The organism is Massilia solisilvae, from assembly GCF_024753215.1.
Taxonomy (GTDB): domain Bacteria; phylum Pseudomonadota; class Gammaproteobacteria; order Burkholderiales; family Burkholderiaceae_D; genus Telluria; species Telluria solisilvae.
On record NZ_JANUGV010000001.1, the window covers coordinates 284,393 to 340,697 of the forward strand.

Annotated in this window: 53 protein-coding genes and 1 tRNA gene (2 of these 54 cut by a window edge); 21 read left to right on the top strand and 33 right to left on the bottom strand. The window is 66.2% G+C overall.

The features are described 5' to 3' along the window. The 7 genes from fdhF to NX773_RS01250 all read left to right on the top strand — a co-directional run. Positions 1–708, top strand: the 3' portion of a protein-coding gene (gene fdhF / locus NX773_RS01220) for a formate dehydrogenase subunit alpha (protein WP_258854586.1). It extends 2,085 nt beyond the left edge of the window; the window shows 708 of its 2,793 coding nt (coding positions 2,086–2,793); its start codon lies beyond the left edge, outside the window; it ends in the stop codon at positions 706–708. 5 nt (positions 709–713) lie between these two features. Then, on the top strand, positions 714–1,565 hold the full coding sequence (locus tag NX773_RS01225) for a formate dehydrogenase accessory sulfurtransferase FdhD (protein WP_258854587.1): 852 nt from the start codon (positions 714–716) through the stop codon (positions 1,563–1,565). Then, positions 1,565–2,272 (top strand): ABC transporter permease, encoded by a 708-nt coding sequence (locus NX773_RS01230; RefSeq protein WP_258821395.1) that lies wholly within the window; start codon positions 1,565–1,567, stop codon positions 2,270–2,272. Before NX773_RS01225 ends, NX773_RS01230 begins: the two co-directional genes overlap by 1 nt. Next, positions 2,269–2,952, top strand: coding sequence for an energy-coupling factor ABC transporter ATP-binding protein (locus NX773_RS01235; RefSeq protein WP_258854588.1), 684 nt, complete (start codon positions 2,269–2,271; stop codon positions 2,950–2,952). Before NX773_RS01230 ends, NX773_RS01235 begins: the two co-directional genes overlap by 4 nt. After that, positions 2,939–3,745, top strand: a complete 807-nt coding sequence (locus NX773_RS01240) for an ABC transporter substrate-binding protein (RefSeq protein WP_258854589.1) — start codon at positions 2,939–2,941, stop codon at positions 3,743–3,745. Before NX773_RS01235 ends, NX773_RS01240 begins: the two co-directional genes overlap by 14 nt. A 145-nt stretch (positions 3,746–3,890) precedes the next feature. Beyond that, positions 3,891–4,568 carry an NAD-dependent epimerase/dehydratase family protein gene (locus NX773_RS01245; RefSeq protein ID WP_258854590.1) on the top strand — a complete coding sequence of 226 codons (678 nt, stop codon included), beginning with the start codon at positions 3,891–3,893 and terminating at the stop codon, positions 4,566–4,568. 103 nt (positions 4,569–4,671) lie between these two features. Further along, positions 4,672–6,450, top strand: coding sequence for a DUF885 domain-containing protein (locus NX773_RS01250; RefSeq protein ID WP_258854591.1), 1,779 nt, complete (start codon positions 4,672–4,674; stop codon positions 6,448–6,450). 254 nt (positions 6,451–6,704) lie between these two features. Here the strand turns inward: NX773_RS01250 and NX773_RS01255 are convergent, their stop codons facing one another. The 20 genes from NX773_RS01255 to NX773_RS01350 all read right to left on the bottom strand — a co-directional run bounded on the left by NX773_RS01255 (position 6,705) and on the right by NX773_RS01350 (position 25,022). Then, the gene (locus NX773_RS01255; protein WP_258854592.1) at positions 6,705–7,343 is read right to left on the bottom strand and encodes a DsbA family oxidoreductase; all 639 of its coding nucleotides are present in this window, start codon (positions 7,341–7,343) and stop codon (positions 6,705–6,707) included. Positions 7,344–7,401: 58 nt separating this feature from the next. Continuing rightward, positions 7,402–8,652: a nucleotidyltransferase domain-containing protein gene (locus NX773_RS01260; RefSeq protein WP_258854593.1), complete on the bottom strand. Its 1,251-nt coding sequence runs from the start codon at positions 8,650–8,652 to the stop codon at positions 7,402–7,404. Continuing rightward, positions 8,649–10,391, bottom strand: a complete 1,743-nt coding sequence (locus tag NX773_RS01265) for an ABC transporter ATP-binding protein (RefSeq protein WP_258854594.1) — start codon at positions 10,389–10,391, stop codon at positions 8,649–8,651. Before NX773_RS01265 ends, NX773_RS01260 begins: the two co-directional genes overlap by 4 nt. Next, positions 10,388–10,861 (bottom strand): lasso peptide biosynthesis B2 protein, encoded by a 474-nt coding sequence (locus NX773_RS01270; protein ID WP_258854595.1) that lies wholly within the window; start codon positions 10,859–10,861, stop codon positions 10,388–10,390. The genes NX773_RS01265 and NX773_RS01270 overlap by 4 nt, the downstream gene beginning before the upstream one ends. A 3-nt stretch (positions 10,862–10,864) precedes the next feature. Further along, entirely contained in the window at positions 10,865–11,146 is a 282-nt protein-coding gene (locus NX773_RS01275; RefSeq protein WP_258854596.1) for a lasso peptide biosynthesis PqqD family chaperone, read from the bottom strand. A gap of 99 nt (positions 11,147–11,245) precedes the next feature. After that, positions 11,246–11,395: a hypothetical protein gene (locus NX773_RS01280; protein WP_258854597.1), complete on the bottom strand. Its 150-nt coding sequence runs from the start codon at positions 11,393–11,395 to the stop codon at positions 11,246–11,248. A gap of 48 nt (positions 11,396–11,443) precedes the next feature. Then, positions 11,444–13,435 (bottom strand): asparagine synthetase B family protein, encoded by a 1,992-nt coding sequence (locus NX773_RS01285; protein ID WP_502572672.1) that lies wholly within the window; start codon positions 13,433–13,435, stop codon positions 11,444–11,446. Between the two features lie 15 nt (positions 13,436–13,450). Next, positions 13,451–14,302, bottom strand: a complete 852-nt coding sequence (locus tag NX773_RS01290; protein WP_258854599.1) for a sulfotransferase domain-containing protein — start codon at positions 14,300–14,302, stop codon at positions 13,451–13,453. A 2-nt stretch (positions 14,303–14,304) separates the two neighbouring features. Further along, complete coding sequence (locus tag NX773_RS01295) at positions 14,305–15,201, bottom strand: hypothetical protein (protein ID WP_258854600.1); 897 nt, start codon at positions 15,199–15,201, stop codon at positions 14,305–14,307. 14 nt (positions 15,202–15,215) lie between these two features. Beyond that, positions 15,216–15,833: an adenylyl-sulfate kinase gene (gene cysC, locus NX773_RS01300; protein ID WP_258854601.1), complete on the bottom strand. Its 618-nt coding sequence runs from the start codon at positions 15,831–15,833 to the stop codon at positions 15,216–15,218. A 121-nt stretch (positions 15,834–15,954) separates the two neighbouring features. After that, complete coding sequence (rssA, locus tag NX773_RS01305) at positions 15,955–16,860, bottom strand: patatin-like phospholipase RssA (protein ID WP_258854602.1); 906 nt, start codon at positions 16,858–16,860, stop codon at positions 15,955–15,957. Between the two features lie 4 nt (positions 16,861–16,864). Then, positions 16,865–18,328, bottom strand: coding sequence for a ribonuclease G (rng, locus tag NX773_RS01310; protein ID WP_258854603.1), 1,464 nt, complete (start codon positions 18,326–18,328; stop codon positions 16,865–16,867). Positions 18,329–18,504: 176 nt separating this feature from the next. Continuing rightward, positions 18,505–19,128, bottom strand: a complete 624-nt coding sequence (locus NX773_RS01315; RefSeq protein WP_258854604.1) for a Maf family protein — start codon at positions 19,126–19,128, stop codon at positions 18,505–18,507. Positions 19,129–19,136: 8 nt separating this feature from the next. Next, positions 19,137–19,607, bottom strand: a complete 471-nt coding sequence (rlmH, locus tag NX773_RS01320; RefSeq protein WP_258854605.1) for a 23S rRNA (pseudouridine(1915)-N(3))-methyltransferase RlmH — start codon at positions 19,605–19,607, stop codon at positions 19,137–19,139. Between the two features lie 6 nt (positions 19,608–19,613). Next, positions 19,614–20,273: a ribosome silencing factor gene (gene rsfS, locus NX773_RS01325; protein WP_258854606.1), complete on the bottom strand. Its 660-nt coding sequence runs from the start codon at positions 20,271–20,273 to the stop codon at positions 19,614–19,616. Then, a complete protein-coding gene (locus tag NX773_RS01330; RefSeq protein WP_258854607.1) occupies positions 20,273–20,923 on the bottom strand; it encodes a nicotinate-nucleotide adenylyltransferase in 651 nt (216 codons plus the stop codon). Before NX773_RS01330 ends, rsfS begins: the two co-directional genes overlap by 1 nt. Then, positions 20,920–21,831: an oxygen-dependent coproporphyrinogen oxidase gene (hemF, locus tag NX773_RS01335; protein WP_258854608.1), complete on the bottom strand. Its 912-nt coding sequence runs from the start codon at positions 21,829–21,831 to the stop codon at positions 20,920–20,922. Before hemF ends, NX773_RS01330 begins: the two co-directional genes overlap by 4 nt. Before the next feature lie 234 nt (positions 21,832–22,065). Beyond that, positions 22,066–23,331 carry a phosphoribosylamine--glycine ligase gene (purD, locus tag NX773_RS01340; protein WP_258854609.1) on the bottom strand — a complete coding sequence of 422 codons (1,266 nt, stop codon included), beginning with the start codon at positions 23,329–23,331 and terminating at the stop codon, positions 22,066–22,068. A gap of 16 nt (positions 23,332–23,347) precedes the next feature. Continuing rightward, on the bottom strand, positions 23,348–24,073 hold the full coding sequence (locus NX773_RS01345) for a YebC/PmpR family DNA-binding transcriptional regulator (RefSeq protein WP_258854610.1): 726 nt from the start codon (positions 24,071–24,073) through the stop codon (positions 23,348–23,350). Positions 24,074–24,155: 82 nt separating this feature from the next. Next, the gene (locus tag NX773_RS01350) at positions 24,156–25,022 is read right to left on the bottom strand and encodes a DUF2182 domain-containing protein (protein ID WP_258854611.1); all 867 of its coding nucleotides are present in this window, start codon (positions 25,020–25,022) and stop codon (positions 24,156–24,158) included. Between the two features lie 130 nt (positions 25,023–25,152). Here NX773_RS01350 and NX773_RS01355 point away from each other — a divergent pair, with 130 nt between their 5' ends. From NX773_RS01355 to NX773_RS01370, 4 genes are read left to right on the top strand one after another with little or no spacing between them, the layout of a single operon-like run. Next, complete coding sequence (locus tag NX773_RS01355) at positions 25,153–26,073, top strand: DMT family transporter (RefSeq protein ID WP_258854612.1); 921 nt, start codon at positions 25,153–25,155, stop codon at positions 26,071–26,073. Positions 26,074–26,088: 15 nt separating this feature from the next. Then, the gene (locus NX773_RS01360) at positions 26,089–26,493 is read left to right on the top strand and encodes a methylglyoxal synthase (RefSeq protein WP_258854613.1); all 405 of its coding nucleotides are present in this window, start codon (positions 26,089–26,091) and stop codon (positions 26,491–26,493) included. 2 nt (positions 26,494–26,495) lie between these two features. Continuing rightward, complete coding sequence (locus NX773_RS01365; RefSeq protein WP_258855820.1) at positions 26,496–27,473, top strand: quinone oxidoreductase family protein; 978 nt, start codon at positions 26,496–26,498, stop codon at positions 27,471–27,473. Further along, a complete protein-coding gene (locus NX773_RS01370; protein WP_258821377.1) occupies positions 27,470–27,613 on the top strand; it encodes a hypothetical protein in 144 nt (47 codons plus the stop codon). Before NX773_RS01365 ends, NX773_RS01370 begins: the two co-directional genes overlap by 4 nt. A gap of 69 nt (positions 27,614–27,682) precedes the next feature. Here NX773_RS01370 and NX773_RS01375 read toward each other — a convergent pair whose 3' ends face one another. Further along, positions 27,683–28,312, bottom strand: a complete 630-nt coding sequence (locus NX773_RS01375) for a DUF4136 domain-containing protein (RefSeq protein ID WP_258854614.1) — start codon at positions 28,310–28,312, stop codon at positions 27,683–27,685. Between the two features lie 180 nt (positions 28,313–28,492). On the opposite strand from NX773_RS01375, the gene pepN reads away from it, so the two are divergent. The 6 genes from pepN to NX773_RS01405 all read left to right on the top strand — a co-directional run bounded on the left by pepN (position 28,493) and on the right by NX773_RS01405 (position 34,954). Next, entirely contained in the window at positions 28,493–31,135 is a 2,643-nt protein-coding gene (gene pepN, locus NX773_RS01380) for an aminopeptidase N (RefSeq protein ID WP_258854615.1), read from the top strand. Positions 31,136–31,225: 90 nt separating this feature from the next. Continuing rightward, positions 31,226–32,227 (top strand): class 1 fructose-bisphosphatase, encoded by a 1,002-nt coding sequence (locus NX773_RS01385; RefSeq protein WP_258854616.1) that lies wholly within the window; start codon positions 31,226–31,228, stop codon positions 32,225–32,227. Positions 32,228–32,372: 145 nt separating this feature from the next. After that, positions 32,373–32,448 (top strand) — tRNA-Thr (locus tag NX773_RS01390). Between the two features lie 230 nt (positions 32,449–32,678). Then, positions 32,679–33,941 (top strand): radical SAM protein, encoded by a 1,263-nt coding sequence (locus NX773_RS01395; RefSeq protein ID WP_258854617.1) that lies wholly within the window; start codon positions 32,679–32,681, stop codon positions 33,939–33,941. A 95-nt stretch (positions 33,942–34,036) separates the two neighbouring features. Then, positions 34,037–34,183, top strand: coding sequence for a hypothetical protein (locus tag NX773_RS01400; RefSeq protein ID WP_258854618.1), 147 nt, complete (start codon positions 34,037–34,039; stop codon positions 34,181–34,183). A 75-nt stretch (positions 34,184–34,258) separates the two neighbouring features. Beyond that, positions 34,259–34,954 (top strand): 2OG-Fe(II) oxygenase, encoded by a 696-nt coding sequence (locus NX773_RS01405; protein WP_258854620.1) that lies wholly within the window; start codon positions 34,259–34,261, stop codon positions 34,952–34,954. A gap of 350 nt (positions 34,955–35,304) precedes the next feature. Here the strand turns inward: NX773_RS01405 and NX773_RS01410 are convergent, their stop codons facing one another. Beyond that, complete coding sequence (locus NX773_RS01410; protein WP_258854622.1) at positions 35,305–35,583, bottom strand: hypothetical protein; 279 nt, start codon at positions 35,581–35,583, stop codon at positions 35,305–35,307. On the opposite strand from NX773_RS01410, the gene NX773_RS01415 reads away from it, so the two are divergent. Continuing rightward, on the top strand, positions 35,582–36,013 hold the full coding sequence (locus tag NX773_RS01415; protein ID WP_258854624.1) for an ElaB/YgaM/YqjD family protein: 432 nt from the start codon (positions 35,582–35,584) through the stop codon (positions 36,011–36,013). The two genes, NX773_RS01410 and NX773_RS01415, sit on opposite strands and share 2 nt — an antisense overlap. A gap of 65 nt (positions 36,014–36,078) precedes the next feature. Here the strand turns inward: NX773_RS01415 and NX773_RS01420 are convergent, their stop codons facing one another. The 3 genes from NX773_RS01420 to NX773_RS01430 are packed head-to-tail and all read right to left on the bottom strand — an operon-like array spanning position 36,079 to position 40,712. After that, a complete protein-coding gene (locus NX773_RS01420; RefSeq protein ID WP_258854625.1) occupies positions 36,079–39,195 on the bottom strand; it encodes an efflux RND transporter permease subunit in 3,117 nt (1,038 codons plus the stop codon). A 10-nt stretch (positions 39,196–39,205) separates the two neighbouring features. After that, entirely contained in the window at positions 39,206–40,348 is a 1,143-nt protein-coding gene (locus NX773_RS01425; RefSeq protein ID WP_258854626.1) for an efflux RND transporter periplasmic adaptor subunit, read from the bottom strand. Positions 40,349–40,361: 13 nt separating this feature from the next. Beyond that, on the bottom strand, positions 40,362–40,712 hold the full coding sequence (locus NX773_RS01430) for a DUF3147 family protein (protein WP_258854627.1): 351 nt from the start codon (positions 40,710–40,712) through the stop codon (positions 40,362–40,364). A 147-nt stretch (positions 40,713–40,859) separates the two neighbouring features. Here NX773_RS01430 and NX773_RS01435 point away from each other — a divergent pair, with 147 nt between their 5' ends. After that, positions 40,860–42,509 carry a DUF1800 domain-containing protein gene (locus tag NX773_RS01435; protein ID WP_258854628.1) on the top strand — a complete coding sequence of 550 codons (1,650 nt, stop codon included), beginning with the start codon at positions 40,860–40,862 and terminating at the stop codon, positions 42,507–42,509. Between the two features lie 13 nt (positions 42,510–42,522). Beyond that, on the top strand, positions 42,523–43,752 hold the full coding sequence (locus NX773_RS01440) for a DUF1501 domain-containing protein (RefSeq protein ID WP_258854629.1): 1,230 nt from the start codon (positions 42,523–42,525) through the stop codon (positions 43,750–43,752). Between the two features lie 204 nt (positions 43,753–43,956). On the opposite strand, the gene NX773_RS01445 is transcribed toward NX773_RS01440, so the two are convergent. From NX773_RS01445 to NX773_RS01470, 6 genes are all read right to left on the bottom strand, one after another. Beyond that, complete coding sequence (locus NX773_RS01445) at positions 43,957–44,694, bottom strand: 2OG-Fe dioxygenase family protein (protein WP_258854630.1); 738 nt, start codon at positions 44,692–44,694, stop codon at positions 43,957–43,959. A gap of 41 nt (positions 44,695–44,735) precedes the next feature. After that, positions 44,736–46,781, bottom strand: coding sequence for a TonB-dependent receptor (locus tag NX773_RS01450; RefSeq protein ID WP_258854631.1), 2,046 nt, complete (start codon positions 46,779–46,781; stop codon positions 44,736–44,738). Between the two features lie 13 nt (positions 46,782–46,794). After that, positions 46,795–47,331, bottom strand: a complete 537-nt coding sequence (locus tag NX773_RS01455) for a DUF6702 family protein (protein WP_258854632.1) — start codon at positions 47,329–47,331, stop codon at positions 46,795–46,797. After that, positions 47,328–49,697 carry a M1 family metallopeptidase gene (locus tag NX773_RS01460; protein WP_258854633.1) on the bottom strand — a complete coding sequence of 790 codons (2,370 nt, stop codon included), beginning with the start codon at positions 49,695–49,697 and terminating at the stop codon, positions 47,328–47,330. The genes NX773_RS01455 and NX773_RS01460 overlap by 4 nt, the downstream gene beginning before the upstream one ends. Before the next feature lie 162 nt (positions 49,698–49,859). Further along, complete coding sequence (locus NX773_RS01465; RefSeq protein WP_258855821.1) at positions 49,860–52,244, bottom strand: M1 family metallopeptidase; 2,385 nt, start codon at positions 52,242–52,244, stop codon at positions 49,860–49,862. A 355-nt stretch (positions 52,245–52,599) separates the two neighbouring features. After that, entirely contained in the window at positions 52,600–53,655 is a 1,056-nt protein-coding gene (locus NX773_RS01470) for a 3-isopropylmalate dehydratase large subunit (protein ID WP_258854634.1), read from the bottom strand. A gap of 111 nt (positions 53,656–53,766) precedes the next feature. On the opposite strand from NX773_RS01470, the gene NX773_RS01475 reads away from it, so the two are divergent. Next, complete coding sequence (locus tag NX773_RS01475; RefSeq protein ID WP_258854635.1) at positions 53,767–54,000, top strand: hypothetical protein; 234 nt, start codon at positions 53,767–53,769, stop codon at positions 53,998–54,000. A gap of 9 nt (positions 54,001–54,009) precedes the next feature. Here the strand turns inward: NX773_RS01475 and NX773_RS01480 are convergent, their stop codons facing one another. Together NX773_RS01480 and NX773_RS01485 are read right to left on the bottom strand one after the other, a co-directional pair. Continuing rightward, positions 54,010–56,022, bottom strand: a complete 2,013-nt coding sequence (locus NX773_RS01480) for a tetratricopeptide repeat-containing diguanylate cyclase (RefSeq protein WP_258854636.1) — start codon at positions 56,020–56,022, stop codon at positions 54,010–54,012. A 208-nt stretch (positions 56,023–56,230) separates the two neighbouring features. Continuing rightward, on the bottom strand, positions 56,231–56,305 hold the 3' end of the coding sequence (locus tag NX773_RS01485; protein ID WP_258854637.1) for an ABC transporter ATP-binding protein. The gene runs 1,716 nt beyond the window's last position; the window shows 75 of its 1,791 coding nt (coding positions 1,717–1,791); the start codon falls outside the window, past its right edge — the gene reads right to left on this strand; it ends in the stop codon at positions 56,231–56,233.

A 56,305-nucleotide genomic window follows, 5' to 3' on the forward strand; every position in this document is an offset into this window, starting at 1 on the left:
CCGCCGGGCGAAGCGAAGCAGGACCTGTGGATCATCCAGCAAATGGCGCGCCGCATCGGGCTGGACTGGCGCTACGGCCACGTGTCCGAGGTGTTCGACGAGATGCGCCACACGATGAACAGCATCGGCGGCATCACCTGGGACCGGCTGGAGCGCGAGGGCGCCGTGACCTACCCGTGCCAGCACGAGGGCGACCCCGGCCAGGCCGTGGTGTTCACCGAGGTGTTCCCGCGCGAGGGCGGCCGTGCGCGCTTCGTCCCGGCCGACATCATCCCGGCCAACGAGCGTCCCGACGCCGACTACCCGATGGTCCTGATCACCGGCCGCCAGCTCGAGCACTGGCACACCGGCAGCATGACCCGCCGCACCGCGGTGCTGGACGCGCTCGAACCCGATCCGGTGGCGCTGGTGCACCCGCTCGACCTGGAGAAGATGGGCGTGAAGCCGGGTGAGGTGATCACCATCGAATCGCGCCGCGGCCAGGTGGCGCTGTACGCGCGCGCCGACGACAGCTCGCCGGTGGGCGCGATCTTCGTCCCGTTCTGCTACTACGAGGCGGCGATCAACCGCCTGACCAATGCGGCACTCGATCCGTACGGAAAGATTCCCGAATTCAAGTATTGCGCGATCCGGGCACGGCGCGGCGGGGAGGTCGCACCGCAGGGCAGCTTCGGTGGCGGCCGAGTTTTGGAGGGCATGGCACAATAGACAACATGAAACCACGCTATCGCCCGCTGCTGTCGAACGCGCGCGCCACCCTCACGCACGAGGTGCTGGCGATCGACGAGCGCGGCCGCAGCTCCACCATCTCGATCCCGGCCGAGCGTCCGCTCACCGTGTACGTGGACAAGCGCGAGCTGGTCACCCTGATGACGCTCGGCGGCGCGCCCGAGGCGCTCACGCTCGGCTATCTGCGCAACCAGCGCCTGGTGCGTTCGATCGACGAGGTGGTGTCGGTGCAGGTGGACTGGTCGGTCGATGCGGTGGCGGTCGTCACCCGTAACGGCATCGCCGACGTCGAGGAGCGCACCGCGAAAAAGGTGGTCACCACCGGCTGCGGGCAGGGCTCGGTGTTCGGCGGGCTGATGGACGAGGTCGACCAGATCGCGCTGCCGCGTAACGCGCGCCTGCCGCAGTCGGTCGTGTACCGCATCGTCGAGACGATCCGTACCCAGCAGTCGGTGTACAAGCAGGCCGGCTCGGTGCACGGCTGCGCGCTGTTTTCGGGCAGCGGCGAGCTCCTGTACTTCATCGAGGACGTGGGCCGCCACAACGCGGTGGACGCCATCGCCGGCCTGATGTGGCTGGAGGGCCTCGCGGGCGAGGACAAGGTCTTCTACACCACCGGGCGACTGACCTCGGAAATGGTGATCAAGGGCGCGCAGATGGGCATTCCGTTTCTGCTGTCGCGCTCGGGCACCACGCAGATGGGGCACATGGTGGCGCAAAAGGTCGGCATGTCGCTGCTGGCGCGCTGCACCGGCAAGCACTTCTTGCTGCTGGCCGGGCACGAGCGGCTGGTGTTCGAGCCCGACCTGCTTGAAGCAGCGGCGCGGCTGGCGTAATGGGACTGCTGGACGCCACGCTCGGCGCCTTCGTGCTGCTCTTCACCGGTGACGCCGCGCTGTGGAACATCATCTGGGTGTCGCTGAAAACCAGCGTGCTGGGGCTGCTGCTGGCCACGCCGCCGGCGGTGGCGATCGGCTACGGCATCGCCATGCACCGCTTCCCGGGCCGGCGCATCGCCATCTGGCTGGCGCAGGCCGCGCTGTCGCTGCCGACGGTGCTGGTTGGGCTGCTGCTGTACCTGCTGCTGTCGCGCCATGGCGTGCTCGGCCCCCTGCAGTGGCTGTTCACGCAGCCCGGCATCGTGCTGGGCCAGTTCGTGATCGCGCTGCCGGTGCTGCTGGCCTTTTCGCTGGCCGCGGTGCAGGCGGCCGACCCGCGCTATGCGGAGACCGCGATCACGCTCGGCGCCTCGCGCTGGCGCGTGATGGCCACGCTGCTGTACGAGGTGCGCTTCGGCGTGATGGCGGCGGTGATCAGCGGCTTCGGCCGCGTGATCTCGGAAGTCGGCTGCGCGCTCATGGTTGGCGGGAACATCGAAAACCAGACGCGCACCATCACCACGGCCATTGCGCTGGAAACCAGCAAGGGCGAATTCGCGCAGGGGATTGCGCTTGGCATCGTGCTGATTGCGATTGCGCTTTTGATGAACGGCGCGCTGATGCTGTTGCAGGGTGAGGCGCACATGGCGCGGGGCCAGGTATGAGCGCGCTGCTGACTATCCGGGGCCTGCACAAGCGCTATGGCGAGCGTCAGCTGTTCAACCTCGACACGCTCACCCTCGATGCGGCCTGCGCCTACGTCCTCACGGGCGTGAACGGCGCCGGCAAGAGCACGCTGCTGCGCATTCTGGCGGGGCTGGAACGGGGCGATTGCGACAGCTTCGAGTTCGACGGCAAGCAGCTGCGGCTGCACCCGTATCCGCCCGAGCTGCGTTGCGACATCGTGTACGTGCACCAGCATCCGATCATGTTCTCGACCTCGGTCGCAGAGAATATTGCGTTCGGCTTGCGCGCGCGCGGCATGCACGGCGCGGCGCTGGCGCAGGCAGTCGATCGCGCGATCGCGTGGGCCGGCATGGAACATGCGCGTGACACCGATCCCGCGCGGCTGTCGGGCGGCGAAAAGCAGCGCGTGGCGCTGGCGCGCGCCAAGGTGCTGCGGCCGCGCGTGCTGCTGCTGGACGAGCCCACCGCCAACCTGGACGGGCCGGCGCGCGAGCAGGTGATCGCGCTGATCCCGACCCTGCTCGAGGCGGGGACCACCGTGGTGATGGCCTGCCACGACCGCGACCTGATCGGGCTGCCCGGCGTGCGGCGCCTGAAGCTGCGCGACGGGCATATCGAATACCGACCACAAAAAGGAGAACACGATGAAGCGCCGTAAACTCTTTGCCGTGCTGCTGTGCGCCACCCTCGCGAGCCCGCTCGCGCTGGCGCAGAACGTCATACGCATGTCCACCACCACCAGCACCGAAAACTCGGGCCTGCTCAAGTGGCTGCTGCCGGCGTTCGAGGCCAGGACCGGCGCCAAGGTCAGCGTGATCGCGGTCGGCACCGGCAAGGCGCTCGAACTGGGCAAGAACGGCGACGTGGACGTGTGCCTGGTCCACGCGCGCAAGCTGGAAGACCAGTTTGTGGCCGAAGGCTGGGGCGTCGGCCGGCGCGACGTGATGTACAACGACTTCATCGTGGCCGGGCCGACCTCCGACCCGGCCCACGTCAAAGGCATGAAGGACGTGATCGCCGCGTTCAGGCAGATCGCCGCGACCAACGCGAAGTTCATCTCGCGCGGCGACAACTCCGGCACGGACGTCATGGAGAAGAACTACTGGAAGGAAGCGGGCACCAAGCCGGCGGGCGCGAACTACGTGTCGGCGGGCCTGGGCATGGGCGAGGTGCTCAACATGGCGGCCGAGATGAAGGCCTACACGCTGACCGACCGCGCCACCTACGGCGCGTACAAGGCCAGGACGGGGCTGGCGATCCTGGTCGAAGGCGACAAGCGCATGTACAACCCGTACGGGATCATTGCGGTCAATCCCGACAAGCACAAGGGCGTCAACTACAAAGGCGCAAAGCTGCTGATCGAGTGGATCACCTCGCCGGAGGGGCAGGCGCGGATCGCGTCGTTCAAGCCCGATGGCGAACAGCTTTTTTTCCCGTCCGCGCACCAATAGCCGTGTCGCTTTCGTAGGGTGGGCGGGTCTCCCGCCCACGCGTTCAAGGTACGCGGGCTTTACCTGAACGCGTGGGCAGGAGACCTGCCCACCCTACGCCCGAACACGTGTAATATCCCGTCACCGACAGGGATAAGGAACAGAAGTGAACGTACTGATTTTCGGGGCCACCGGCATGGTCGGCCAGGGCGTGCTGCGCGAGTGCCTGGCCGCGCCCGACGTGGCCATGGTCAAGACCATCGGCCGCACGCCGACCGGCCAGCGCAACCTGAAGCTGCGTGAGCTGGTGCATGGCGAGATGTGGAACTACGAGGGCATCGACGAAGAGCTTTCCGGTTTCGACGCCTGCTTCTTCTGCATCGGCGTGAGCTCGGCCGGCATGAGCGAAGAGAAGTACACCCACCTGACCTGCGACCTGACCCTGAACGCCGCGCGCAAGCTGGCCGCGCTCAATCCGCAGATGGTGTTCGTGTACGTCTCCGGCGTGGGCGCGGACAGCAGCGAAAAGAGCAGCGTGATGTGGGAGCGCGTGCGCGGCAGGACCGAGAACGCCCTGCTGGCGCTGCCGTTCCGGTCGGTGTACATCTTCCGCCCCGGGATGATCCAGCCGCTGGACGGCATCAAATCGAAGACGCCGGCCTACCGCATCTTCTACACGCTGGCCAGGCCGATCCTGCCGCTGTTGCGCGCCGCCTTGCCGACGCAGATCCTCACCACCGCGCAGATGGGGCGGGCCATGCTCAATGCGGTGCGCCGCGGCGCTGCCAGCCGCGTGCTTGGCGCGCCCGAGATCAGCGCGCTGAGCCGGCCGGCGCAGCCCTGAGCGACATGCAGGCGGGCGATCGCCGCATGCATATGTTGCGACCGCCTCGGGAAAGCTCCATACTTCCCCGGACTTTTCACAGACCAGTCCGAAAGGAATCCCCGTGTTCTCTCCCAAGAAGAAAATCTGCTCGCTGATCGGCGCGCTTTCCCTGGCTGCCGTGGCGCTGCCGGCCTTCGCTGCCGAACCAGCCTGGGTGGCGAAGAGCAATGCCAATGCCAGGCTGCTGCTCAACGTGATCGCCAAGTATTCGCCGGAAGACGCAAGCCAGTACGGCATCGACGGCTTGGACGAGCAGATCGTCGACCTGTCGCACGACCAGTACGCGGCGCAGATGAAAGATCTGCGCACCGCCATCGCGGAGCTGGAAAAGCGGCGCAAGGGCGAGACCGACCCGAAGGTGCTGCAAGACCTGGACATCCTGGTCACCCGCGCCCAGGACCAGATGCGCTCGATCACGCTGAACCGCAAGTACTTCATGCCTTTCACCGACGCGACCGCGATGATTTATGGCGTGGTGCAGGCCACGCTCGATCCGCGCATCCCGAAGGCACGCCAGCAGGCACTGCTCGTCCGTCTGGAAAAATATGCGGGCATGGCGAAGGGCTACCGTCCGGTGACCGAGCTGGCCAACGAACGCTTGCAGGAACGGCTGAAGGCCAACAAGAACCTGCTGGGACCGTACAAGGGAGAAGTGGAGCAGGACATCAACAATGGCCCGGCCCTGATCGCCGGCATGAAGGAACTGCTCGCCAAGAGCGAGCTGAAAGGCTGGGAGCCCGTGTTTGCGAAGCTGGAGCAGCAACTCACCGCATACAACGAGCAGATCAAAACGCAGATCCTGCCGCGCGCCCGCTCGGACCACCGGCTGCCGCCGGAGATCTACGCCGACAACCTGCACAACTTCGGCGTGGACATCACCCCGCAGGAGATGATGGCCAAGGCACTGACCTCGTTTGCCGAGATCCGCAACCAGATGAACATCACGGCTGGCCTGATTGCGCGTGAGCGCGGCCTGCCCAAGGCGGACTACCTGTCGGTCATGGCCGAACTGAAGAAAGCGCAGATCCCGGCCGACCAGGTGATGCCGCTGTACACCGAGCGCCTGGCGCAGATCGAAAGCGCGGTACGCGAACAGCACATCGTGACCCTGCCCACGCGTAAAGCCGTGATCCGCCTGGCCAGCGCGGCCGAAAATGCGCAGCAACCAGCGCCGCACATGAACCCGCCGCGCCTGATCGGCAATACCGGCGAGTACGGCGAATTCGTCCTGACCACCGGCATGGCGCCGGACGCCAGCGGCAAGTCGCTCACCTTCGACGATTTCACGCACCAGGCGGGCACCTGGTCGCTCACCGCGCACGAGGCGCGTCCGGGACACGAGCTGCAGTTCGCGAAGATGCTGGAAAGCGGCGTGTCCACGGCGCGCGCGCTGTTCGCCTTCAACAGCGTGAACGTGGAGGGCTGGGCGCTCTACGCGGAAGCGGAAATGCAGCCGTACGAGCCGCTCGACGGCCAGCTGTTCGCGCTGCAGGCGCGCATGCAGCGCGCGGCGCGCGCCTTCCTCGACCCGATGGTCAACCTGGGGCAGATCACGCCGGAGCGCGTGAAGTCGTTCCTGATGGAGGACGTTGGCCTGTCGGAGGGCATGGCGACGCAGGAAATGCAGCGCTACACCTTCCGCGCGCCCGGTCAGGCGACCTCGTACTTCTATGGCTATCAGCGGCTGATGGAAACGCGGCAAGCGGCTGAAGTCGCGCTCGGGAAGAAGTTCAACCGCCAGGCCTTCAACGACTTCGTGCTGGCGCAGGGCCTGGTGCCGCCGGCGCTGTTGCGCAAGGCGGTCATGGAGGAGTTCGTGCCGGCGCAGGCCAAACTGTAAGGGCTGTTTTCACGTAGCGTGGAACGTCAAGGCGTTCCCACGCTGGCCGCGCAACCGGAGTTACCACGCATCGACCAAATACCACACCGCGTCGTCCCGGCGCAAGCCGGGACCCATGCTGAGCCTCCTGCCCAGCGGCCTGACGGAAAATGCGCGACGACGCGAGCGGGTTATGGGTTCCGGCCTTCGCCGGAACGACGGTGCTAAGTCAACAAAATTATTGCGGACAGGGCAGCGCTTTCAGCCGCACCCAGTCAGCGCGCCAGCCCTTCCAGCAGCTCGCTGATCGCCGGCTCCAGCGTTTCGTAGGGCACGGCGCCGCGTACCGGCACCGCCTCCTGCCACGGCGCGTCGGCGGTGCGCAGCATCATGACCGGCACGCCGCTGATGCCGAGCGAGTGCGCGAGCTGCTCGTCATCCAGCACCTGGGCGGTGTAGCGGTTGTGCTCGAACGCGTCGCGCAACGCGAGCGCATCGAGCCCGTTTTCGCCCGCGATCGCGCACAGCACGTCCGTGTCGCCGATGTCACGGCCCTGTTCGAAGAACGCCCTGAACAGCGCCTCGTGCATGGGGCCGAAGCGGCCGTGCGCGTCCGCGAACAGGGCTGCTTCCAGCGCCTTGCGGCTGCGCGGCTGCACCGGCGGCAGCTTGAGCTGCATGCCGCGCTGGGCCGCCATGGGGTACACCGACTGCGCCCACGTCGTGTTCAGGTATTCCCCGTTGGGGTCGAGCGTGGGGTTCGGTTCGGGCCGCAGCTCGAACGCGCGCCACACCACCTGCAGCCGGTCGGCAAAGCGCGCCTCGAGACGACGGATGGCCGGCAGTTCAAGGTAGCAGAACGGGCAGACGTAATCGCTCCACACGTCGATGCGGATGTCGGGTGAGGCGTTCATGCGCTGATGATACCCACGCCGTGCTCACATCCGCGCACGCCTGGCGTGCCATGCCGCGCTAGCGACCTTCGCCCAGCCAGGCATGCAGGTTCTGCATCTGTTTCAGTTCGCCGGACTTGCTGCTCGCGCGCGCAGCACGCAGGTAGCCCGGCAGGGTCCGGGTCGCCAGCCGCCACCACCTGGCCATATGCCAGCCCCAGAGTAAGCCCGCGCTTTCGCGTTTCGAATATTCCGTCGCAATCGCGGACCTGGGCGGGAAAATCTTGTGCCACGCCAGCTTTGCGAGCTGCGCTCCCGTCGGGGCGGCGGACATTTGTCCCGCAAAGTTGAAGAAGCGGCGGTTGGAAACATCTTGCAGCATGAGTGCGGCAGCGACCGGCCACTGGGCGCTTGCGGTGGCACAGGCCTGTTCCTCGCCCGGCGGCCAGGCGATCGGCTGCTCGCCCCAGTAGCGTTCGACAAGCTTGAGCGCAAGAATGCAGCCCCGGGTGTAGTCACCTTCGTTCGCCAGCGTCCAGAACAGGGGCCAGTCGATCGGCTGGCTGGCCATCAGGAACGCGAGGTCGCTCAGCAGCAACGGACCGTTGTTGAATTTGTGATCCAGCACCGCGTGCACGATCAGGTGCAGCAGCAGGTCGGTGGGCGATTCGAAGGTGATCGTATCGCCAGCGACCGGGACCGCAATGCACCGGTCCCAGAACTGGTCGGTATCGGCAGGATCGGGTTGGCCATCCTTCAATAGCTCCGGTTCGAAGAGGCGGGCATGCAGTTCCACCGAAATCCGACCGGACGCGGTGCGCAAGGCCGGCAGGTGCTTGACCGTTTCCAGCGCGGTCGCCGGGTCGCCCTGATAAGCCGGATGGCGCGTCAGCCCGTTGTCGAGCAGGATCTCGTATGCGCGCAGGGCTTGCGCGCGGGGGACGAGGATGTCGATGTCGCGCAACGGGCGCAGCTGTGGTTCCGTGTAGGCGAGCAAGGCCAGGTAAGAACCCTTGAGCGCGGCAAAAGGAATGCCGGCCTGGCGCAGCATCCGGCTGATCAGCATCAGCTGGCGCTGCAGTACCAGCGAGCGCATCGCCTGCTGCTTGGCAACGCGGGCGAGCTGCTCCAGGACCGCGACCGGTAGCGGCAGCTTGCGGCGTTTCGCCTGCCAGTGGAGCAGCGCGCCCACCCGGTGCTGGCGTGTCATTTCGAGCAACGACGACCAGTCCCGCTGATCGAGCGAGCGCAGCAATGCAAGGTCGATCGGCCGCACGGGCGAGAGCAGGTCCAGGAGCAGCGATTGAAGCTGGAACGGTTGGGAAATCATGACAGATTCGGTTGTAGCGGACGCACTTCGGTCCAGGTACCGCTGGCCAGGACGCACCCCTGGCCCAGAACGATCACCTGGTCGGCATGTTCGAGGGTGGCCAGCCGGTGGCCAATGAGCACCACGGTGAGCTCGCCGTGCAGGTTTTCGATCGCCTTGCGCACCCGCATTTCGTTGTCGATGTCCAGTGCGCTGGTGGCCTCGTCCAGGATCAGGAGGCTTGGTTTGCAGAGCAGCGCGCGGGCCAGCCCCAGGCGCTGGCGCTCGCCGCCGGAGAGCAGCACTCCGCCGTCGCCCACCAGGGTATCGAGTCCCTGCGGCAGGTCCAGGACAAACCCGGCGGCCGCGTGTTCCAGCGCAATGGCCAGTTCGGCGTCCGTGGCATCGGGCCGCGCCCACAACAGGTTCTCCCGGATCGTGGCATGGAACAGATAGGTTTCTTGCGGCACGTAGGCGACCTGCGCGCGCCAGGCCTGGCGCAGGCTGCCGCGAATTTCTTCGCCACCGACCCGCAGCTTGCCGCTGTCCGGTGCCAGCAGTCCCATGAGGATATCGGCCAGCGTGCTCTTGCCGGCCCCGGACGCGCCGACGATGGCGGTCGTGGTGCGCGCCCGGAACGCGGCAGAGACGCTGGCGAGCGCCGGCCGCTCGCGCCCGTCGTACGAGACCGTCACCGCGTCCAGTTCAATGTCGCTTGACACGGGCCAGTTCGGGCGCGCCGCCGCCGTGGGCTCGGCATGCCGGGTGCACTCGGCCAGCAGGCGCTCGGACTCCTCCAGCGCCGGGAGCGCGTGCAGCACCTGGTGCAGCTGTTGATGGGCAGCCATCAGCAGCGGGATCAGCCGGCTGAAGATGAATACCAGCGTCACCAGGACGGGTACCGGGGTATGCCAGAAGCCCAGTCCGAAATAGAGGTAGGCGGCCAGCAGCGCCGCGCCCGCGGCCTGGAACAGCGCCTGCCCCAGCGCGCTGCTGGCGCTGAAACGGTGCTGCTGAATGCGCAGGGTGGCCATGTGGCGGGCGAACGCGGCCTCGTGCTGGCCCTCGGCACGCAGTATCTTGGCCAGCTTGATTCCGCCCAGGCTTTCCTGCACGGTGCGTTGCATCGCGCGGTTGGCCTTGCCCAGTTCACGGCCCAGCTGCAATGCCTTGCCGCGCTGCCCGGCGAGCAGGGCAAACACGGCAAGCCCCCCGGCGAGAGCGGCCACTGTCAGGCTCCACGACAACGCCAGCGCAACCGCCAGGTGCGCCGCCATCGCCACCGTGTTTGCCAACAAGGCCAGGCCGAAATGCAAGCCGGTGCCGACCCGGCTCGCGTCGGTGAGCAACAGGTTGGCCTGGTCGGCCTGCCGGGTCGAGGACAGCCAGCGCCACTCGCTGTTGAGCAGGGCATGGAAGCACTGCTGGCGCAACTGGTCCACCAGGCCGTGCTGCAGGCTGGTCGCCAGGCGTTCGCGGCCATACTGGAGCGCGGCGCGCAACGACACCAGCGCGACAAAACCCGCCAGCAGCACGCCGGCAGTCAGGGGAAGGTGCAGCAAGTCCAGCACGGACGTGAGCTTGCGCTCGATGCCGTTGGAACGGGCAGCGCCGCCCCCGAGCAGGTTCAAGAGCGGCACCAGCAGCATGAAACCGGCGCCCTCGGTCAGCGCGCCCAGGATCATCAGCGCCAGCAGCGTGCCGACGCGCGATGCGGGCGCGCGCCCGAGCACGCGGCTGGCGGCGCGTACCGGGTTCATGGCCGGAGCGCGGGTTCGGACGCGAACGCGCCCACGATGGTGTACCTGCCGAAGCTGGAGCCGCCTGAAACGGCAACCGGGCCGGACGCAACCCAGGCGTGTGCCTTCATGCCGTCGCTGTCGCGCTTGAGCCCGAAATACATGGCGCAGGGCACGCGATGGGTGGCAAGCAACAAGCGCGCAGTCAGCGCCTGGGCAAAGCAGTTCGAATCCCACGGCGTGTACCGTGCTGCCAAGCGGATCGTACGGCCGACCTGGCGCGCGCGTTCGCACTGGCGTGCACTGACCAGTGGCACGGATGTCGCCACGCCAAGCGGGTGGCCCAACAAGCGCGCCAGCCGCGGAAACGAGAGTGTCAGGATCAGCGCCCTGGATACGCCCAGCAGCACCCATGAGGGCGTCAACCACAGCTGGGTAAACAGCGGCAGGCGCGCAAAGCTGCGACCCTTGCGGACGAGGGCGGGCAGCATCGGTCAGGCCGGGATGACCAGGCCGTTATCGAGCAGATCTTTGGTGAACGCCGCCAGATCGGCCGAGCAGGTTGCCCGGTCGACGTTGAATTCGGCGCAGATGCGGGTGACGAGGTCGCTGACGGTGGCTGGCTCGGCAAGCAGTTCCCAGATGCGCGAGCCGACCGTGTTCAGCCCAAAATATTCGCCGCGCGCGATGCTCATCATGACGGTTTCGCCATCCATGTCGGCGGCGACAAGGTCCGGGTTGCGGACCAGTTTGGCAGTGGTGGATTCAACAGACATGGCAAAACCCGGGATGGCGGAACAATGTGTCAGTGTGCGCTGAACGCGCTGTCGCTAAAATGAATGTCCGCCAATGTGCGGCTGTGGCCGTGGTTCGGCTTAGCTGATGGTGGTCATGTCAGGCGCACCGCCATGGCTTCCCAGCTCAGTTTCCTGGGCAATGTCGATGCGAACCAGGCGCGGCGCGACATAGTTCGATGGTTGGGCCGTTTCGGTGGCGGACAGCTCGTTGCGCTCGACTTGATTCATGAATTGCCTCCAAGAAATTAAAAAGAGTGGGTTACCCGAAAGTAGACTTTACACGAATGACTTCGCCGGCGTAAACAATGGTTTCCCATTTTCAACCCGATCTAACAGATTTTGTGGCGGCCGCACCGCACTGGCCGCATCCCAGTTTTCGACGTAGCGCATGAAGCCGGTCGCCGCGATGGTCCGCTGCAGTTGCATGTCCAGCGCGCCGCGTTCCTTTGCCTCGTCGGCGCTGGGCCAGCAAGCGAGCGCCTGCTCGATCGGGGCCAGGTCCACATACTCGCCGACGCGGCTGGATCGTGCAGCCTCCTCGACCAGCGACCTCATCCGTGGCACCTCCGGGGTCAGGGTCTCGTACCAGTCGGCGCACTGCAAGCCTTTGGTGCGCGCCTGCGTGATTTCGGGCGGCAGGACCTCGTGCATGGCGCGCCTGAGCAGCCAGCGATCCTGGCCGTGATGCCCGAATTGTCGTTCCGGGACCGACAGGAGGAACTCAACCAGGCGCAGGTCGGCAGTCGGGTCGCGCCATTCGAGGCCATCCCAGTTCGCCGCCGCGTAATACTCACCCGGATCCTGGCGCATCAGGACGTGGATGCGCATCTGTTGGCCCGGCAGGCGCCTGACGTGCACGCCGGCGGAAGGGTGGGACGCGGACATGCGTGCGACGAAGCGCGGATGGACCGGCGAGCCGGTGGTATTGCCCGGGCGGCGGCGTGCTGCCTGCAGCGCATTCCAGACAGGCTGGGGCAGCATGGGGCCAAATGAACTCCTGAGCAAATGGCCCCAACTGGCGCCATTTCGCCGGAAGCCGCGCAGCTCGTGCAGCCACTGCCCCAGATCGCCACTGCGCAGCAAGCTGTAGAGGAAGCGAAAGCCGCTGTACGAAATGGTCATGTTGCCTTTTTGCCCGGTCAGCAGCACTTTTGCGCCTTGCTGCACGGCATGCTCGTTGATCGCGGTCACCCATACGAGGTTCATCAGGTTCATGGGAGCGCGGTCCAGCCGGGCGACCATGGGGTCGAGCAGATCGAGCGGCGAGACGCGATCGGTGTTGACGAGGAAGTGTCGAATGTTGGGGAAGCGTTTCGAGAGCGCAGTGGCCCCCGCGCGTTCGTCCGCATGGCGCCCGCTGGCGAGCGCGGCGCCGAAACCGGGGCGCGGTATGGACGTGTACGAGAGCAAATCCTGGCCGCGCCCGTCCAGCAGCCGGGCGGCAACCGCCGTCACGGTGGAACTGTCGAAGCCCGAGCTCAGGTGCGAGGCCACCTTTCCCGCCGAGCGCAGCGCACGGGCAACCGCGCGGTCGAGGTGTTCGCGGAACGCGTCGACATAGTCCTGATCGCTCGGCAGCCGCAGCATCTTCAGGTTGTCGAAACGGTGGTAGGGCGTGCTGCGCAGGCCGGTGCCATCCAGCGTGACCACATGGCCGGGCTGGACTCGCGCGATATCTTTGAAAAACGATCCCGGTCCGGATGGCGGGACCATCGCCAGATCTTCGTACAGCCGGGTTTCGCCCGGCGCGCAGGGCACCCCCGGAATGGCCAGCAGTGCCTTGGGCATGGTCGCGAACGCGAAAAAGCCGTCTTGCCGGTGCCAGAACAGCGGACGCCTGCCCAGCGGACTGCGCGCCAGCCACAGGCGCGCGCGCGCAGGCTGCCACATCGCGATGGCGAAGTCGCCCAGCATGCGCGGCAGCGCCGCGGTATCCCAGCGCAAGCACGCAAGCAGGGCCAGTTGGCTGTCCGCCATGCTGGCGATGTCGGCCGCGGTCAGGCCGAGCGCCGCGGCCAGTTCTTCGCGGTTGTCCAGGCGTCCGTCAAACAGCAGGGCGCACTGGTTGGCGCCGTCGAGCAGTGGCTGGGCGTCGTGGCGGTCTTCGGGCGTGATCAGCAACAGCGTGCGCAGCAGGCCGGCGTTGCCGACAATCCGGGCAGCCTGGGCGTCACGCCCGTACGGCGTGAGCATTTCCTGCATGCGATGCAGCGTCGCCCGGTCCACCGGGCGGCCGTCGAAGTGGACGATTCCAGCGATAGCAGTCATACGGTTGCGGTCGCCTCAGATGGGGTTGCCGGCAGCGTCGAGGTAGCCGAAGCGTCGCATGACGGCCCGGTGGTCGGCGACGATGCGCTCGACCTGGGCGTCGGTCAGGCGGTCGCGCCAGGTGCCGGACTTGCCTGAGAGGAAGAAGCGCGTTGACTCTGGCGGACGTTCGCGAAAGCCGCCGCGTGTCTCTTGCGCGGCCAGCACCTTGAAATCGCTGAAGCGAACCGACTTTTCGATCCGGGCGGGATCGTCGGGCAGATGCAGGAACCGTGCGGCACGCGTGAACGTATCGATCGGATCGTCCAGCATGTCCTCGTAGCGGATGACAAGCAGGTTCAGGTCCGGCGCGTCAACCCAGCTTTCCACGTGTTGCGACCAGCTCAGCAAGCGCTGCCGTACTTGACTGTCGAGCCTGCGCTTGCGGGCGGCGAGGGCGAACTCCGGGTCGCCCATGCGCGCGATTGCGTGGTCGATGGACTTGCCCAGGTGGTTGGCGAACGACGGCGCCACATCCAGCGGGTTGCGTAAAATGTAGAGCGCGCCCAGCGTGCCGGCGCGGCCCACCAGCGGCTCGGCGTCCACCGTGTGGATGAACGCGTCATGGATCTTGTGGTAGGTCGGCGCTGGCTGGCGGCTGGACCAGTCGTAGACGGCCGGCCGCACGCGCTCGGTTTCGTCGTGGCCGAGGTCGGCCGTATCGAAGCCCAGCACCGCGTCGAGCCAGGCGCGGCTGCTCGCAATTCCCGAGCCGAGGCTGTCGATGTCGACCGGGGTGTCGCCGTCGGCCTGCAGGTTGGTCAGGAACGAGCGAAACCAGGTGTTGCCCGACTTCGGATACGACGCTAGCCAGTAGATGCCGCTCATGGTCAGGGATTGGCCGCCATGTCGGCGATCAGTTTGTCGACCAGTCCGTCAAGCTGGAACCCCTTGCGCGGCCGGGTCACCTGGGTCACCCGCGCCTGGGCGGCGAGCTGGCTGCACAGCCTGAAATGCTCGGCCTTGAACGACATCCCTTCCAGGAATTTCACCCGATAGGTGTTGTTCTGCAGCGGCAGGAAACGCTTCATGCCGCCAATCGGTTCCAGCCTGATGTCGTCGTGGTTGTCGTTGCCCAGCACGTAGATCCAGCGCAGCGGAAGCGCCGGCGGTTCGGCGGCGTGCGCCAACGGAAAGTTGAATTTCTCGATGTGCGGGCGGATCCTGTCCAGGCGCGTGCTGTCGATTCCCAGGTGCCCGGTCACGTCATGCCACAGTTTCACGCGCGGGAATCCGGGCAGCACCAGGCCGTCGCGGTTGAGTGGCACCACGTCGTCGGCGAGCACTTCGTAGCCGCGTTGCGCAAAGCCGGCTGCCAGCGTGGACTTGCCTGCGCCGGACGGGCCGACGCAGACCATTACCTGGTCGCCGATGCGGATGGCGTTTCCGTGCAAGACCATGTGGCCGCGCTGGAACAGCATGGCGCCAAACGCCGATCCCAGCAGGAACAGGCGCACGCTTTCGTCGTCGATGCCGCTCTCGCGCTCGATCGTGATCGAGCGTCCTTGCTCGACGAGGAAGCGGGCCACGCCGGGCACCTGCAGGCAGAATGCATCCGAGTCCACCCACAGGTAGGGACCCAGGCGCTTGGCTTGCGGCAACCCGTTCGCGGGCACGGCGCCAAAGCGGATCGCCAGGTCCGGGCAGTCGGTCGGCCCGGCTGCCCTCAGTTCGGGCATTGGCAGTTCGCTGGCAATGCGCAGTGTATAAGCGGTGTAGTAAAACATGCGGTAGTCTTGATTCAGGCTGTCTGGAGCGATACGGGGACGGTGCCTTGCGCGACAAGCCGGGCCACAACGGCATCGGCGCACTCGTCGACGCTGCGCCGTGCCGTGTCGAGCACGAGTTCGGGATTGTCGGGCTCTTCGTAGGGCGATGTGATGCCGGTGAAATCGGCGATTTCGCCGGCACGCGCGCGCCGGTACAAGCCCTTGACGTCGCGCCGCTCGCACACGGCCAGCGGAGACTTGCAGTAAATCTCGACGAAATCTCCGTCCGGCGCCAGGGCGCGGGCACGCTGCCGGTCCTCCTTCAGCGGCGAAATGAAAGCGCACAGCACGATCACGCCCGCATCGAGGAACAAGCGCGCGGCCTCGCCGACGCGCCGGATGTTCTCGTGGCGGTCCGCCAGCGAAAAGCCAAGGTCGCCACACAGGCCGCTACGCACGTTGTCGCCGTCCAGCAGGAAGGTGCGGCAACCCAGCGCGTGCAGCCTTGCCTCGACGGCGTTGGCCAGCGTCGATTTGCCGGCGCCGGACAGGCCGGTCAGCCACAGCACCGCCCCGCGGTGGCGCTGCAGGCGCTCGCGGTCAAGCCGGGAGACGGCGCTGTCTTGCCGTGTAACGTTGGTGGAAACCAAGGAAGGATCGAGTTAGCGAAAGAACGCCATCTTAACCGAGAAATTGCTGCGAGGACTCTACTGCTACTTCCAAACAACAGTTTTGCCGGGGCAGGGACGTTTGCGGCCGCCGCGCGCAACGTCAGTCGACAGGGACCAGCTCGCGCAGCTCCGGAATGGCCTGCTCGGCGGCGCGTTCGCCCTCGGTGATGGCGGCCGCGGCGCGGTGGTAGTCCATCAGCGCGAAGTTCGACAGGCGCGGGCGGATCAAGAGGTCGGCGGGCTCGCCGGCCAGGCGGCTGCGGGTGATTCGCACCTGCATGATGTGCAGGCTGATGCTCAGCACGTCGAAGATCGAGGGCATCGCGGCCGACGTCGCCGGGCCGCTCTTGAGCCGTCCCAGCCCCAGCGGCAGCTTGCCGACCAGCGATTCGAGCGCGCCCGGCGCGGGCAGCGAGCGCCAGCCCTGCGCGCGCTCGTTGTGGCGTCCCATCAGGTCCCAGTTCAGGTCCACCGCGATCACGATGTCGGCGCCCATCGCGCGGCACAGCGACACCGGCACCGGGTTGACCAGGCCGCCGTCGACCATCAGCCGGCCGTCCAGCTGCGCCGGCTTGAGCAGGCCGGGCAGGGCGATCGAGGCGCGCACCGCGTCGGTGACCGAGCCTTCGCGCAGCCAGATTTCGCGCCCGGTCACCAGTTCCGTCGCCACCGCGCCGAACGTCTTGGGCAGCGCCTCGATGTCCTTGTCGGTGAAATGCGTGCGGAAGAAGTCGAGCAGCTTGTCGCCGTGGACCAGGCCGCCGTCGATGGTCAGGTCCAGCAGGCCCAGCACGCTTTGCCATTTCAGGCCGCGCACCCATTGTTCCAGCCGGTCGAGCTGGCCGTCGGCGTAGGCGGCGCCGACCAGCGCGCCGATCGAGGTGCCGCAGACGATGTCGGGCACGATGCCGGCCTGCTCCAGCGTGCGGATGATGCCGATGTGCGCCCACCCGCGTGCCGAGCCGCTGCCCAGCGCCAGTCCGATTTTTGGCCGGTGCGTAATCATCGGCTCACATCAGGATCACGTCGTACTGCTCCTGGTGGTAGCCCTTCTCCACCTGCAGCGAGATGCGCTTGCCGATGAAGTCGCCCAGCATCGCCAGGTGCTGCGACTCTTCTTCCAGGAACAGGTCGATGACCTCCTGCGAGGCGACGATGCGGAACTCGCGCGGGTTGAACTGCTTGGCTTCGCGCAGCAGCTCGCGCAGGATCTCGTAGCAGATCGTGCGCGAAGTCTTGACCTGGCCCTTGCCGCCGCAGGCCGGGCAGGGCTCGCACAGGATGTGGGCCAGCGATTCGCGGGTGCGCTTCCTCGTCATCTCCACCAGCCCCAGCGCCGAGAAGCCGCTGACCGACACCTTGGTGCGGTCGCGCGACAGCGCCTTCTTGAGCTCCGCGAGCACGGCGTTGCGGTGCTCGTTGTTCTCCATGTCGATGAAGTCGAGGATGATGATGCCGCCCAGGTTGCGCAGCCGCAGTTGGCGCGCGATCGCGTGCGCCGCTTCCAGGTTGGTCTTGAAGATCGTGTCCGCGAAATTGCGCCCGCCGACAAAGCCGCCGGTGTTCACGTCGATCGTGGTCATCGCCTCGGTCTGGTCCACGATCAGGTAGCCGCCGGACTTCAGGTCCACGCGGCGCCCCAGCGCGCGCTGGATCTCTTCTTCCACGCCGTACAGATCGAACAGCGGGCGCTCGCCGGTGTAGTGCTGCAGGCGCGGCAGCACCGATGGCGTGTACACCTGGCCGAACTCGACCAGCTTCAGGTAGTTCTCGCGCGAGTCCACCTGGATCGACAGCGTCTCGTCATGCACGAAGTCGCGCAGCACGCGCTGGGCCAGGTTCAGGTCCTGGTACAACAGGCTGGTTGGCGGCCGGGTGCGCGCGCCCTGCAGGATCGCGTTCCAGGTCTTGCGCAGGTAGTCGATGTCGGCCAAGAGGTCGGCGTCGGACGCTTCCTCGGCCATCGTGCGCACGATGTAGCCGCCTTTTTCTTCCGGCGGCAGCAGGCCCTGCATGCGCACGCGCAGCGCCTCGCGGTCGGTTTCCTTTTCGATCTTCTGGCTGATGCCGATGTGGTTGTCCTGCGGGAGATAGACCAGCATGCGGCCGGCCACCGAAATCTGGGTGGACAGGCGCGCGCCCTTGGTGCCGATCGGGTCCTTGATCACCTGGACGGTGAGAACCTGGCCGTCGAACAGCAGCTTTTCGATCGGAGTGGGCTGCGCGTTCGGGCTCTCGTGGTTGCGCGCTTCCCAGATGTCGGCCACGTGCAGGAAGGCCGCGCGCTCGAGGCCGATGTCGATGAACGCCGACTGCATCCCCGGCAGCACGCGCACCACCTTGCCAAGGTACACGTTACCGGTCAGCCCGCGGGTGAGCGTGCGTTCGATGTGCAGTTCCTGAACAGCGCCCTGCAGGACCAGCGCCACGCGCGTTTCCTGCGGGGTGATGTTGATGAGGATGTCTTCGTTCATGGAGCGCCGTTCACAATATTGTTCAGAGTGTAATCATACACGGCGCCGTGGCAGTGCGGTGGGGGCGCGGACCGGTAGGGTGGGCAGCTCGGCTGCCCACGCGTTCGATCCGGCTAAGATTGGCCTGCGGGCCGAGCCAGCACCGCTTGGACGCGTGGGCGGGAAACCCGCCCACCCTACACCGGCACGCCGGCCTTGCGCAGCAGGTTGGCCGTCTCGAACAGCGGCAGCCCCATGATGCCCGAGTGGCTGCCTTCGATATGCTCGACGAAGAGCGCGGCCAGCCCCTGGATGCCATAGCCGCCGGCCTTGTCGTAGGGCTCGGGCGTGGCGCAGTAGGCCTTGATCGCGTCCGGCGACAGTTTGGCAAAGCGCACGTCCGACACCTGCGTCACCTGCAGGGCCATGTCGGTATAGTGCACCGCCACCGAGGTCAGCACCTGGTGCGTGCGGCCGGACAGCCGGCCGAGCATCTCGACCGCTTCCTCGTTATTCTCCGGCTTGCCCAGGATCAGGCCGTCGATGGTGACCGTGGTGTCGGCGGTGAGCACCGGCCGCAGCGGATGGCGGCGCATCTGCAGCACGTTCCACGCGAAGGCGCCTTTTTCGTTGGCCACGCGCGCCACGTAGGCGAGCGGGTCTTCGTTCGGGTAGGCCTCCTCGCTCACGTCCACCCCGCGCGCGGGATCGGTGCGCAGCGACAGCAGTTCGAAATCGACGCCCACCTGGCGCAGCAGTTCGCGCCGGCGCGGGCTCTTCGAGGCGAGGTAGATCTTGTTGTCCAGGGGTTTGTACGGCATGCGTTGCCTCAGGCGCGGTGATAGGGGTGGTTCTGGGTAATCGACCAGGCCCGGTAAAGCTGTTCCGCGAGCATCACGCGCACGATCCCGTGAGGCAGGGTCATGCTCGAAATGCGGATCATGCCTTCGGCCTTCGCCTTGAGCTCGGGGTCGAGCCCGTCGGCGCCGCCGATCAGGAAAACGGTGTCGCGCCCGTCCTGCTGCCACTGCTGCAGCATGTTGGACAGGCCGACGCTGGTGAGGTCCTTGCCACGCTCGTCAAGCGCGATGATGCGGGCGCCCTTGGGCAGCGCCGCCTCGATGCGTTCGCGCTCGAGCGCCATGGCAGTGGCCGCGGTCTTGCTGCCGGAACGTTCGACCGGCTTGATCTCCTTGAGCACGATGCGCAGCTCGGGCGGCATGCGCTTGGTGAACTCGGTAAAGCCAGTCTCGATCCAGGCCGGCATCTTGTGGCCGACCGCGGCAATGATGAGCTGCATTGAGGCTTACTCGGCCGCCTTCTTCACGCGGCGGATGACCTTCTTGGCCGGTTCGGCCTCGGCGCTGACCGCTTTGGCGGCGCGCTTGGCCTTCACCTCGGCCTGCGCGGTCTTGGACGGCGCGACCTTCACGGTCTTGCCGACGGCAACCTTGGGCGCGGCCGGTTTCTTGGCGGCGGTGGTCTTGGTGGCAGCGGTCTTGCGCGCGGCCGGCTTGCGCTCGTTGACCGGCTTGGCTTCCGGCTCTTCCTTGCTGGCGGCCAGGTGCTTGGACTTGGCCTTCGGCGCGGCCGCTTCCTTGCCTTCGGCGGTGGACTTGCGCTTGGCCGCGCCCAGCTTGACCGGCTTCTCGCCCCAGATTTCTTCCAGGCGGTAGTACTGGCGAATGGCCGGCTGCATGATGTGGACGATCATGTCGCCCAGGTCCACCAGCACCCATTCACCGGTGTCCTCGCCTTCCAGGCCGACCACTTCGCCGCCGTTTTCCTTGACCTTGTCGCGCACCGATGCGGCCAGCGCCTTGGTCTGGCGGTTCGAGGTGCCCGAGACGACGGCGATGCGGTCGAACAGGCTGGTCAGGTGCGTGGTGTCGAACATCACGATGTCCTGGCCCTTGACGTCCTCGAGGGCGTCAACGACAACCGCTTGCAGTTTTTTGATATCCATTAGCTCTTGTATAAATTATGTTGTTGAATATAGTCTAACACCACGGGCGCAACCAGCCCGTTCGCGTTGTTCCCGTGGCGAATGGCCGCGCGTACCTGCGTGGCCGAGATATCGACTGCCAGCGTGTGCGCCACGCACACGCGTCCGTGCGGCGCCGCGCGCACCTCGCTTGGCGTGCACAGACGCGGCGCCAGTTCCTGTGCCACGGCCGGCGGCAGCTTGTCCACCGCCAGGTCGAAACCCGGCCGTGCCGCCACGCCGATGTTGGCCACCTCGAACAGCGCGCGCCAGTCGCGCCAGGTGTCGAGTTTTTGCAGCTGGTCGGCGCCCATCAGGAACACGATCGACGCCTCCTGCCCCAGCTCGGCGCGCACGGCGCGCAGCGTGTCGATCGTGTAGGTCGCGCCGTTGCGCTCGATCTCCTGCAGGTCGATCGTGACCGGAAAGCCGGCCCGCATGAAGGCCAGCTCCAGCATCTTCACGCGGTCGGCGTCGGACGCTTCCAGGTTCGACTTCTGCCATGGCCGGCCGGCCGGCACGATGCGCAGCTGGTCGGGATGCAGCAGGCGCGCGAACAGCTCGGCCAGCGCAACGTGGCCGGCATGTACTGGGTCGAAGCTGCCCCCCAGCAGGGCGACGCAGCGGCTCACTTTTCCAGCCAGTCCCGGTGCACCAGGAAGTCAGTGTAGAGCTTCGCCTCCGGTGTGCCCGGCTCGGGCTTCCAGTCGTAGCGCCATTTCACGATCGGCGGCATCGACATCAGGATCGCCTCGGTGCGCCCGCCCGACTGCAGGCCGAAGTGCGTGCCGCGGTCCCACACCAGGTTGAACTCGACGTAGCGGCCGCGACGGTAGGCCTGGAAGTCGCGCTCGCGCTCGCCGTATGGCGTCTCGATGCGGCGCTTTAGGATCGGCAGGTAGGCGTCGAGAAAGCCGTCGCCCACGCTTTTCACCATCGCGAACGACTCGTCGAAACCGAGTTCGTTGAAGTCGTCGAAGAAGATGCCGCCCACGCCGCGCGGCTCCTTGCGGTGCTTGAGGTAGAAGTACTCGTCGCACCATTTCTTGAAGCGCGCGTGCAGCTCGTCGCCGTAGGGCGCGAGCGCGTCATGGCACACCTGGTGAAAGTGGCGCGCGTCTTCCTCGAAGCCGTAGTGCGGGGTCAGGTCCATGCCGCCGCCGAACCACCACACCGGGTCCTTGCCTTCGGCCGTGGCTTCGAAGAAGCGCACGTTCATGTGGACTGTCGGCGCGTACGGGTTGCGTGGGTGGGTCACCAGCGACACGCCCATCGCTTCCCAGGCGCGGCCCGCCAGTTCCGGCCGCGCGGCCATGGCCGACGGCGGCAGGTGCTTGCCGGTCACGTGCGAAAAGTTCACGCCGCCGCGCTCGAGCACGTTGCCTTCCTCGATCAGGCGCGAGATGCCGCCGCCGCCCTCGGGGCGCTCCCAGGTGTCGCGCAGGAACGGCTTGCCGTCGACCTCTTCGAGGGCGCCGACGATGCGCGACTGCAGGTCGAGCAGCCAGGTTTTGATGGCGGCAGGGTTGGGGGCGGACATGGTGTTATGTGCTTGAAAAATTGGGCCGATTGTACACTGTGAGCTTGGCGCGTTACAAAGTTAGAGATTGCGCACCGCAACAACGTCGTTCCCGCAGCCACAAAACGTCGTTCCCGGACTCGCCGTCCGCCTTGGCGGGAACCCATAGACCGCCTGCTGTTCAGGCTCAGCATGGGTTCCCGCCTCCGCGGGAACGACGGATTAAGGGCGCTGGTTTAGTTTGAGCGATTGTTGTTACTTAACGCCGCGCCAGCCGATGTCGCGGCGGAACTGGGCGCCGTTGAAGTGGATCTGGTCCACCGCCTCGTACGCCTGCTTCTGCGCCATCTTGACGTTGTCGCCCAGGCCCACCACGCACAGCACGCGCCCGCCGTTGGTCACCAGCTTGCCGTCCACGATGCTGGTGCCGGCATGGAAAGTCACGCACTCCGGCGTCTCGGCCGGGATGCCGTCGATCACGTCGCCCTTGCGCGGGTTGTCCGGATAGCCTTCGGCCGCCATCACCACGCCCACCGCCGTGCGGCGGTCCCATTCGAGCTCCACCGCGTCCAGCGTGCCGTTGCAGGCGTGCTCGACCACATTGACGAAGTCGCTCTTCAGGCGCGCCATGATCGGCTGCGTTTCCGGGTCGCCCATGCGGCAATTGAATTCCAGCGTGCGCGGGGTGCCCTGGGCGTCGATCATCAGGCCGGCGTACAAGAAGCCGGTGTACTGGATTCCGTCCTTGGCCATGCCTTGGATGGTCGGGTTGATGATCTCGCGCATCACGCGCGCGTGCATCGACGGGGTCACGATCGGGGCCGGGGAGTAGGCGCCCATGCCGCCGGTGTTCGGGCCCTGGTCGGCATCCTTCAGGCGCTTGTGGTCCTGCGAGGTGGCCAGCGCCAGTACGTTCTTGCCATCGACCATGACGATGAAGCTCGCTTCCTCGCCGGCCAGGAACTCTTCGATCACGATGCGCGCGCCGGCGTCGCCGAAGCGGTTATCGGACAGCATGTGGTCGATCGCCTGGTGCGCTTCGTCCAGCGACATGGCCACCACCACGCCCTTGCCGGCCGCCAGGCCGTCGGCCTTGATGACGATCGGCGCGCCGTTGGCGTCCACGTAGGCGTGCGCCTCTTTGGCATCCGAAAAACTCTGGTACTTCGCGGTCGGAATGCCGTGGCGCTGCATGAACGCCTTGGCGAAGTCCTTCGACGACTCCAGCTGCGCCGCTTCCTTGGTCGGCCCGAAAATCTTCAGGCCGCGCGCGCGGAACAGGTTGACGATGCCGGCCGCCAGCGGCGCTTCGGGCCCGACCACGGTCAGGCCGATGTGCTCGCGCACCACGAAGTCGGCCAGTTCGGCGGGGTCAGTGATTGCGACATTTTCCAGCCGCGCGTCGCGCGCGGTGCCGCCGTTGCCCGGGGCGACATACACCATCTGGATGCGCTCGGATTGGGCAAGTTTCCAGGCCAGTGCGTGTTCGCGGCCGCCCGAGCCGACTACCAGGATCTTCATACGTTGCTTTCGCTGCTTACTCTTCGATGACGGCGTTGGTATAGACTTCCTGCACGTCGTCCAGGTTTTCGATCGCGTCGAGGAGCTTTTGCATCTTCTGCGCGTCCTCGCCGGTGAACACGGTCTCGACGTCCGGCTTCATGATCACTTCGGCCGAATCGGCCTTGAAACCGGACTTTTCCAGCGCTTCCTTGACGTTGGCGAAGTCGTTCGGGCTGCACAGCACCTCGAAGCCGCCTTCCTCGTCGGGAATCACGTCGTCGGCACCGGCTTCCAGCGCCGCTTCCATCAGCTTGTCCTCTTCCACGCCCGGCGCGAACAGGAACTGGCCGGTGTGCTTGAACATGAACGACACCGAGCCTTCGGTGCCCATGTTGCCGCCGAACTTGCTGAACGCGTGGCGCACCTCGGCCACCGTACGCACACGGTTGTCGGTCATGCAGTCCACGATGATGGCCGCGCCGCCGATGCCGTAGCCCTCGTAGCGCACCTCTTCGTAGTTGACGCCTTCCAGGCCGCCGGCGCCGCGCTGGATCGCGCGCTGCACGTTATCCTTCGGCATGTTGGCGTCGGCCGCCTTGTCCACCGCCAGACGCAGGCGCGGGTTGGACGTGATGTCTCCCCCGCCCATGCGCGCGGCAACCGTGATCTCCTTGATCAGGCGCGTCCAGATCTTGCCGCGCTTGGCGTCGGTAGCGGCTTTTTTATGCTTGATATTGGCCCATTTGCTGTGTCCAGCCATAGTCGGAATTCCTTAGACGGTGGTATTTCGAAGTGGCCGATATTCTAGCATAGCCACCTCTTGCCAAACCGCCGGGAAAGGACTAAGGAAAGAGCAGCAGGGTCCCCCACGCGACCATGGCCAGCCCCGCCAGCGTCGCAATCCAGGTGCCGCCGGGCGCCAGTTTTTCGGTCAGCACCAGGAGGGCCAGCGCGGCGGCGGCGGCCAGGTTCATTACCCCGGCCGCGAACAGCAGGGTGGCCAGCAGCGCGCAGCAGCCGACGCAATAGCGCCCGTGCGTGACGCCCATGCGAAACGCGCCCCAGGCGCCGCGCCGCCAGCCGGTGAGCACGAAGGCCAGCGGCGTGCGGCAGTGGTGCAGGCTGGCGTATTTGGCGGGGGTCCACTGGTACACCCCGGCCGCAACCAGCGCCAGCCCGGCCACCGTGGCGTTGGTGACAGCCATGCCGTTGTCGAGCGCGCCGGCGTCGTGCAGGGCCCACTGCACCAGGGTGGCCGCGGCGGCGAACAGGGTCCACGAGAACAGGTAGCCGAGCACGAACAGCGCGGTGGCCAGGTAGGGCCGGCGCACCGCGTGGTAAAGACGGCTCACGCGCGCGAACAGCACCACCGCCGGGGTGGTGGCGGGCAGCATCATGGCCGACATCATCGCCACCCACATGCCCAGCACCAGGCCCAGCTCGGAGGCGCGGTAGGGCATGGGCGGCGGCGGCTCCATGCTCATTGCCATGCCGGCGGCGGTGTCGCCGGGGCCGGGGTGCAGCGCGCGGAACACCAGCCAGGCCCAGCAGAGCGCCACCAGCGCCGACAGAAAGCCGATGACGATCGTCCGCTCCGAACCGGTGCGGCGCGGGACAGGCGTGAGCGCGTTCATGCCGGCCACCCGGGCGCGCGCCGGCAACGATGCTGGCTGCGGCCAGCCGGCGCAAGCCGCGCGCGCCTGGCGCACGCTCCGTTCATGCTGCTTGTCATGTCTGGTTCTCCATGGTGGGACAGGGGGCACGGCGTTGGACAGCGCCCCTGCGGCCGCGTTCGGGAGCTCATCCACGCGGCGCGGCGTTTCCGCTTACAATCTCCTGATGAGTACTTCGCAAGCCGCCACACCCGTCGCATCCGCACCACGCTCCGCTCTCGTCGCCGGACTGACGATCGCCGTCGCCGGAGCGGTGCTGTTTTCCACCAAGGCCGTTCTCGCCAAACTGCTGTACCGCTACCACATGGACGCCGTCACCTTGATCGCGTTCAGGATGCTGTTCTCGCTACCGGTGTTTGCCGCCGTCGCGGTGTGGAAGATGCGGACCGAGGCGCCCCTGTCCTGGGGCGACCGTGGGCGCCTGCTGGGCCTGGGGCTGGTGGGTTACTACCTGTCGAGCTACCTCGATTTCCTCGGCCTGCAATACATCTCGGTGGGCCTGGAGCGGCTGATCCTGTTCCTCACGCCGACCTTCGTGCTGCTGATTACCTCGACCTTCTTCAAGCGCCGCATCAGCCGCATCGAGTGGCTGGCACTGGCGCTGTCGTACTGCGGCATCGTGCTGGTGTTCGTGCACGACCTGGCCGGCGGCGCGGGCAGCACGGTCGTCGGTTCGCTGCTGGTGCTCGGCTCGGCCGCGTCGTACGCACTGTATTTATTGGGCTCGGGCGAGATGGTGCGGCGCATCGGCTCGCTGCGGCTGGTGGCCTACGCGATGTGCGTGTCGAGCTTTGCCTGCATCGGCCAGTTCTTCCTGCTGCGCCCGGTAAGCTTGCTGGTGCAGCCGATGCCGGTGTACTGGCTCTCGCTCGCCAATGGCGTTTTTTGTACTATCCTTCCTGTCTTTATGACCATGATCGCGGTCCAGCGCATCGGTGCGCCCGCGGCCTCGCAGGCGGGGATGATCGGGCCGGTCTCGACGCTGTTCCTGGGCGCGCTCGTGCTCGGCGAGCCGATCACCGCCGTCCAGCTGGCGGGAACCGGGCTGGTGCTGGTCGGTATCTACATGCTGTCGCTGAAAAAATAACCAATGGACGATCCAATGAAGCCACGCATCGCGCTGATCGCGCACGACAAGAAGAAGGACGACATGATCACGCTGGCAGCCGAGTACCTCGACTTCCTGCGCGGCTGCCAGTTGTCGGCCACTGGCACCACCGGCGGGCGCCTGGCCAACGAGCTCGGGCTGACGGTGGACCGCAAGCATTCCGGTCCGTTCGGCGGCGACTTGCAGATCGGCGCACAGCTGGTGAATGGCCAGATCGATGCCGTGATCTTTTTGCGCGACCCGATGACGCCGCAGCCGCACGAACCGGACATCAACGCATTGGTGCGCGCCTGCGACGTGCACAACATCGCCTGCGCCACCAACCTGGCCAGCGCGCACCTGGTGCTGTCGCAGCTGATGGCGGCCGGCGGTTACGAAAAAACGAAGAAAGGGGCATGAACATGAAAGCCAAGGCAATCCGCATCAACCGGACCGGCGGTCCGGAAGTCATGGAATACGTCGACGTCGAGGTCGGCGACCCGGGACCGGGCGAGGCGCGCGTGCGCCAGCACGCCATCGGCCTGAACTTCATCGACGTCTATTTCCGCACCGGCCTGTACCCGATGCCGCTGCCGGCCGGGCTGGGCCAGGAAGGCGCCGGCGTGGTCGAGGCGGTGGGCGAGGGCGTCACCCACGTCAAGCCGGGCGACCGGGTGGCCTATGCCGGCCGGCCCAACGGCGCCTACAGCGAGCTGCGCGTGATGCCGGCCGACATCCTGCTCAAGCTGCCCGACGCGATCGGCTTCGAGACCGCGGCCGCGATGATGCTGCAGGGCCTGACCGTGCAGTACCTGTTCAACCGCACCTACAAGATCAAGTCCGGCGAGACCATCCTGTTCCACGCCGCGGCCGGCGGCGTGGGCCTGATCGCCTGCCAGTGGGCGCGCGCGGTCGGCGTGAACCTCATCGGCACGGTGGGGTCGAAGGAAAAAGCGGAGCTGGCCAAGGCACACGGCGCGGCCCACGTCATCAACTACAACACCGAGGACATCGTCCAGCGCGTAATGGAAATTACCAACGGCGAGAAAGTGCCTGTCGTGTACGACTCGGTCGGCAAGGACACCTTCACCCGCTCGCTCGACTGCTTGCGCCCGCTGGGGCTGATGGTCAGCTTCGGCAATTCCTCGGGCGCGGTGCCGCCGTTCTCGCTGTCCGAGCTGGCCTCGCGCGGCTCGCTGTACATCACCCGGCCGTCGCTGGCGCACTATGCGGCCAGGCGCGAGGACCTGGAGGCGATGGCCGCCGACCTGTTCGACATGGTTGCCAGCGGCAAGGTCAAGATCGAGGTCAACCAGAAATTCCCGCTGGCCGACGCGGCCAAGGCGCACATCGCGCTCGAATCGCGCCAGACCACCGGTTCGACGATCCTGCTGCCATGAGAGAGTTCAGCGACGACAACGATCTGCCTTCCGAGCCGGAAGTGGGCACGCCCAAGTTCGGCCGCTTGCTGATCGTGCTGGCGCTGGCGGTGCTGATTATCGTGGCCGTCACGTTCGGGTCGGAGGCCTATTTCTCATAGTGGGCTCATAATTGCCCTGAGTCGTCATCCCGGCGAAGGCCGGGACGACGTGTTAGCTGGTAGGGTAGATCAGTCTTTCTGCTTCAGCTCCACCACCCGCGTGCCGCCATTCGGTCCCGGGAAGTCCTGGAACGCGCTTTGCACCAGCGCCGGCATCACCTGCGGAGTCGCGCGCACGCGGCTGGTGTTGTGCACCTTCACGTCGAACAGCTGCCTGCCGTCCTGGCTGGCGCGGATCGTCACCTGCAGCTCGCGCTGGTACTGGTGCACGATGCGCTCTTCATACGCATACGGACCCCAGAACGGGCTGCCATAGAACGGGCTGTAGAAGCCGCCCCAGTAGTGCCGGTACGGCCCGTACCAGCCCACCCGCGCACCCGGATAGAAGAACGGGTCCGCCGCCTGCAGCACCCGCACCGGCACGTCGGTCGTGGTGAAATGCATCGCCACCAGCACCGCCGGCTTGCCCGCGCCCGAGTCATGGAAGCCCAGCTTGGCCATCTGTCCGCGCACCAGCTCCTGGTAGCTGCGCCATTCCAGCGTGTCCTCCTGCGCCAGCGGCTGCTCGAAGGCGTAGCTCTTGTCCTCCATCTGCGCCGGCCACTGGTTGAACGTGGTCACGTCGCTGCGTATCGTGGTGGCGCACCCGCCGAGCAGCAGCGCCAGGCCGGCCGCCACTGTCATGAGCACTCGTTTCATCGTCATCTCCATTTTTTGCGGACTTGTTCAAGATGTAGCTTAGGCCGGGTGTTCCATATCCGGGCGCACATTTACCCCTGGTTACAGCGCGGATACATTGCGATACACGGAATCGGACAATGTCACGGCAACACCTATTGATACAATACCCGCTTCATCCACCGACGAGCGGACCCGACCATGCGAACCGACACGCCCCTGACCATTTACCGGAAGGACTATACCGCACCGAGCTACCTGGTTGACACAGTGGAGCTCGGTTTCGACCTCGACCCGGCGCGCACCATCGTGGCCAACCGGCTTACCATGCGGCGCAATCCCGCCAGCGCCCAGCGCGAAATCGAGCTGTACGGCGAGGATATTGAACTTGTGGCGTTGCGCCTGAACGGCAAGGCACTGGGCAAGCGCGAGTACCGCCTCGACGGCAACCTGTTGCGCATCCCCAACGCCCCGGAAGAGGTCACACTCGAGATCGAGACCCTCTGCGCGCCTGAGAAGAACACCGCGCTGTCCGGGCTGTACGTCTCCAACGGCAACTTCATCACCCAGTGCGAGGCCGAAGGCTTCCGCCGCATCACCTTTTTCCCGGACCGCCCGGACGTGATGGCCAAATACACCGTCATGCTGCGCGCCGACAAGGAGCGCTACCCGGTGCTGCTGTCCAACGGCAACCTGGTCGACGAAGGGATGCTTCCCGACGGCCGCCACTATGCAAAATGGGAAGACCCGTTCCTTAAGCCGTCCTACCTGTTCGCCCTGGTCGCGGCCAAACTGGTGTGCCAGGAAGAAAAGTTCAAGCTGGCCGACGGGCGCGAAGCGCTGCTGCAGGTGTGGGTGGAAGAGGGCAACCTCGACAAGACCGACTATGCAATGCAGTCGCTCAAGAAGAGCATCCGCTGGGACGAAGAGCGCTTTGGCCTGGAGCTCGACCTGGACCGCTTCATGATCGTCGCCACCGGCGACTTCAACATGGGCGCGATGGAAAACAAGGGCCTGAACATCTTCAACACCAAGTACGTGCTGGCCAATCCGCGCGTGGCCACCGACATCGACTTCCAGGGCATCGAGGCGGTGGTCGGGCACGAATACTTCCACAACTGGACCGGCAATCGCGTGACCTGCCGCGACTGGTTCCAGCTCTCGCTCAAGGAAGGCCTGACCGTGTTCCGCGACCAGGAATTCTCGGGCGACATGATCGGCACCAGCACCGGCCGCGCCGTCAACCGCATCGACCAGGTGCGCACGCTGCGCGCCGCCCAGTTCCCGGAAGACGCCGGCCCGATGGCGCACCCGGTACGCCCCGACTCGTTTGTCGAGATCAACAACTTCTACACCGTCACGGTGTACGAGAAGGGCGCCGAAGTGGTGCGCATGTACCAGACCCTGCTCGGCCGCGAGGGCTTCCGCAAGGGCATGGACCTGTACTTCGAGCGCCACGACGGCCAGGCGGTCGAGTGCGACGACTTCCGCCGTGCGATGGCCGATGCCAACGACCGCAACCTGGACCAGTTCGAGCGCTGGTACAGCCAGGCCGGAACGCCGGTGGTGCGCGCGCAGATGCGCTACGACGAACAGCAGCACGCGGTGGAGCTGACGCTGTCGCAATCGTGTCCCGCCACGCCTGGCCAACCCGAAAAGCTGCCGTTCCACATTCCGGTTGCCGTGGGCCTGGTGGGCCGCGACGGCCGCGACATCCCGCTGGTAATCGACGACCAGGAGCGCGGCACCACGACCGTACTGGAACTGACCGGCGCAGAGCAGACCTTCCGCTTTACCAGCGTGCCGCAGCAGCCGGTGCCGTCGATCCTGCGCGACTTCTCGGCCCCCGTGGTGCTGGAATACGACTACAGCGACGAGGACCTGCTGCACCTGTTCAGCCATGACAGCGACCCGGTCAACCGCTGGGAAGCCGGACAGCGGCTGGCGATGGAGCGCCTGCTCAGGCTGACCGAAGACGTCACTGCGGGCAGCCGCCTGCAGCTGGACGACACCTTCATCGAAGCGATGCGCAAGGTGCTCACCGACGAGTCGCTCGGCCCGGCGTTCCGCGAACAGGCGCTGCTGCTGCCGACCGAAAGCATGATCGCCGAGCAGACCGACGTGGTGCACCCGCTGTCGATCCACATGGCGCGCCAGTTCGTGCGTTCGTCGATCGGCAACCGCCTGCGCGCCGAGCTGCTGGCGGCCTACGACGCCAACCAGACGCCCGGCCAGTACAGCCCGGACGCCGAATCGATCGGCAAGCGCGCGCTCAAGAACCTGGCGCTGGGCTACCTGGCCGCGGCATCGGATGACGAGGGCATTGCGCTGGCCGAGCGCCAGTTCGACGAAGCCGACAACATGACCGACCGCGCGGCCGCGTTGGGCGCACTGGTGCACGCGCGCGCGCCGGCCGCGCAGCGGGCGCTGCAAGGCTTCTACGACGAGTTCGAAAAGGAAGCGCTGGTGGTCGACAAGTGGTTCGCGATGCAGGCATCGAGCCCGTCCACCGACGTGGCCGCCGTGCGCGAGCTGATGAAGCACCCGGCCTTCACCATGAAGAACCCGAACCGCGCGCGCAGCCTGGTGTTCAACTTCTGCATGGCCAACCCGGTCCAGTTCCACGTCCCGGACGGCAGCGGCTACGCGTTCTGGGCCGAACAGGTGATGGCGCTGGACGCGCTCAACCCCCAGGTGGCGGCCCGGCTGGCGCGCGCGATGGACCGCTGGCGCCGTTACGCCCCGGCCTTGCAGGCGCACATGAAGCAGGCGCTCAAGCAGGTCAACGGACTGAAGAAGCTGTCGAACGACGTGCGCGAAGTCGTCAGCAAGGCGCTCGCATGACCGGTAGGGTGGGCAGGTTTCCTGCCCACGCGTTCAACCAGCAGCCGAATCGCGATAAAAGAATTGAGAACCCCCAAGCAAAGGAACCAGATGAAACGCGTCAGCCTCACGCAGCACCTCGTTGAACAGCAGCGCCACAACAACGCGATCACGGCCGAACTGCGCCTGTTGATCGAAGTGGTGGCGCGCGCCTGCAAGACCATCAGCCACTCGGTCGGCAAGGGTGCGCTCGGCGACATCCTCGGCAGCGCCGAGACCGAGAACATCCAGGGCGAAGTCCAGAAGAAGCTGGACGTGATCTCGAACGAAATCCTGCTCGAGGCGAACGAATGGGGTGGCCACCTGGCGGCCATGGCCTCGGAAGAGATGGAAACCATCCACCCGATCCCCAACCGCTACCCGATGGGCGAATACCTGCTGATGTTCGACCCGCTGGACGGCTCGTCCAACATCGACGTCAACGTTTCGATCGGCACCATCTTCTCGGTGCTCAAGGCGCCCGAAGGCATGGGCGCACCGAACGAGCAGGCCTTCCTGCAGCCGGGCACCCAGCAGGTGGCCGCCGGCTACGCGGTGTACGGCCCGCAGACCATGCTGGTGCTCACCACCGGCAAGGGCGTGAACTGCTTTACGCTCGACCGCGAGATGGGTTCGTGGGTGCTCACCCAGCGCGACATGCGGATCCCGGAAGACACCAAGGAATTTGCGATCAACATGTCCAACAAGCGCCACTGGCACGCGCCGGTTCAGCGCTACGTGGACGAGATGCTGGCCGGTAAAACCGGTCCGCGCGAGAAGGACTTCAACATGCGCTGGATCGCCTCGATGGTGGCCGACGTGCACCGCATCCTCAACCGCGGCGGCATCTTCATGTACCCGGCCGACATGCGCGACCCTTCCTCGCCAGGCAAGCTGCGCCTGATGTACGAAGCGAACCCGATGGCCATGATCGTCGAGCAGGCGGGCGGCGCGGCCACCGACGGCAACGGCCGCATCCTCGAGATCGTGCCGCACAAGCTGCACCAGCGCGTGCCGGTCTTCCTCGGCTCGAAAAACGAAGTGGAGCGCGTCACCGCCTACCACCAGGCTTGACCTGCGGTAGGGTGGGCAGGTTCTCCTGCCCACGCGTTCAGCCAGCCCGTGCATGGCCACCAAAACGCCCAACTGCACGTTCAGAACCGACTCGCACCGCCGGGCTAGCAACATTGGTGAATTGTTTGCTAGAATATGCGTCTTCGCCGGTGTAGCTCAGTTGGTAGAGCAGCGCATTCGTAATGCGAAGGTCGTAGGTTCGACTCCTATCTCCGGCACCAACACCACAAACCCGCGTACTCGCAAGAGACGCGGGTTTGTTCTTTTCCGGCCCAACCGGCAAGTATACCCCACCAGTCCGGATTGTTGTCCTCTCAGAAATAACTGGTAGCGTTTGTGCAACATTTCTTGAGGTTGAGGATTGCGCCGACTATCCTTTTGATACAGGAACCGCCGCGATCGCAGCGGTCGGACGTACAACGGGTCGTCGCACAACCAGCGGGAGCAAGGGATGGTGCAGCTTCAGTCAGTTGTACAAGCGCGGCCGCTCGCGTTCCGGCCGCAGCCAACCAAGCCTGCCGCGCCGGCCAGGCGCATCGTCGAAGTCGAAAGCCTGCAGGTCATCATCAAGACCGCCGAGCGCTGCAACCTGGCCTGCCAGTACTGCTACTACTTCTTCATGGGCGACGACAGCTTCGCCGCTCGCCAGCCGATCATCGGGCCCGAGGTGTGTGAGCGCATTCCCGCGTTCCTGCTGCAGGGCGTCGAACAACTGAAGATCCGCGACCTGTCGATCGCCTTCCATGGCGGCGAGCCCACGCTGCAGCGCCTGCGCGACTTTGACCGGCTGTGCACCGCGCTGCGGGCCGCGCTGGCCCACAAGACCCGCCTGAACCTGGGCATGCAGACCAACGGCATCCACCTGCCCGACGAATGGCTGGCATGCCTGGACAAGCACGGCGTCGAGCTTTCGTTCAGCATCGACGGCCCGGCCGAATACCACGACCGCTACCGCACCGACCGCAAGGGCCGCGGCTCGTACCAGCGCGTGGCCGCCAACATCGTCCGCGCCAACGCGTTTTTCCGCCACCGCTCCGGCTGGACCGTTGGCTCGATCAGCGTGATGAACCACCGCTTCGATGCGCGCAGGATTTGCCACCATCTGCGCGACACCTTCGGCATTCGCAAGCAGTCCTACCTGCTGCCGATCCGCTCGTGGGAGCAGCCGTTCGAGGAAGGCGAGAGCGCGCTGGCATATGGCGAGCAGCTGGCGGCGCTGTTCGACGCGTTCGTCGCGGACCAGTCGCTGCAGATCTACTGGGCACTGGAAGCGCTGGCCTTTTTCAAGGAAAAGCGGGTGGTGACGCAGGCGCGCCAGCTCGCCCCCGACGAAGCGTATGCCGTCTGCAAGGCGCTGGTCGTGCAAAGCAACGGCGAGCTGACCGTGGACGATGCCCTGATCTCCGCGCGCGACTGGCGCAACGACAGCCAGCCGCGCTCGATCTTCTTCGACGCGCTTGCCGACGTGGTCAACTCGCGGCAAAGCTGGCAACTGCTGGAGGCGAGCAACCGGCTGCCCGATGCGTGCCAGTCCTGCAGCGTGCGCAAGTTGTGCCGGGGTGGCCGGCCGGAGCACCGCTACAGCGCGCAACGCGGCTTCAACAATCCGAGCGTGTACTGCGAAGGACTGCAACGCTATTACGGGCACGTCATCCAGTTCCTCATCAGGAATGGCTACCCGGAACAGAAGATCGTGGAAAAACTCGGCCAGTAGGGCCGATCCGGCAGAAAGGAGGTGATCCGGCCAACGACACCCGCGTCTTTGCACGGCAGTTTGTCAAACAACCATAAACCTGAAAGAGGAAAACCATGGAAGCCAATGACAACAATGCGCAAACCCTGATCGAACAACTGCTCATTCCGCAAGAGGTGGTGATGGCCGGCGGCTGCGAGGCCAGCCAGATCGTGGCCGACCTGCCGTATCTCATGCGCATCCCGCCGGGGGTGACGCGTTAAGCCAGGCAGCAGGTAAGGCAGCCTGGGGCAGCGCCCCGGGCTGCGCCGCAACGTTCCTTGACGGGAGGGGCATCCATGGGCTTCCGATTGCTCGACAACGATGGCGCGCTGGCCAATTCCGACAGCGCGCTGTTCGACATCAAGCCAGGCTGTTTCGAGGAACGGCCGTTTTTCGTCGACAGTATTTTTACGCCGCAGGAGTGCGCCGCGATCACGCGCCAGCTCGACCTGCACGACCTGGCGCCCTCGCGGATGATGGGCGATGGCGACGATGGTTATGTCAACCTGGCGGCCCGGTCGAGCAGGCGGCTTGCGGTCGGGCCGGCGCTGAAGGAAAGCGTGTTCGCCCGCATCGACGCTGCCGTTGACAAGGCCCGCGCCGTGTTCGATATCGACGCGCGCGCCACACTGAACCGTGCCGAGGAGGACCTGCTGCTGTACGGTCCCGGCGCCGGGTTCGGCGCCCACGCCGACAACAGCCGCCTGGCGCCCGGCGCCGGCCAGGGCACCTGGCAACTGGCGCTGCCGCATCGCAAGCTGTCCGCCGTGCTGTGGCTGTCGAGCGGCGGCGAAGACTTTGCGGGCGGCGAATTCCGCTTCCTGAACATCGGCACCGAGCGCGACCAGCAGGGCATCTGCCTGCGCCCGCGCGCCGGCGTGCTGCTCGTGTTTCCCTCGCATCCGTGGTATCGCCATCAGGTGCTGCCGATCACCGCGGGCCAGCGCATCAGCTTCGTGGGCTGGTATTCCTGCGATCGCGGCGCCGGCTGACTGCCGGCTCTGTTAGTCAGCGCACTGTCGCTGCCGGCTCTTCCTTGTATTTTTTCTATTGCGGTGACGACTTGTCGTTTCCGCCCCGTCACGCCGGGCGGCGTGCGGGTTTTACAACGGCAAAAAGGCGGGGTGATCTGCCACCATCAATGGAACTTTTGCGCTGGCTTGGGGTCGCCAACACACACTTCTTGACCCAATGCAAAACGCAATCGAAACATTGATGCAGCGCAGGTCACTCTCGTGCCTTCGTTTCGTTTCGGGCGGAATCGGGGAAGAATGTGATGATGGTCGAGTATCGGTCTACTCCGCGTTGGTCTACATTTTTACGAGGGATACATCATGGATAATCAGAAGTCGAACGAGGGTAAAGCACGCGACACCAGTGCCGGCTCGGGCAGCAGCATGGGCAAGGACCAGAATGCCGGGCGCGGCAGCGCAGCCGGCAGCTCCAGCAGCACCAGCGCCGGCAGCAGCGCCGCGGGCAGCACCGGTTCGATGGGTGGCAGCAGCGCGAGCGCGGGCCAGGGCGGCAATAATGCGTCGCGCGGTACCGGCGCTTCCGGCAGCATGGGTTCGTCGGCCAGCGGTTCGTCGGGCACCTCCGCCACCGGTTCCAGCAGCGGCATGAGCGCATCGTCGGGCACCGGCTCCACCGGCATGGGTTCGTCGTCCAGTGGTTCGCAGGGCGGCATGGGCTCGTCGGGCAGCATGGGTTCGTCCGGCAGCACCGGCGGCTCGATGAGCCCGGCCAACAGCGGCGACACCATGTCGCGCGCCAGCGGCGAGGCCCACCGCACCATCGACCAGGCGGCACAGGCTGCCCGCCCCATGGTGGACCGCCTGGCCAGCACCGCGCACGCCGGCGTGGACCGCATGACCGGCATGCTCTCCGGCGCGTCGCAATCCATGAGCGAGCGTTCGCGCCAAATGAACGAGGCTGCGCAAAACTACATGGAGCAGGGGCGCGAATATGTGCGCAACAACCCGGGCCCGGCCATCGCCATGGCCGTCGGCGCCGGCTTTCTGCTGGCAAAAATCTTCAGCCGCCGCGACTGATTGCGGCCGTGTTTCAGTGGTGAGCTGCCCGGCCGGGTCTCCTGGCCGGGCATTTTTTCGCCTGCCTAGCGCGTCATCTCCGGTTCGCGCGGTTTGACCGGCGGCTTGGACCGGCGCAGCGCGCGCGCCTTGTTGCCCAGCCAGTGCTCCAGGTCGTCCACGTAGGTGAACACGGCCGGCACCACCAGCAGGCTGAGCAGGGTGGAGGTGATCAGGCCGCCGATCACGGCAATGGCCATCGGCGAACGGAAGCTCGGGTCGCCCGACCAGCCAAGGGCCAGCGGCAGCATGCCCGCACCCATCGCGATCGTGGTCATCACGATCGGCCGGCTTCGCTTGTGGCAGGCATCGACCAGCGCCTCGAAGCGGCGCATGCCGGCCTTGCGCGCCAGGATCGCGTAATCGACCAGCAGGATCGAGTTCTTGGTCACGATCCCCATCAGCATGATCAGGCCGATCAGCGAGGGCATCGACAGCGCGCGCCCGGTCACCAGGAGCGCCACGAAGGCGCCGCCGATCGACAACGGCAGCGCGGCCAGGATCGTCAGCGGCTGCATGAAGTCGGTGAACAGCAGCACCAGCACGCCGTAGATGCACAGCACGCCGATCAGCATGGCGATGCCGAAGCTGTCGAACAAGCCTTCCATCTCCTGCGCGTCGCCCAGGTCGGCCGCCTCCACCGACGCCGGCAGGTTCTTCATGATCGGCAGCTCGGCCGCGGCCTGGTTCGCCTCACCCAGCGAGGTGCCCGACAGTTCCACCTCCATGCGCACGTCGCGCGCGCGGTTCAGGCGGTCGATCTGCGCCGGACCGCTTTCCATCGTGATGGTCGCCACGTTGGCCAGCATCACCGGGCCGTTCTTGCCCGGCACCGTCAGGCGGCCGATGGCGTCCAGGTCGGCGCGCATCGCATCGGGCAGCTTGACGCGGATCGGCACCTGGCGGTCCGACAGGTTCATCTTCGCCAGCGCCAGGTCGTAGTCGCCGGCGGTGGCCACGCGCACCGTGGCGCCGATCGAGGCGGCGGTCACGCCCAGGTCGGCGGCGCGCGCAAAGTCGGGGCGCACGATGATCTCGGGCCGCACCAGCGCCGCGCTGGAGTGGATGTTGCCCACGCCCTTGAGCGTGCGCAGCTCGCGCTCCAGCTCGCGCGCGGTGGCCTCCAGCGCTGCCGGGTCTTCACTGCGCAGCACCATCTCCATCTTGGTACCGGTGTCGCCCGCGCCGACTGAAAAGCGCGCGCCTGGAATGTCGGCCATTTTCGCGCGCAGCGCGGTCTCGATTTCGTCGAGCGGCTGCTTGCGCTCCTTGCGCGGCACGGTGGTGATCGTCAGCACCGCGCGGCGCGCCTCGGCCGCCGCGCCGGGGTTGAAGCCGTCGCCGCTGGAGCCGCCGCCTACCGAATTGAAGATGCTCTTCACACCCGGCACCTGCATCGCCGCCAGGCGGGCGCGCTCTGCCACCTCGTGGGTCTGCGCGAGCGTGGCGCCGGGCGCCAGCTCGACCTGGATCTGGGTCTGCGAGCGGTCGGCCGCCGGCACGAAGCCCGTCGGCAGCAGGCCGGCCAGCGCAATCGATGCGACGAACAGCAGCGTGGCGCCGATGGCGGTGGCGCGGCGATGGCGCAGGCACCAGCGCATCGCGGAAAGATAGCGCGTCATCAGGCGGCCGTCCGCTTCGTTTGCGTGCGCGGCCGGCTTGAGCAGGTAGGCCGCCATCATCGGCGTGAGCAGGCGCGCCACCAACAGCGAGGCGATGATCGCCAGCGTCGCGGTCCAGCCGAACTGCTTGAAGAATTTGCCGGGAATGCCGCCCATGAAGGCGGTGGGCAGGAACACGGCCACCAGCGAGAAGGTGGTGGCGATCACCGCCATGCCGATTTCGTCGGCCGCGTCCAGCGCCGCCTGCATCGGCGTTTTCCCCATCCGCAGGTGGCGCGCAATGTTCTCGATCTCGACGATCGCGTCGTCCACCAGCACACCCACCACCAGCGCAAGCGACAGCAGCGTCACGCCGTTGAGCGTGTAGCCGAACAGGTACTGGCCCAGGAACGCGGGAATGGCCGACAGCGGCAGCGCGGCCGCCGCCACCAGCGTGGCGCGCCAGTCGCGCAGGAACCACCACACCACCAGCACCGCCAGGATGCCGCCCTCGTACAGCATCTCCATCGACGCCTTGAAGTTTTCCTCTACGTACCCGACGTTGTCGATCACCTCGCGCAGCACCATTTCCGGGTGTTCCTTCTGCAGCGTGGCCACCGCCTCGCGCACGCCGCGCGCAACGTCGATCTCGCTGGCTCCGCGCGTGCGGAAAATCTCGAAGCCGACTACCTTGCGCCCGTCCTGCTCGGCGATGGCGCGCGGCTCGGCGACGGTGTCCGTGACCTTCGCCACCTGATCCAGCCGCACGTGGCGGCCGTCGCCCAGCGGCACGTCCATCGCCGCCAGTTCCTGCGCCGTCTTCACGGTGGCGATGGTGCGCACCGACTGCTCGGCGCCGCCCACGTCGCCGCGCCCGCCCGGTTCCTCGCGCTGCACGTTGCGCAGCATGCGCGACACGTCCAGGGCCGAAACCTTCAGCGCCGCCATGCGCGCGTCGTCCAGCTCCACGCGCAGCTCGCGCGAGACGCCGCCCACGCGCTTGACCGATCCCACGCCCGGCACCGACAGCAGCCGCTTGGAGACCGCGTTATCGACGAACCAGCTCAGGTCCTGGTCATCCGGACCGGCGCCGCCCCTGGCCTTGTTCGCTTCGGCGGTGAAGGTCAGCACCACGCGCCCGGCGGTGACGGTCTTGGTCACGCTCGGGTCGCGCATCTCGGCCGGCAGGTCGGCGCGCACCCGCGCCACCGCGTCGCGCACGTCGTTGACCGCCTCGGCCGGGTCTTTGTCCAGGATGAACTCGACCGTTACGTTGGCCACCCCATCGAGCACCTGGGTGTAGATGTTCTTCACGCCCTGCAGCGTGGCGACCGAGTTCTCGATCTTGCGCGCGACTTCGGTTTCGAGCTGGGCCGGCGCGGCGCCGTCGAGCGTGGCGCTGACGGTCACGATCGGCAGCTCGATGTCGGGAAAGTCCTGGACCTTGTTGGCCTTGTAGGCGATCAGGCCGGCCAGCGTGAGCAGGGCGAACAGCATGATCGCCGGGATCGGGTTCCGGATCGAGAGAGCGGAGAAATTCATGGCCGGCCCTTCAGCGGCGCGCCAGTGCGCCTTGCGCGGCGGCCGGCACGTTGCGCACCAGGTCCCCGTCGTTGAGGAAGCCGGCCCCGCTCACCACGATCACCGCGTCCGGATTCAGGCCCGACACCACCTCCACGCGCTCGCCCAGGCGGCGGCCGGTGGCCACCTTCAGCTGGCTCACGCGCTGGTCCGCGTTCAGCCGGAACACGTACGAGAAGCCGTCGCGCACGGCGATGGCCTGGGTGGGCACGGTCAGCGCCCCGGATTCGCCCAGTTCGAACTGCCCGCTGGCGAACATGCCGGCCTTGAACGGCGCGTTGGCCGCGAGCGAAGGCGGCAAGTCCACGTACACCAGCGCGTTGCGCGTCTGCGGGTCGATGGTCGGGCCGACCGTGCGCACGCGGCCGGTCAGCTCGCTGCCGTTGGCGGCCTTCACCGCGACCTTGGCGCCCGGCTTGATGCGCACCAGCTCCGCCGCGGTGACCTCGGCGCGCCATTCCAGCCGCCCCTGGCGGATCAGCCGGAACAGCTCGGTGCCCACGCCCACCACGGCGCCCACGGTGGCGTTGCGCGCGGAGATGATGCCGCTGTCGGGCGCCACCACCTGGGTGTACTTGAGCCGCAGCTGCTGCTGCGCCAGGCCTGCCTTTGCCGCGGCCACGCGCGCGCTGGCGGTACGCTCGGCCGTGAGGTACTGCGTGATCTGCTGTTCGCTGAAGGCGCCGGTGTCCTTCAGCGCGCGGGCGCGCTGCGCGTCCGCCTCGGCAGCGGCGGCGTTGGCCTGCGCCTCCTGCACCAGGGCGCGCGCCTGCTCGACGTCGGCCACCACGGTCTCGGACGAAAACACGGCCAGCACCTGGCCCTTCTTGACCACGTCGCCCACGTTCACGCGCACCTCGGCCAGTTTCAGCCCGCCCGACTCGCTGCCGATCACAGCCTCCTGCCAGGCCGCGACGTTGCCGTTGGCGCCCAGGCGGATGGGCAGCGTTGCGCTTTGCGGGCGGCCGGTGGTGACGGTGAGCGCGGGCTTGGCCGGTTCGGCCTTCTTGTCGTCCGCGGCAGCGCCGGCCGAGGCCAGCACGCCGAGAAAGCACAGCGAGCAAAAAAGGGCGAGGATGGCAGCCGCGCCGGGTTTGAGTCTGGTCGAGGTCATGTCGTTGTCAGTGTCAGAGCAGTTCGATGCCAAAGCGCCGCACCAGCAGCGCGAACAGGCCAAAGCAGACCACCGTGATCAGCACGCTCGCCAGCATGGTGGGCCAGAATCCAATGCGCCCCAGCAGCGCCGGGAACGCGGCAAACATGGGCAGGGTCGGAATCACGTACCACAGCGTGTACCACGCATGGTTGGCCACCTTCGACTCGGGCTGGTGCTCCAGGTGCAGCCAGATCAGCGCGAGGAAGGTCACGATCGGCAGCGCGCCGATGAAGCCGCCCAGGCGGTCGCTGCGTTTGGCGATCTCGGAGATCAGCACCACCACGCCGGCGGTGATCAGGTATTTCGTGACGAGCCAGGCCATGATTTCTGACAAAAATTGAAACGAAACAGTCTACCAAATTTACCGGCCACGGCCGTCGTTACATTTGCTTACAGCTGAAACAACACATACCATCAAGCATCATTGAGGTCCGGTATAAATACTGAACAACCATCACTGGAAGGGATTATGAAAACCACAAAGTCCTTCATCGTCGCGCTGGTGCTGCTGGCCTGTTCACCGCTGCACGCCGCCGCGCTCACGCCGGACCAGCAGGCTCTCCACGTCCTGAACCGGCTCGGCTATGGTCCCCGGCCGGGCGACGTGGAACGCGTCACGCAGATGGGCGTGCAGCGCTACATCGACGCCCAGCTGCACCCCGAGTCGATCCCGCTGCCGCAGGACCTGACCGCGCGCCTGGCCGCCAACGAAACCGCGAACCGCAGCGCGGGCGATGCGCTCGGCGAGTACAACGAGCTGCGCAAGGAGGTGCGCGACGAAGAGGAGGGCGCCAAGCAGCGCCGCCGCGCCGCGCTGGCCAAGGCCACGCGCGAAACCGCCGAGGCGCGCCTGCTGAGCGCAATCGACAGCCCGCGCCAGCTCGAAGAGGTGATGGTCGATTTCTGGTTCAACCACTTCAATGTCTTTGTCGGCAAGGGCATCGACCGCGCGCTGATCGCCAGCTATGAGCGCGATGCGATCCGCCCGTACGCGCTGGGCTCCTTCCGCGACCTGCTGGGCGCTACCGCCAAGCATCCGGCCATGCTGTTCTACCTCGATAACGTGGTCTCGACCTCCAACGAGTTCGGCGCCGAGCAGGCGAAGAAGGGCGCCAAGGGACCGCGCGGCCTGAACGAGAATTATGCGCGCGAACTGATGGAGCTGCACACGCTGGGCGTGGACGGCGGCTATACGCAGAAGGACGTGACCGAGCTGGCGCGCATGCTGACCGGCTGGACCTTTCAGCCGCAGCGGCTGGTGCGCTTCAACGAGACCTTCCGCTTCGACTCCAAGCGCCATGACCAGGGCGTGAAGACCTGGCTCGGCCGCACGGTCGAACCGGGCGGCCAGCGCGAAGGCGAGATGGCGCTGGACGTGCTGGCCGTGCACCCGGCCACGGCGCGCCACGTCAGCTACCAGCTGGCCCAGTACTTCGTGAGCGACGCGCCGCCGTCGGCCCTGGTCGAGCGCATGGCCAAAACCTGGATCGAGACCCGGGGCGACATCCGCTCGGTGCTGCGCACCTTGTTTGCCAGCGACGAGTTCATGGCGCCGCAGGCCGTGGGCGCCAAGTTCAAGACGCCGTACCAGTTCGTGGTGTCGGCCGTGCGCGCCAGCGGCGTTCCGGTGAAGAACGTGCAGCCGCTCCTGGGCACCATGAGCCAGCTCGGCATGCCGCTGTACGGCTGCCAGACCCCGGACGGCTACAAGAACACGCAGGACGCCTGGCTCAATCCGGACGCGCTGACCCGCCGCATCACCTTCGCCACCGCGCTTGGTTCCGGCCGCATCGCGCTGTCCGCGCCGCCGCCGGACCTGCAGCAGATGCAGGCCATGAGCGCCTCCGCCGCGCTGCCCGCGCGCGCGGTTGCGCAAGGCGAGCAGGCGCCGCCCATGGGCACGGTGGCGCCAGCGCAGAACCCGCCGATGGTCACCAATACCGTATCGGCCCAGGCCATGGCGGCCGCCGCCGCGTCGCAGCCGCCGCTCGATGCCAGCCGCCTGCTCTCAACGCTCGACGGCGGCATTTCGCAGCGCACGCTCGACACCCTGTCGCACAACCCGCCGGAACTGCGCGCGGCGATGGTGCTGGGCAGCCCCGACTTCATGCAGCACTGACCAGGAGAACAACATGAAACGAAGAGACTTCCTGAATGCGCTGGCCAGCGCAAGCCTGGTGGTGCCGCTGGGCCGCGGCGCGTGGGCCGCGACCTCGGACAACCCGACCGGCCGCAAGCTGGTGGTCGTGATGCTGCGCGGTGCGGTGGACGGGCTGAACGTGGTGGCCCCGGTCGGCGACGCCGAATACTTGCGGCTGCGCCCGACCATCGGCCTGGCCGCACCCGGCGCCGAGAACGGCGCGATTGCCCTGGACGGCTACTTCGGCATGCACCCGGCGCTGGCCAGCCTGCAGCCGCTGTGGCAGGAAAAGAAGCTCGCCTTCGTGCACGCCAGCGGTTCGCCCGACGAGACGCGCTCGCACTTCGACGCCCAGGACTACATGGAATCGGCCACCCCGGGCCGCAAGAACACGCCGGACGGCTGGATGAACCGCCTCGTCGCCCAGCTGCCCGGCCAGTCCACGCCCAGCCGCCTGCTGGGCATTGGCCCGGTCATGCCGCGCATCCTGTCGGGTAGCGCAGCCGCCATCAACCTGCCCAACGGCGCGGCCGGCACGCGCGCCAACATCCTCGACCGGCCCAACATCGGCGCCGCGTTCGACCAGCTGTACGCGAACGACCCGCGTTTCGGCCGTGCCTACCAGGACGGCAAGAGCGCGCACAAGGAAGTGATGGAAGCGGCCGAGAGCCGCGAGATGCAGATGGCCGACCGCGGCGCGCCGCTGCCCAACGGCTTTCCCGACGATGCGGCGCGCCTGGCCACGCTGATGCGTAACGATCCGCGCATCCAGCTCGCGTTCGTGGCGCTGGGCGGCTGGGACACGCACACCAGCCAGGGCGCCGGCAGCGGCCAGCTGGCCAACCGGCTGGCGCCGCTGGCGCAGGGCCTTGCGGTGCTGGCCCAGCGGCTCGGCCCCCTGTTCGACGACACCACGATCGTGGTCATGTCCGAGTTTGGCCGCACCGCGCACGAGAACGGCAACGGCGGCACCGACCACGGCCATGGCAATGTGATGTGGGTGCTGGGCGGGCGGGTCAACGGCGGCAAGGTGCATGGCGACTGGCCCGGCATCGGCGAATCGGCGCTCAACGAAGGGCGCGACCTGGCGGTGACCACGGACTTTCGCGCGGTGCTGGCGCAGGTGGCAGAGCGGCACCTGCGGTTGTCCGACAAGGCGCTGGCGCAGATTTTTCCTGCAGTGCCGCAAAAGCAGGCCGGTTTCGAACTGTTCAGGGCCTAGTCCTACTTTGGGGGAGAGGCTGCGCCTACAGTATTTCTACCGTATTGCAGCGCACAATAAATCGGACTATATTGTGTACGTCTCCTCCAGTTTTCTCCGAAAACCTGGATTCTCGCCCGCCGCCTCCCAGGCCTCGCGGGCGTTTTTTTTGCCTGGTGGGGCAGGGTGGGCGTTCGACGTTCGCACCAGGATGGTGCGTGGTCGTCAGGCGTCGTCGCCCTGGAAGGCGCCCGCCCGATAGGTCAGCACCAGCGTATCGCGATGCCCATTGTCGCCGGTCGGCTGGATAGGCGTGGACTCGTGGATCACCGCTTCGTCGTCCAGCAGCAGCATGGTCCACGGCTCGAGCATCGTAAACCGCTTGCCGTCCGGGCCGTTGGCCTCGAACACGCGCGTTTCGCCGCCCTTGACGTTGTGGCGCTCGACCAGTATCACCGCGACGAAATCGACGCCGTCGCGGTGCGCGCCTTCGGGCGTGGGACGGCCAATGCCTTCGGCGGTATCGATGCGGAACTGGTGCGCCTCGATGAACCACGGCTGGCGCCCCTTCACGCTCGAACAGACCTCGCCCAACGCGCGCAGCAGGCGCTGCCAGGCGCTGTGCGCGACCGTGGCCGGCTCCACCGGCTCGAACAGCCGGTGCATCCCGCCGTGCAGCGCGTTGTACTCGACCGGCTGCCAGTGCGCCCGGTGCGGCGCCTGCTCCAGCACGCCCTGCCGTTCTATGAAGCAGGAGTGGCGCCGCTGCCGGTAGTGGCCGCCGTCGCGCAGGTACTTGTCCGGCGCGAGCCGGTTCCAGCTCGGCGCCAGCGCGTCCAGTTCGTCAACTGTGCAGCCGGCCAGCGCCGCCACGTCCTCCGGACGGACGAGCGCGTAGCCCTGGGTGCGCAGCGCCTCGGCGATGCGCGGTAGTGGTGTAAACGGTTGTGCTGAAGTGCTCATGCAAAATAGCGTAGCACTTTTCAAACCAGGCCGTTCGGGGCCTACCAATTCCTGGTCAGCGTGATGCGCAGCGAACGCGGCTCGATCGGGTGGAAATGCACGTCGCCGCGTGCGGCGCTTTCGCTGCGCAGGCGCGAGACGTAGTAGTACTCGACCGCCGAATCCCGCCGGTTGGCGAGGTTGAAGCCTTCGATCTCGACACGGGTCGCCTTGTCGATGCGGTAGCCGACGCGCGCGCCCAGCGTCATGCTCGCGCGTGAGCGCACGCTGTTGTCCTCGACCAGCGGGCGCGGCCCGAAGTAGCGCAGCCGCAGGGCGCCCGACCACGGGCCGAGCCGGTCCACCGTCAGCGCCAGCTGGCCGACGCCTTCGACCGCGCCCGGAAGATGGCTGCCGGCCGGGTCGTAGCCGCGCGAGCGTGCATGGGCAAAGGCCGCGTCCAGGTCGAGCGACAGCCACTTGAGCGGCTTGTAGTAGTTCGAAAACTCGATGCCGACCCGCCGGCTCGGTCGCCCCGCCTCGGTCGACCCCTCGTCCCCGACGAAGGTGAGCTCGGAATCGAAGTCGAGCCGGTACAGCGACAGTGTGGTCTGCATTTTGGGAACCGCTTCGGTGCGCAGGCCCAGCTCGGCGCCGTGCGAGCGCACCAGGCCGGGCGCGCGGCCGACTGCTTCCATGGTCTTCGGATCCATGGAGGCCACCGTGCCGCGCGCGTCGTTGCTGTGAAAGCCGTTGCCGATGTTGGCATAGAACTCGGTCGAGTTCCACGGCGCGTACGCGATGGAGAGCGACGGACTGGCAAGACGCGCGCTGGCGCGCCCCGAGTTTTGTGCCAGGCTGCTGCGCACGTCGAAACGGTATGCGTCCGCGCGCAGGCCAAGCGTGGTGCGCCAGCGTTCGTTCCACCGCGTTGCGCTCTCGACGTACAGGCCAAGGCTGCCCTCGACCACGTGGTCTTCGCGGGTGCTGGACAGACGCTGGCGCGCCCGGGTGCTGTACAAGCCGTTGAAGATGTTGTCGTTCTGCGCCTGCAGCCCCATCGTCAGGCTGGAGCTGCTGGCGTCGCCTCGATGCACGTGCCAGGTGTGCTGGGCATCGGCGCCGCTGGTCACGCGCCGGTCCGGCTGGCTGAACTGGTCACCGTTCACGGGATCGCTCAAAAAGTAGGTGAAGTTCGAGTACAGATCGAGCTGGTTGCGGATCAGGTAAGCGCTCACTCTCGATGCGCTATCGGCGGCAGTGCGGCGCCAGATGCCGGACAGGCTCACGCGCCGGGCCGCGCCGCCGTCGGTGGGGTCGAGCGCATCGAAGCGGCCGAGCGCTCCCGCGTCCACCGCGCGCTGCGGAACCTGGTCGGTGGCGTTCCAGCTGCCGTGGTAGGCCATGGCCGTCACGCTCCAGCCGTTGTTGGCGTAGCCGCGGCTGTAGCGCAGCACGCCATTGGCCTTGCGGTAGTCGTCCGGGTGTGCGAACGGGCCGTCGTTGTGCAGCAGTTCCAGCGCGTACAGCAGGCTGCCGCCGGCCAGCTGCGGCGAACCGGCCAGCGCGGTGCGCACGAAGCCGTCCTGGCCCAGCGTCACGGTCGCCACGTCCTGCATCAGCCGGTTGGCGTAGGTGATCGAGGCGCTGCCGGCGGAAGCGAAATCGCCCTGCCGCGCCGAGTAAGGCCCCTTGGCGTAATCCAGGCGCGTGGTGATCTCGGGGATCAGGAAATTCAGGTCGGTCCAGCCCTGGCCGTGCGCGTGGCTGCGCTGATTGACCGGCATGCCATCGACCCAGGTCGCCAGGTCGGTGCCGTGGTCGAGGTTAAAGCCGCGCAGGTAGAACTGGTTGGCCTTGCCTTCGCCGCTGTGCTGGCTCACCATCAGGCCCGGCGCCGCCTCCAGCAGTTCCCCGGGGCGGTAGGCGACGCGCTGCTCGAGCTCCCTGGCGCCAATGCTGCCGCTGCTGGCGGCATCGAGGACGCCCAGCTGGCTCGCGCGGGCACCCTCGACCAGCACGCGCTGGATCAAGAAGTCGTCCGCGTGGCAGGCCGCATGCACGAGCAGCGCGGCCAGCACAAAGGGCAGGGAGTGAAGCTGCGGCATCGCTGGCGGGCGGTCAGCGCAACGGCCGGTCGGCGGTCTTGCTGTCGAAGTTCAGCGTGCGCACGCTGCCATTCTCGTTGATGTTGACCGTGTTGACCTGGTCCGGCAGGAAGTCGGTCATCACCTCGTCGTGCACCAGCGCGGCTTTCGATAGCGGCGTCTGCTCGGCTTCCTGGTAGATCATCACGCTCTGCGCGTCAGCCGTCACGCCGACCCAGCGCAGCGCAAGCCTGCGCTGGTCCTGGCCCTGCAGCCAGAACTGGCGCTCGATGTACTTGCGCAGCACTTCCTGGTCATCCGGCTGCGACAGGTCGAACTGGCGCTGGTACATGTTGGCCAGCAGCGCCTCCACATCGTGCGCCATGTAGGTGTGCACCACCTCGGTGCTGCCGGTGCGCGCGTTGAAGCTGATGTCGGTGATCCCGGCGTGGAAGTTGTGGGCGTGGGCCGCGAATGCGATGGCCAGGCTGCCGGCAATGCCGGCGACGCTGCGTGTCGTCAGGCTCAGCATGGGTCCCGGCTTGCGCCGGGGCGACGGTCGATTGTTCATTCCACTGCCTTGTCGCCGGGGTTCTTCAGCGGCTCGTTAAAGTCCTTCATCATGTCGTCCTGCTCGCGCTTGGCCTTGAACAGCTCCAGCCGCGAGGGCATCAGCTTGCGCGGCCATGCATTGTTGCTGGTGTCGACGTCGGCTGTCTCCAGATACGGGTCCTGGGTCAGCCCCACCATCGGCTCGTCGGTGATGACCAGTTTGGTGATCTTCTTCGGATTGTGGCGCCAGACTTCGGCTGGCACGCGCTCGATGTACTTCTTGCCGCTGGCGAGCGTGATCTCGAGCACCAGCGGCGTCACCAGCCCGCCGACGTTGGTGAAATCGACCAGGTACAGGTGCTTGCCTTCCTTGAGCAGCGCCTTCTCCCAGTCTTCCAGCCCCGCCACCGTTTCATTGTACTTGTTGCGGTCGTGGTTGGTCACGGTAAAGTCGTCGTGCTCGTTGTAGAAGTCCTTCAGCCCTGGCTTGTCGTCCACGTAGCGCGGCAGCGTGCCCTTGTTGCGCTGGTCGGTGATCGAGATCGGTTCCTGGTCGCGCTGCGCCTTCTTCCACTTCTTCTCGATTTCCGGATCCTTGGAACTGATCTGGTACTCGGTGATCCCATCCACGCTCACGTCAACGGGCTGGGTGCCGTAGAACCAGCCGCGCCAGAACCAGTCGAGGTCCGTGCCCGAGGCATCCTCCATGGTGCGGAAGAAATCGGCAGGGGTGGGGCGCTTGAATTTCCAGCGCTGCGCGTACTCGCGGAAGGCAAAGTCGAACAGCTCGCGGCCGAGCACCGTCTCGCGCAGCACGTTCAGCGCCGTGGCCGGTTTGGCGTAGGCATTGTTCCCGCGCGAGAGCACGGATTCGGAGTTGGTCATGATCGGGGTCTGTCCGCGGCTCTTCATGTAGTCCACGATCGCGCGCGCTTCGCCGCGGCTGGACGGATAGTTCTCTTCCCAGGCCTGCTCGGCCAGGAACTGCATGAAGGTGTTGATGCCCTCGTCCATCCAGGTCCACTGGCGCTCGTCCGAATTGACGATCATCGGGAAGTAGTTGTGGCCGACCTCGTGGATGATCACGCTGATCAGGCCGTACTTGGTGCGCTTCGAATACGTCAGCTGTCCGGTCTTCTTGTCCTTGGTCGGGCGCCCGCCGTTAAACGAGATCATCGGGTACTCCATGCCGCCCACCGGCCCGTTGACCGAGATCGCCACAGGGTAGGGATAGTCGAAGGTGTACTTGCTGTAGCTGTCGATGGTGTGGATGATCGCCGGCGTCGAATACTTCTCCCACAGCGGATTGGCTTCCTTCGGATAGAACGACATCGCCATCACGTCGGTGCCGCCGCTCTTGAAGCCCTGCGCATCCCAGATGAACTTGCGGCTCGTTGCGAAGGCAAAGTCGCGCACGTTGGCCGCCTTGAAGCGCCAGGTCCTGGTCGTGGTGGCGCGCGCCTTTTCGGCCGCCTCGGCCTCGGCTTGCGACACGATCACCACCGGTTTGGTGGCGGTGCGCGCCTGCTCCAGGCGCTTGCGCTGCACGGCGCTGAGCACATCTTGCGGGTTCTGCAGCACGCCGGTGGCGGCGACGATGTGGTCGGAAGGGACGGTCAGTTCCACGTCGTAGTCACCGAATTCAAGCGTGAACTCGCCGTCGCCCAGGTACTGCTTGTTCTGCCAACCGTGTGCGTCGTAGTACGCCGCCATGCGCGGATACCACTGCGCGATCTCGAACAGGTCGTTCTTGTCTTCCTTGTCAAAGCGCTCGAAGCCCATGCGGCGGCCCAGCACGATGTTCTCGGGTACGTTGAAGCTCCACGCCATCTTGAACGCGTAGCGCGCGCCCGGCTTCATCGGCTGCGGCAGGTCGATGCGCATCATGGTCTTGTTGATCACGTAGCGCAGCGGCTTGCCGTCGGCGTCGGTCACGCTCGCGATCTTGAAGCCGCCGTCAAAGGCGCGGCTGGCAAAAATGAAGCGCGCCGCGTCGAATTGCAGGCCGCCCTGGCCCGTACGACCCGTCGCCCACGCCTCGCGCGACGGGTAGCTGATGATCGTGCGGTTGTCCGAGTCGGCCGCGAACATGTTCTGGTCCAGCTGCACCCAGAGGTAAGAGAGCGTGTCCGGCGAGTTGTTGTGGTAGGTGATCGTCTCGGTGCCGCTGATTGCGCGCTTTGCCTCGTCGAGCGTTGCGCGAATGGTGTAGTCGGCGCGCTGCTGCCAATATGCGTGGCCGGGTGCGCCCGAGGCGGTGCGGGTATCGGTGGGCGTGGGCAGCAGTTCGTCGAGCTGTCGGAACTTGTCGTCGAACTGCTGGGCCGATGCGGCGAACGAGGCGAGCAGGGACAGGGCGGCGAAGCTGGCGTGCAGGCGTTTCATGGTCTGGGTTCTGTAGATGGAAAAACGGCAGCTGTGCGAAAGCTGCCGGTGTTACTCGGGTGCGGATCCTCCGCCCACGCGTTCAAGCGGCGTGAGCAAGCCGCGGCACGATATTCTTGCGTGATTTGAACGCGTGGGCGGGAGACCCGTCCACCCTACCAATCAGTCGGCCTTCTTGGCGTCGTCGGCCTTGGCAGGCTTCAGCTTTTCGTTGAAGTCCTTCATCATGTCCTCGCCCATGCCGCGCTGCTGCGACTTGAACAGCTCCAGGCGCGATGGCATCACCTTGCGCGGCCACGCGTTGTTGCTCACGTCGGTGTCGGCGGTCTCCCAGTACGGGTCCTGGGTCAGGCTCACCATCGGCTCGTCGGTGATGACCAGCTTGGTGATCTTCTTCGGGTTGTGGCGCCAGACTTCAGCCGGCACACGCTCCACATACTTCTTGCCGCTGGCAAGCGTGATCTCCAGCACCAGCGGGCTCACGAGGCCGCCCACGTTGGTGAAGTCCACCAGGTACATGTGCTTGCCTTCCTTGAGCAGCGCCTTTTCCCAGTCCTCCAGGCCCGCCATGGCTTCGGCGTACTTGTTGCGGTCGTGGTTGGTGACGGTGAAGTCGTCATGCTCGTTGTAGAAGTCCTTCAGCTCGGGCTTGACGTCCACGTAGCGGGGCAGCGTGCCCTTGTTGCGCTGGTCGGTGATCGAGATTGGCTCCTGGTCGTGCTGCGCCTTCTTCCACTTCTTCTCGATTTCCGGATCCTTGCTGCTGATCTGATATTCGCTGATGCCGTCCACGCTGACGTCCACATGGTCGGTGGTGTAGAACCAGCCGCGCCAGAACCAGTCGAGGTCCGTGCCCGAGGCGTCTTCCATGGTGCGGAAGAAGTCAGCCGGGGTCGGGCGCTTGAACTTCCAGCGTTGCGCGTATTCGCGGAAGGCGAAATCGAACAACTCGCGGCCAAGCACGGTCTCGCGCAGCACGATCAGGGCCGCGGTCGGCTTGGCGTAGGCGTTCGGGCCCAGCGCCGAGATCGACTCGGAGTTGGTCATGATCGGCTGCTGGCCGGCGCTCTTCATGTAGTCCACGATCTGGCGCGGTTCGCCGCGCGAGATTGGATAGTTCTCTTCCCAGGCCTGCTCGGCCAGGTATTGCACGAAGCTGTTCAGGCCCTCGTCCATCCAGGTCCACTGGCGTTCGTCCGAATTGACGATCATCGGGAAGTAGTTGTGGCCCACCTCGTGGATGATCACGCCGATCAGGCCGTACTTGGTGCGCTTGGAGTAGGTGATCTCGCCGGTCTTCTTGTCCTTGGTCGGGCGCGGGCCGTTAAACGAGATCATCGGGTATTCCATGCCGCCCACCGGGCCGTTCACCGAAATGGCGATCGGGTACGGGTAGTCGAACGAATACTTGTTGTACTCGTTGATGGTGTGGATGATCGCAGCCGTCGAGTACTGGCCCCACAGCGGGTTGCCCTCCTTCGGATAGAACGACATGGCCAGCACGTTGGTGCCATCCTTCTTGAAGCCCTGCGCGTCCCAGATGAACTTGCGGCTCGACGCCCATGCGAAGTCGCGCACGTTTTTGGCCTTGAAGCGCCAGGTCTTGGTGCCCGCTGCGCGGGCCTTCTCTTTTGCCTCGGCTTCGGCCTGGGTCACGATGACGACCGGCTTTTTCGCCGTGCGCGCCTGCGCCAGGCGCTCGCGCTGGGCGGTGGACAGGACCGCGTCCGGATTCTGCAGCTCGCCGGTCGAAGCGACGATGTGGTCGGCCGGGACGGTCACCTCGACGTCGTAGTCGCCGAACTCCAGCGTGAATTCGCCGGTGCCCAGGAACTGCTTGTGCTGCCAGCCCATCACGTCGTAATAGGCCGCCATGCGCGGGAACCACTGGGCGACTTCGAACAGGTCGTTCTTGTCGTCGAACTTCTCGTAGCCCGAGCGGCCGCCGAGCACCTTCTGCTCGTTGATGTTGTAGCTCCACTCGATCGAGAACGCGACCTTGGCGCCCGGCTTGACCGGCTGCGGCAGGTCGATGCGCATCATGGTGCGGTTGATGACGTAGTGGAGCGGTCGGCCGCTGGCGTCCTTGACGCTCTTGATGTTGAAGCCGCCGTCGAACAAGCGCGCTTCCAGCATCGAGCGCATCGAATCGAACTTCACGCCGTCTTCCGGACCACGCGGCTTGCCCCATGCGTCCTTCGAGGCGACGGTGGCGGTGGTGCGCGAGTCGGAGTTCGGCTTGTAGATGTTCTGGTCGAGCTGCACCCACAGGTAGTTCAGGGTGTCGGGCGAGTTGTTGTGATACGTGATCGTCTCGGCGCCGGTGATTGCGCGCTTGGCCTCGTCCAGCGATGCGCGAATCGAATAGTCCGCGCGCTGCTGCCAGTAGGCGTGGCCCGGCGCGCCGGAAGCGGTGCGGATCGTGTTCGGCGTGGGGAGCAGTTCGTCGAGCTGGCGGAACTTGTCGTCAAATCCGCTGGACGGAGGGTCGGCCGCAATCGCGGACATGGAAAGGCACAGCGCAGCTAAGCCGATCGGCAAACGCATCATATTTACCCTGTCTTTGTGGGAGAAAAAGGAAAAAATGATTCTAAGCTGAGCTTTTCGGCAATTGTCCTTGAGAATGTAACAAAGCTGATACATGGGGCATGGCGCGGCGCACCATGTTCCATATTTGACACAGGATATGAATTTTCTGGTTAGAAAATTATGTGACTTGCGGTTACGAGGAGGCCTGATCGGGACCCACACGAGGATCGGGATCAGGCGCCATTGAAGCCCGAACTGATGGAAATCCCACCACAAGAATCTCAGCCGACAATGGCCAAGACTGTGGGAACGTCAATCTGAAGGAGTAGATGCAAATGAAGTTGTGGCGGAAGCATTTGTCGGGTTTCTGGATCTACCGCTGCATTCGAGAGTCCACCGTCCACGCCCCGTCCTCGTACACGCGCTCCTCGCCCAGATACACCGCGTCCGTCACCGCGAACACGTCGATATGGTAGCGCGCGTCCTTGCGCTTGAAGCCGGGCTTGGGATACACGCCGTGCTTGGCGCCCAGCGACAGGTGGATGCCGCACATGCGCTCGTAGGTGCCGATGTCGTCCACGCGCCGCTCGCGGGTGAAGGCGCGGTTCAGGCCGAAGCCCAGCTCGCGCACCCACACCTCGCCCTCGTCGCGGCGGATGATGTCCAGCACTTCCTGGAATTCCGGCGTGGCGTCGATCGCCTGAACCACGCGCCCGCGCTCGACCACCATCGTGACCGGCTTGTCCGGCCGGTTCGAGCGGTACGAGGTGTCGCCGAACACGTGCACGAGCACCGTGCCGCTGACCGCTTCCAGGTCGCGCGCCTCGGTGAACACTTCGCCGATCGGGAACTGGCCGCCCACATTGTGCATCTCGCTGTAGTCGCCCACGTTCAGCTTGGCAGGCTCGAAGGGCGAGGCGAACACCAGCTCGGCATCGCCACCGACCACACGGCCGCAAGTGGCCGCATCGATGCGCGCCTTGAGCGCCTTGCCCACCCCGCGGAAGTACGCCGGGTCGTAGGCCAGCGCCTCGATGTAGTGTTCGGCCTGTGCTCCCGGCATGCGTGACAGGTGCACGTGCTCGATCACCTTCAGCCCCAGCTTGAACAGCTCCACGCGAATGCGGAACGCCTCGAGCCTGAAATTGGTGGACTGGACCAGCACCACCAGGTCGCTGGGCGCCATGCGCTTGAACGCGGCCAGCACTTCTTCGGCGCCGGTAGTGTCGAAGTCGAGGAAGGTGGCGCCGGGCAGGTTGCGGCGGTAGGCTTCGGTCAGCGCGCGCGCAAGGCCAGTGCGGGTATCGAAGACGACCAGCGCGGCGTGGCCCGGCCCGTGCTCGACGGCGATGCGCACGATGTCGCGCACGTGCGCTGTGGCGTCGTCGATGGCGTGGGCAGGCAGGTCGGGTGAGATCTCGGTGTTCATGCGGACGTCCTGATAGGCCCTCCATTATACGTGGCGCTGGAAGGGCTTCTGCCGCCGTGCCCGGCCCGGTGTATCCTTGTGTGCACAAGCCACCAAAAACGGGAGATGGACATGAAAGCGACGATCGGAGCATTGGTTCTGTGCGCGCTTGCCGCCGGCTGCAGCCGTCACGACGCGGCGCCGGCGCAGCCGCCCGCCAACACCGCGGACGACGCCGGCGCGAAGGCGGCGCGGGCGCTGCACAAGCCAATCGATCAGGCCAGCCAGGCGACCCAGGCGATCACTCAGTCCGCGGACGAGGCAAGGGACAAACTGAAGGAGGCGACCGGGGACGAGGCGAAGTAGCGGGCGACGTCAGCCGGCCGCGCGCAGCTCGGGCCACTCGCCGCCCAGCACGATCGACAGGTCCACGAATTCGGAGCGCCATGCCCGCTCCAGGTCCTGCTCGACTTCCTCGATCGACGTCTGCTCGAAGTTGCTGAAGCCACGCACGCCGTAAGCGCGGTTGCGGCCGTGCGCCTTGGCCAGGTAGAGCGCCATGTCCACCAGGTTGACGGCACGCTCCCACGACAACGGTTCGCCCATCGGCGCCAGCGGGAACGGCGCAAAACCGATCGATACGTTGGCCGACAGTGGCTTGCCCTGGTGCTCGATGTTGTTTGACGAGATCCCGGCCAGCAGCCTGCGCGCCACCTCATCGAGCCCGCTGCGCGGAATCGCCGGCAGGAAGGCCAGGAATTCCTCGCCGCCCCAGCGCACGATCATGTCGGTTTCGCGCAGGATCTCGCGCAGGCAGTCGGCGATCGCGCGCAGGACCGAGTCGCCCGCGGCATGGCCGCAGCTGTCGTTGATGTGCTTGAACTGGTCCACGTCGAGCAGGAACAGCGCGCCCACCAGTTCCTCGCCCGAGGTGCCGACGCCGCGCTTTTCGAGCGGCTGGTAGTTGCGCATGTATTCCTGGAAGTGGCGCCGGTTGTACAGGCCGGTGAGCGGGTCGCGCACGCTCTGCTGCTTCAGCTCGAGGTTCTTTTCCTCGAGCTTGGCGTTGGCGCTGCGCACCTTGCGGTACAGGATGCCGACGATGACCGAGGACAGCGCGAACACCAGCGCGAGCAGCCACCACACGCGCTGCTGCAGCCGCCGGTTGTCGAGCTCCGCCGACTTGACCTGGTTCTCGCGCTTGAGGAGCTCGATCTGTTGCTGCTTCTTGTCGGTGTCGTACTTGGCCTGCAGCTCGAACATCTGCTTCTGGCGCCGCTTCTCGAACAGCTCGTTGGACAGGTCGCGTTCGCGGTGGTAGGCCTTGATCGCCCCCGCCATGTCGCCCGCCGACTCGAGCGTCTGCCCATACTCCAGGAGCGCCATCTGCAGGGACGGCTTGTCGCCGGCCTTTTCGATCATCGCCAGGCCCTCTTCGGCAATGCGCTTGCCTTCGCCAATGCGGCCCTTGCCGATCTGGGCCTCGCCCATGTTGATGTGCGCGACCGCCGTGATCCACGTATTGTTCAGCGCGCGGCCGGCCTCCAGGGCCTTGGCGGCGTACAGGGCCGCGTTGTCGTAATCCTTGAGCTTGAGGTAGCTGTCGGCCAGGTTGCCGAGCGTGCCGGCGATCAGCGCCTTGGCGCCGAGCTTGCGCAGCCCGGTCAGCGAGGCCAGGAGCGCCTCGCGCGCGCGCTTGAGCTGGCCGCTGTCGCGCGCCAGTGCGTATTCGCTGCGCTTGAGCAGCGCGATGCGCCCGACCGAGTGGGTCTGCTCCGCCGCGTCATAGGCTTCCTCCAGCGCGGCGAAGCCCTTGTCGTATTCGTGCAGGTCGATGTACAGCTCCACCAGCTGGTTCAGCGCCCGCGCCAGCATGGCCTGGTTGCCGGAGCTGCGCGCGATCGAGGCCGCCGTCTGCTTGTGCTCGAGCGCGAGCGGGAAGTTGCCCTCTTCGGCGAACGCATCGCCTGAGGTGAGCAGCGCCTTGATGCGCAGTTCCGGGTTGTTGCTGCGGGCGGCGATCCGTTCGCCTTCCCAGATCAGCTTGTGCGACTCGGGCAGTTCGCCGCGGATGAAGGCGATGTCGCCCTTGTCGAGCAGGCCCTTGGCCAGCGCCACGTCATCGCGCTGCGAGCGGCCGAAGGCAATGAGCTCGTCGCAGGAACGGTTGGCGCGGTCGAAGTTGCCCAGCTTGCGGTAGGCGATGCACAGCTGCGACAGAAACTCGGCGCGGTCGGCCCCGCCGGCGGCCTGCGTTTCCTGCTCCAGCGCCTGCAGCATGGGCAGCGCCCGTTCGGGCACGTATTGGTTCAGTTCGCCAATCTCGGCAAGCCGATCCGCCAGCGGCACGGATGGCTGGGCGCTGGCAATCGCCGCGACGAGCCACAAGGAGGCGACCAGGCTGGTGCTGTGGCGGCGGGACCGTCGGGTTGTCGAAGCTGCCGGCATAACTCCCTCGAGAACGTGACCGGTGGCCCCGGTCGCGAGGGCACCTGCTCAAATTATATAATCGTTGCAGAGAGGAAATTCATATTTTTGTGTGTAAATACAAAAAAATACAAAGTTTGTAGTCACAACACGACGTCCCGGAACCGGCTCAGGCAGCGAGCTGCTGGAGCTGGTACAGCCGCTGGTACAGCCCGCCGTCGATGCGCATCAGCTCCTCGTGGGC

Excerpts from the sequence above, each read along its gene's own strand:
- NX773_RS01225 (WP_258854587.1), top strand. The coding sequence starts at position 714 with ATGAAACCACGCTATCGCCCGCTGCTGTCGAACGCGCGCGCCACCCTC.
- NX773_RS01230 (WP_258821395.1), top strand. The coding sequence starts at position 1,565 with ATGGGACTGCTGGACGCCACGCTCGGCGCCTTCGTGCTGCTCTTCACC.
- NX773_RS01235 (WP_258854588.1), top strand. The coding sequence starts at position 2,269 with ATGAGCGCGCTGCTGACTATCCGGGGCCTGCACAAGCGCTATGGCGAG.
- NX773_RS01240 (WP_258854589.1), top strand. The coding sequence starts at position 2,939 with ATGAAGCGCCGTAAACTCTTTGCCGTGCTGCTGTGCGCCACCCTCGCG.
- NX773_RS01255 (WP_258854592.1), bottom strand. The coding sequence starts at position 7,343 with ATGAACGCCTCACCCGACATCCGCATCGACGTGTGGAGCGATTACGTC.
- NX773_RS01260 (WP_258854593.1), bottom strand. The coding sequence starts at position 8,652 with ATGATTTCCCAACCGTTCCAGCTTCAATCGCTGCTCCTGGACCTGCTC.
- NX773_RS01265 (WP_258854594.1), bottom strand. The coding sequence starts at position 10,391 with ATGAACCCGGTACGCGCCGCCAGCCGCGTGCTCGGGCGCGCGCCCGCA.
- NX773_RS01270 (WP_258854595.1), bottom strand. The coding sequence starts at position 10,861 with ATGCTGCCCGCCCTCGTCCGCAAGGGTCGCAGCTTTGCGCGCCTGCCG.
- NX773_RS01275 (WP_258854596.1), bottom strand. The coding sequence starts at position 11,146 with ATGTCTGTTGAATCCACCACTGCCAAACTGGTCCGCAACCCGGACCTT.
- NX773_RS01280 (WP_258854597.1), bottom strand. The coding sequence starts at position 11,395 with ATGAATCAAGTCGAGCGCAACGAGCTGTCCGCCACCGAAACGGCCCAA.
- NX773_RS01285 (WP_502572672.1), bottom strand. The coding sequence starts at position 13,435 with ATGACTGCTATCGCTGGAATCGTCCACTTCGACGGCCGCCCGGTGGAC.
- NX773_RS01290 (WP_258854599.1), bottom strand. The coding sequence starts at position 14,302 with ATGAGCGGCATCTACTGGCTAGCGTCGTATCCGAAGTCGGGCAACACC.
- NX773_RS01295 (WP_258854600.1), bottom strand. The coding sequence starts at position 15,201 with ATGTTTTACTACACCGCTTATACACTGCGCATTGCCAGCGAACTGCCA.
- rssA (WP_258854602.1), bottom strand. The coding sequence starts at position 16,860 with ATGATTACGCACCGGCCAAAAATCGGACTGGCGCTGGGCAGCGGCTCG.
- rng (WP_258854603.1), bottom strand. The coding sequence starts at position 18,328 with ATGAACGAAGACATCCTCATCAACATCACCCCGCAGGAAACGCGCGTG.
- NX773_RS01315 (WP_258854604.1), bottom strand. The coding sequence starts at position 19,128 with ATGCCGTACAAACCCCTGGACAACAAGATCTACCTCGCCTCGAAGAGC.
- rlmH (WP_258854605.1), bottom strand. The coding sequence starts at position 19,607 with ATGCAGCTCATCATTGCCGCGGTCGGCCACAAGATGCCGGCCTGGATC.
- rsfS (WP_258854606.1), bottom strand. The coding sequence starts at position 20,273 with ATGGATATCAAAAAACTGCAAGCGGTTGTCGTTGACGCCCTCGAGGAC.
- hemF (WP_258854608.1), bottom strand. The coding sequence starts at position 21,831 with ATGTCCGCCCCCAACCCTGCCGCCATCAAAACCTGGCTGCTCGACCTG.
- purD (WP_258854609.1), bottom strand. The coding sequence starts at position 23,331 with ATGAAGATCCTGGTAGTCGGCTCGGGCGGCCGCGAACACGCACTGGCC.
- NX773_RS01345 (WP_258854610.1), bottom strand. The coding sequence starts at position 24,073 with ATGGCTGGACACAGCAAATGGGCCAATATCAAGCATAAAAAAGCCGCT.
- NX773_RS01355 (WP_258854612.1), top strand. The coding sequence starts at position 25,153 with ATGAGTACTTCGCAAGCCGCCACACCCGTCGCATCCGCACCACGCTCC.
- NX773_RS01360 (WP_258854613.1), top strand. The coding sequence starts at position 26,089 with ATGAAGCCACGCATCGCGCTGATCGCGCACGACAAGAAGAAGGACGAC.
- NX773_RS01365 (WP_258855820.1), top strand. The coding sequence starts at position 26,496 with ATGAAAGCCAAGGCAATCCGCATCAACCGGACCGGCGGTCCGGAAGTC.
- NX773_RS01370 (WP_258821377.1), top strand. The coding sequence starts at position 27,470 with ATGAGAGAGTTCAGCGACGACAACGATCTGCCTTCCGAGCCGGAAGTG.
- NX773_RS01375 (WP_258854614.1), bottom strand. The coding sequence starts at position 28,312 with ATGAAACGAGTGCTCATGACAGTGGCGGCCGGCCTGGCGCTGCTGCTC.
- pepN (WP_258854615.1), top strand. The coding sequence starts at position 28,493 with ATGCGAACCGACACGCCCCTGACCATTTACCGGAAGGACTATACCGCA.
- NX773_RS01385 (WP_258854616.1), top strand. The coding sequence starts at position 31,226 with ATGAAACGCGTCAGCCTCACGCAGCACCTCGTTGAACAGCAGCGCCAC.
- NX773_RS01395 (WP_258854617.1), top strand. The coding sequence starts at position 32,679 with ATGGTGCAGCTTCAGTCAGTTGTACAAGCGCGGCCGCTCGCGTTCCGG.
- NX773_RS01400 (WP_258854618.1), top strand. The coding sequence starts at position 34,037 with ATGGAAGCCAATGACAACAATGCGCAAACCCTGATCGAACAACTGCTC.
- NX773_RS01405 (WP_258854620.1), top strand. The coding sequence starts at position 34,259 with ATGGGCTTCCGATTGCTCGACAACGATGGCGCGCTGGCCAATTCCGAC.
- NX773_RS01415 (WP_258854624.1), top strand. The coding sequence starts at position 35,582 with ATGAGCGCATCGTCGGGCACCGGCTCCACCGGCATGGGTTCGTCGTCC.
- NX773_RS01410 (WP_258854622.1), bottom strand. The coding sequence starts at position 35,583 with ATGCCGCTGCTGGAACCGGTGGCGGAGGTGCCCGACGAACCGCTGGCC.
- NX773_RS01420 (WP_258854625.1), bottom strand. The coding sequence starts at position 39,195 with ATGAATTTCTCCGCTCTCTCGATCCGGAACCCGATCCCGGCGATCATG.
- NX773_RS01425 (WP_258854626.1), bottom strand. The coding sequence starts at position 40,348 with ATGACCTCGACCAGACTCAAACCCGGCGCGGCTGCCATCCTCGCCCTT.
- NX773_RS01430 (WP_258854627.1), bottom strand. The coding sequence starts at position 40,712 with ATGGCCTGGCTCGTCACGAAATACCTGATCACCGCCGGCGTGGTGGTG.
- NX773_RS01435 (WP_258854628.1), top strand. The coding sequence starts at position 40,860 with ATGAAAACCACAAAGTCCTTCATCGTCGCGCTGGTGCTGCTGGCCTGT.
- NX773_RS01440 (WP_258854629.1), top strand. The coding sequence starts at position 42,523 with ATGAAACGAAGAGACTTCCTGAATGCGCTGGCCAGCGCAAGCCTGGTG.
- NX773_RS01445 (WP_258854630.1), bottom strand. The coding sequence starts at position 44,694 with ATGAGCACTTCAGCACAACCGTTTACACCACTACCGCGCATCGCCGAG.
- NX773_RS01450 (WP_258854631.1), bottom strand. The coding sequence starts at position 46,781 with ATGCCGCAGCTTCACTCCCTGCCCTTTGTGCTGGCCGCGCTGCTCGTG.
- NX773_RS01455 (WP_258854632.1), bottom strand. The coding sequence starts at position 47,331 with ATGAACAATCGACCGTCGCCCCGGCGCAAGCCGGGACCCATGCTGAGC.
- NX773_RS01460 (WP_258854633.1), bottom strand. The coding sequence starts at position 49,697 with ATGAAACGCCTGCACGCCAGCTTCGCCGCCCTGTCCCTGCTCGCCTCG.
- NX773_RS01465 (WP_258855821.1), bottom strand. The coding sequence starts at position 52,244 with ATGCGTTTGCCGATCGGCTTAGCTGCGCTGTGCCTTTCCATGTCCGCG.
- NX773_RS01470 (WP_258854634.1), bottom strand. The coding sequence starts at position 53,655 with ATGAACACCGAGATCTCACCCGACCTGCCTGCCCACGCCATCGACGAC.
- NX773_RS01475 (WP_258854635.1), top strand. The coding sequence starts at position 53,767 with ATGAAAGCGACGATCGGAGCATTGGTTCTGTGCGCGCTTGCCGCCGGC.